The organism is Salipiger marinus (assembly GCF_900100085.1).
In the GTDB taxonomy this organism is placed as follows: domain Bacteria; phylum Pseudomonadota; class Alphaproteobacteria; order Rhodobacterales; family Rhodobacteraceae; genus Salipiger; species Salipiger marinus.
This window is the reverse complement of the sequence record NZ_FNEJ01000003.1, coordinates 282,204-323,100: the sequence shown is the minus strand read 5'-3', so window position 1 is coordinate 323,100 and position 40,897 is coordinate 282,204. Positions and strand designations below refer to the sequence as shown.

38 protein-coding genes and 1 tRNA gene are annotated in these 40,897 nt (G+C 68.0%); 14 read left to right on the top strand and 25 right to left on the bottom strand.

Going from position 1 to position 40,897, the window contains the following annotated elements:
* Nucleotides 1–411 precede the first annotated feature (411 nt).
* The 15 genes from BLR51_RS05165 to BLR51_RS05095 form a co-directional block, all read right to left on the bottom strand.
* Complete coding sequence (locus BLR51_RS05165) at nt 412–807, bottom strand: YbaN family protein (RefSeq protein ID WP_089844618.1); 396 nt, start codon at nt 805–807, stop codon at nt 412–414.
* A gap of 116 nt (nt 808–923) precedes the next feature.
* A tRNA-Met gene (locus BLR51_RS05160) sits at nt 924–1,000 on the bottom strand.
* Nucleotides 1,001–1,093: 93 nt separating this feature from the next.
* Nucleotides 1,094–2,401: a DUF8689 domain-containing protein gene (locus BLR51_RS05155; protein WP_089844616.1), complete on the bottom strand. Its 1,308-nt coding sequence runs from the start codon at nt 2,399–2,401 to the stop codon at nt 1,094–1,096.
* Between the two features lie 99 nt (nt 2,402–2,500).
* The gene (locus BLR51_RS05150) at nt 2,501–2,998 is read right to left on the bottom strand and encodes a prepilin peptidase (RefSeq protein WP_207543552.1); all 498 of its coding nucleotides are present in this window, start codon (nt 2,996–2,998) and stop codon (nt 2,501–2,503) included.
* Between the two features lie 11 nt (nt 2,999–3,009).
* Nucleotides 3,010–3,870, bottom strand: coding sequence for a tetratricopeptide repeat protein (locus BLR51_RS05145; protein WP_089844614.1), 861 nt, complete (start codon nt 3,868–3,870; stop codon nt 3,010–3,012).
* 29 nt (nt 3,871–3,899) lie between these two features.
* Entirely contained in the window at nt 3,900–4,475 is a 576-nt protein-coding gene (locus BLR51_RS05140) for a tetratricopeptide repeat protein (RefSeq protein WP_089844612.1), read from the bottom strand.
* Nucleotides 4,476–4,481: 6 nt separating this feature from the next.
* Nucleotides 4,482–5,456: a type II secretion system F family protein gene (locus BLR51_RS05135; protein ID WP_089844610.1), complete on the bottom strand. Its 975-nt coding sequence runs from the start codon at nt 5,454–5,456 to the stop codon at nt 4,482–4,484.
* Nucleotides 5,457–5,469: 13 nt separating this feature from the next.
* On the bottom strand, nt 5,470–6,435 hold the full coding sequence (locus BLR51_RS05130) for a type II secretion system F family protein (RefSeq protein WP_089844608.1): 966 nt from the start codon (nt 6,433–6,435) through the stop codon (nt 5,470–5,472).
* Nucleotides 6,436–6,441: 6 nt separating this feature from the next.
* Nucleotides 6,442–7,872 carry a TadA family conjugal transfer-associated ATPase gene (locus BLR51_RS05125; protein ID WP_089844606.1) on the bottom strand — a complete coding sequence of 477 codons (1,431 nt, stop codon included), beginning with the start codon at nt 7,870–7,872 and terminating at the stop codon, nt 6,442–6,444.
* Nucleotides 7,873–7,883: 11 nt separating this feature from the next.
* Nucleotides 7,884–9,119: a CpaE/TadZ family protein gene (locus BLR51_RS05120; RefSeq protein WP_089844604.1), complete on the bottom strand. Its 1,236-nt coding sequence runs from the start codon at nt 9,117–9,119 to the stop codon at nt 7,884–7,886.
* 202 nt (nt 9,120–9,321) lie between these two features.
* The gene (locus tag BLR51_RS05115) at nt 9,322–9,984 is read right to left on the bottom strand and encodes an OmpA family protein (RefSeq protein WP_242656639.1); all 663 of its coding nucleotides are present in this window, start codon (nt 9,982–9,984) and stop codon (nt 9,322–9,324) included.
* Between the two features lie 19 nt (nt 9,985–10,003).
* Nucleotides 10,004–11,422 (bottom strand): type II and III secretion system protein family protein, encoded by a 1,419-nt coding sequence (locus BLR51_RS05110; protein WP_089844600.1) that lies wholly within the window; start codon nt 11,420–11,422, stop codon nt 10,004–10,006.
* A gap of 199 nt (nt 11,423–11,621) precedes the next feature.
* Nucleotides 11,622–12,473, bottom strand: a complete 852-nt coding sequence (gene cpaB, locus BLR51_RS05105) for a Flp pilus assembly protein CpaB (protein WP_089844598.1) — start codon at nt 12,471–12,473, stop codon at nt 11,622–11,624.
* Between the two features lie 253 nt (nt 12,474–12,726).
* A complete protein-coding gene (locus tag BLR51_RS05100) occupies nt 12,727–12,918 on the bottom strand; it encodes a hypothetical protein (RefSeq protein WP_089844596.1) in 192 nt (63 codons plus the stop codon).
* Nucleotides 12,919–13,016: 98 nt separating this feature from the next.
* Nucleotides 13,017–13,214 carry a Flp family type IVb pilin gene (locus BLR51_RS05095; protein WP_089844594.1) on the bottom strand — a complete coding sequence of 66 codons (198 nt, stop codon included), beginning with the start codon at nt 13,212–13,214 and terminating at the stop codon, nt 13,017–13,019.
* 361 nt (nt 13,215–13,575) lie between these two features.
* On the opposite strand from BLR51_RS05095, the gene BLR51_RS05090 reads away from it, so the two are divergent.
* The 4 genes from BLR51_RS05090 to rpmB all read left to right on the top strand — a co-directional run bounded on the left by BLR51_RS05090 (nt 13,576) and on the right by rpmB (nt 18,718).
* Nucleotides 13,576–14,406 carry a lytic transglycosylase domain-containing protein gene (locus BLR51_RS05090; RefSeq protein WP_089844592.1) on the top strand — a complete coding sequence of 277 codons (831 nt, stop codon included), beginning with the start codon at nt 13,576–13,578 and terminating at the stop codon, nt 14,404–14,406.
* A gap of 160 nt (nt 14,407–14,566) precedes the next feature.
* On the top strand, nt 14,567–17,008 hold the full coding sequence (gene hrpB, locus BLR51_RS05085; RefSeq protein ID WP_089844589.1) for an ATP-dependent helicase HrpB: 2,442 nt from the start codon (nt 14,567–14,569) through the stop codon (nt 17,006–17,008).
* A 305-nt stretch (nt 17,009–17,313) separates the two neighbouring features.
* Nucleotides 17,314–18,291 (top strand): methylmalonyl Co-A mutase-associated GTPase MeaB, encoded by a 978-nt coding sequence (meaB, locus tag BLR51_RS05080; RefSeq protein ID WP_089844587.1) that lies wholly within the window; start codon nt 17,314–17,316, stop codon nt 18,289–18,291.
* Nucleotides 18,292–18,427: 136 nt separating this feature from the next.
* Nucleotides 18,428–18,718: a 50S ribosomal protein L28 gene (gene rpmB, locus BLR51_RS05075; protein WP_089844585.1), complete on the top strand. Its 291-nt coding sequence runs from the start codon at nt 18,428–18,430 to the stop codon at nt 18,716–18,718.
* Between the two features lie 92 nt (nt 18,719–18,810).
* Here the strand turns inward: rpmB and BLR51_RS05070 are convergent, their stop codons facing one another.
* Entirely contained in the window at nt 18,811–19,515 is a 705-nt protein-coding gene (locus tag BLR51_RS05070) for an NAD-dependent deacylase (protein WP_089844583.1), read from the bottom strand.
* A gap of 51 nt (nt 19,516–19,566) precedes the next feature.
* Between BLR51_RS05070 and BLR51_RS05065 the strand changes: the two genes are divergently transcribed.
* On the top strand, nt 19,567–20,025 hold the full coding sequence (locus BLR51_RS05065; protein WP_089844581.1) for a low molecular weight protein-tyrosine-phosphatase: 459 nt from the start codon (nt 19,567–19,569) through the stop codon (nt 20,023–20,025).
* On the opposite strand, the gene BLR51_RS05060 is transcribed toward BLR51_RS05065, so the two are convergent.
* Nucleotides 20,010–20,195, bottom strand: coding sequence for a CTP synthetase (locus BLR51_RS05060; RefSeq protein ID WP_089844579.1), 186 nt, complete (start codon nt 20,193–20,195; stop codon nt 20,010–20,012). The two genes, BLR51_RS05065 and BLR51_RS05060, sit on opposite strands and share 16 nt — an antisense overlap.
* Nucleotides 20,196–20,349: 154 nt before the next feature.
* Here BLR51_RS05060 and BLR51_RS05055 point away from each other — a divergent pair, with 154 nt between their 5' ends.
* The 4 genes from BLR51_RS05055 (at nt 20,350) to BLR51_RS05040 (ending at nt 24,871) form a co-directional block, all read left to right on the top strand.
* Entirely contained in the window at nt 20,350–21,258 is a 909-nt protein-coding gene (locus tag BLR51_RS05055) for a DUF1353 domain-containing protein (protein ID WP_089844577.1), read from the top strand.
* Between the two features lie 98 nt (nt 21,259–21,356).
* Nucleotides 21,357–21,878 carry an acyloxyacyl hydrolase gene (locus BLR51_RS05050; RefSeq protein WP_089844575.1) on the top strand — a complete coding sequence of 174 codons (522 nt, stop codon included), beginning with the start codon at nt 21,357–21,359 and terminating at the stop codon, nt 21,876–21,878.
* Nucleotides 21,879–22,052: 174 nt separating this feature from the next.
* Nucleotides 22,053–24,236: a sensor histidine kinase gene (locus tag BLR51_RS05045; RefSeq protein WP_089844573.1), complete on the top strand. Its 2,184-nt coding sequence runs from the start codon at nt 22,053–22,055 to the stop codon at nt 24,234–24,236.
* On the top strand, nt 24,233–24,871 hold the full coding sequence (locus BLR51_RS05040) for a response regulator (protein WP_089844571.1): 639 nt from the start codon (nt 24,233–24,235) through the stop codon (nt 24,869–24,871). Before BLR51_RS05045 ends, BLR51_RS05040 begins: the two co-directional genes overlap by 4 nt.
* Nucleotides 24,872–24,906: 35 nt before the next feature.
* Here the strand turns inward: BLR51_RS05040 and ileS are convergent, their stop codons facing one another.
* Nucleotides 24,907–27,822, bottom strand: a complete 2,916-nt coding sequence (gene ileS / locus BLR51_RS05035; RefSeq protein WP_089844569.1) for an isoleucine--tRNA ligase — start codon at nt 27,820–27,822, stop codon at nt 24,907–24,909.
* Between the two features lie 435 nt (nt 27,823–28,257).
* Here ileS and BLR51_RS05030 point away from each other — a divergent pair, with 435 nt between their 5' ends.
* Complete coding sequence (locus BLR51_RS05030) at nt 28,258–28,560, top strand: hypothetical protein (RefSeq protein WP_089844567.1); 303 nt, start codon at nt 28,258–28,260, stop codon at nt 28,558–28,560.
* A gap of 131 nt (nt 28,561–28,691) precedes the next feature.
* Here BLR51_RS05030 and BLR51_RS05025 read toward each other — a convergent pair whose 3' ends face one another.
* From BLR51_RS05025 to BLR51_RS05015, 3 genes are read right to left on the bottom strand one after another with little or no spacing between them, the layout of a single operon-like run.
* A complete protein-coding gene (locus tag BLR51_RS05025) occupies nt 28,692–29,705 on the bottom strand; it encodes a YcjF family protein (protein ID WP_089844565.1) in 1,014 nt (337 codons plus the stop codon).
* A complete protein-coding gene (locus tag BLR51_RS05020; RefSeq protein ID WP_207543551.1) occupies nt 29,702–30,172 on the bottom strand; it encodes a GNAT family N-acetyltransferase in 471 nt (156 codons plus the stop codon). The genes BLR51_RS05025 and BLR51_RS05020 overlap by 4 nt, the downstream gene beginning before the upstream one ends.
* Nucleotides 30,169–31,596 (bottom strand): YcjX family GTP-binding protein, encoded by a 1,428-nt coding sequence (locus tag BLR51_RS05015; protein WP_089844564.1) that lies wholly within the window; start codon nt 31,594–31,596, stop codon nt 30,169–30,171. Before BLR51_RS05015 ends, BLR51_RS05020 begins: the two co-directional genes overlap by 4 nt.
* 235 nt (nt 31,597–31,831) lie before the next feature.
* Here BLR51_RS05015 and truA point away from each other — a divergent pair, with 235 nt between their 5' ends.
* From truA to gnd, 4 genes are all read left to right on the top strand, one after another.
* Entirely contained in the window at nt 31,832–32,620 is a 789-nt protein-coding gene (truA, locus tag BLR51_RS05010) for a tRNA pseudouridine(38-40) synthase TruA (protein WP_089844562.1), read from the top strand.
* Nucleotides 32,621–32,807: 187 nt separating this feature from the next.
* On the top strand, nt 32,808–33,986 hold the full coding sequence (locus tag BLR51_RS05005; protein ID WP_089844560.1) for an aspartate aminotransferase family protein: 1,179 nt from the start codon (nt 32,808–32,810) through the stop codon (nt 33,984–33,986).
* A 98-nt stretch (nt 33,987–34,084) separates the two neighbouring features.
* Nucleotides 34,085–35,011: an ornithine carbamoyltransferase gene (argF, locus tag BLR51_RS05000; RefSeq protein ID WP_089844558.1), complete on the top strand. Its 927-nt coding sequence runs from the start codon at nt 34,085–34,087 to the stop codon at nt 35,009–35,011.
* A gap of 140 nt (nt 35,012–35,151) precedes the next feature.
* Nucleotides 35,152–36,552: an NADP-dependent phosphogluconate dehydrogenase gene (gnd, locus tag BLR51_RS04995; RefSeq protein WP_089844556.1), complete on the top strand. Its 1,401-nt coding sequence runs from the start codon at nt 35,152–35,154 to the stop codon at nt 36,550–36,552.
* Between the two features lie 3 nt (nt 36,553–36,555).
* Here the strand turns inward: gnd and BLR51_RS04990 are convergent, their stop codons facing one another.
* From BLR51_RS04990 to BLR51_RS04975, 4 genes are read right to left on the bottom strand one after another with little or no spacing between them, the layout of a single operon-like run.
* Nucleotides 36,556–37,980 (bottom strand): FAD-binding oxidoreductase, encoded by a 1,425-nt coding sequence (locus BLR51_RS04990; RefSeq protein WP_089844554.1) that lies wholly within the window; start codon nt 37,978–37,980, stop codon nt 36,556–36,558.
* A gap of 33 nt (nt 37,981–38,013) precedes the next feature.
* Nucleotides 38,014–38,964 (bottom strand): hypothetical protein, encoded by a 951-nt coding sequence (locus BLR51_RS04985; RefSeq protein ID WP_089844552.1) that lies wholly within the window; start codon nt 38,962–38,964, stop codon nt 38,014–38,016.
* A 7-nt stretch (nt 38,965–38,971) separates the two neighbouring features.
* Nucleotides 38,972–40,279 carry a TRAP transporter large permease gene (locus BLR51_RS04980; RefSeq protein ID WP_089844550.1) on the bottom strand — a complete coding sequence of 436 codons (1,308 nt, stop codon included), beginning with the start codon at nt 40,277–40,279 and terminating at the stop codon, nt 38,972–38,974.
* A 1-nt stretch (nt 40,280) separates the two neighbouring features.
* Nucleotides 40,281–40,811 carry a TRAP transporter small permease gene (locus BLR51_RS04975; RefSeq protein WP_089844549.1) on the bottom strand — a complete coding sequence of 177 codons (531 nt, stop codon included), beginning with the start codon at nt 40,809–40,811 and terminating at the stop codon, nt 40,281–40,283.
* Nucleotides 40,812–40,897 lie beyond the last annotated feature (86 nt).

Here is a 40,897-nt window from a genome sequence, read left to right as displayed (position 1 = left end):
CAACATTGCTCGCACGAAAGTAGCGAATCGCCAAGTTCCAGGGCCTCAAGGTCAAGTGTTTGGCAAAAGCGCCGCAACTTGTTGAGGGGCTTAGAGCCGGATGTATCTGAGTTGGAAGTTTTCTGGTGTAACACAGCAACTTCGAACGGCCTCCAAAGCCGTTGTCCGCGCCTCGCATGAGGAGGTAGGTATACGCTGCATCGTCATCGCCCTTGGCCATCGCGGCCTTTTCAGTTGGAACGCTGTCCGTAACTTATTGATTTCCATAGGTACCACATTTTGGAACATTGCCCCGCAAGCTATTGTCTTAACTTGGTTTAGCGTTGTTCTGTCGGGTGCACCACTTCTCCTTTTCAGGTCGGTTCAGTTGCCCCTATGGGGCGATGCGGTCGTGCTGTCTGCTGTGCGGCGTCAGTCGTGGCGGTGGGGCTGTGGGCCGTTGGGGCGGGTCAGGATGAAGGTTGCGGCCCCGGCGATGCAGATCGCCTGTATCGCGAGCAGGTGCAGCGCCAGCCCCATGGCCACGCTCAGCCCCAGGGCTGCGGCCATCATGGTCAGGGCCATCGCCTTGTATTTCGGCGCGATGGCGCCATGGGCGCGCCAGTCGGCGATCATCGGGCCGAAGGTCCGGCTCTGTTCCAGCCGCCGCTGCAGCGCCGGGCTGGAGCGGCCAAAGGCGAAGGCGGCGAGGATCACGAAGGGCGTGGTGGGCAGCACCGGCAGCACCACGCCGATGGCCCCCAGCAGCAGCGCAAGGGCGCCGACGCTGAACCAGAACACGCGCAGGGCGGCGACAGGGCGGGGCATGACAGGCTTTCGGATGGGCACCCCCCGAAAGCTAGGCCGCGGCACGGGGCAGGGCAAGCCCGCCCGCCGGGGCGCGCGGAATGCCGCAGGGGCGGCCGGATCGAGACAGGGGGGAATGGTAGCGGAGGAGGGACTCGAACCCCCGACACGCGGATTATGATTCCGCTGCTCTAACCAACTGAGCTACTCCGCCAGAGAGTGCGCGCTGAATATGGGAGCGCCGGGGGGAGGTCAAGCAGGAAAATGCGCGCCGGGAGCAGGAAAAATGCGCAGCCCCGTTCGGCGCTTATTTGACGATATGTTCGTTGCGCACGAACATGTTGGACCACGCCCGGTCGACGAGGTCAGGGGTCATGCGATAGGGCCAGCCTTCGAAATTGCAGACGGCGATCATCTGCTCGATCAGGAAGACCGGCTGGTAATTGGCATAGACGTTGCCGATGGTCGGGTACTTCGATTTCAGCAGGTAAAGCAGCGACGCCTCGTCAAGCTGCATCTTTTTCCTGCGCGCCACCATGGCGAAGATCTTGAGGAAATCCTGCTGGCTGGGCCCGTCGATCTTGATCTTGAAGAAGATCCGCCGCAGCGCCGCCTGATCGAAGATCTCGTTGGGGTGGAAGTTGGTGGAAAAGATCACCAGCGTGTCGAAGGGCACCTCGAATTTTTCGCCCGACTGCAGCGACAGGATGTCCTTGGATTCCTCCAGCGGCACGATCCAGCGGTTGACCAGTTTCTGCGGCGGTTCGGCCTGACGGCCAAGATCGTCGACGATGAAGATGCCGCCGGTGGATTTGAGCTGCAGAGGGGCCTGATAGGTGCGCGCGGTGGGGTTGTAGACCAGATCCAGCATCGACAGCGACAGCTCCCCCCCGGTGATGACGGTGGGGCGCTGGCAGAGCACGTAGCGCGTGTCAAAGCGGGTGCTGCGGCGCAGGCGGGTGGGGTCGTCCTCCTCGGTCTCGGCGGCGGAATGCACGATGGGGTCATAGACGGTGATGACCTGTCCGGAATATTCGATGGCGCGCGGCACATAAATCCGGTCACCCATCGCGTCGCGGATGCCGTTGGAGATGGAGGATTTGCCGTTGCCCGGCGGGCCATACATCAGGATTGACCGCCCGGCGCTGACGGCGGGGCCCAGATGCGAGATCAGATCTTCGGGCAGCACCAGATGCCCCATCGCGCCCAGAAGCTGGTCGCGGGTCACCTGCAGGTTGCGGATGGACTGGCGGGCGACCTGATCGCGATAGACCTCCAGCGGCACCGGCATCGGGCCGAAATATTCCGACTGGCTCAGCGCATCCAGCGCGCGGGCCTTGCCGCTTTCGGTCAGCTGATAGCTCATCTCGCCGTTGGAGGCGGCGCTGAGCGTGCCCATCGCCTCCAGCAGGCTGTGCGAGCGGGCAAGGTCGATCAGTTCCTGCGTGATCACCGTGGGCAGGCAGATGGCGCGGGCCAGACTGGTCACGGTGTTGGTGGTCTTGCGGAACAGCGTCTTCAGCACGATGTCGCGCATCATGATCTGCGGCAGCCGCATGTCTTCCAGACGTTTCGGCGGGGGCGGCGCCATGACGGCGCGGGGGTCTAGGGTCATGTCGGCGGGGCCTTGCTGCGGAACCTGCGGCTTTTGCCCAGCAAAGCCCAGCAATGTGGCAACAGATGGGCCGGGCGCGGGGAAAAGCGCGGCGCGGCGTCACTTGCCGTAGATCATGCCCAGCACGAGATAGAGCGCCAGCGTGCCCCCCAGCGCCAGCCCCATGGGAAAGCGCGTGCCGCTGGACCAGCTTTTCCAGTCCGGCGCCAGACGGCGCAGCGGCGTGGCACGGGCCAGCCGGTGGGTGACAAAGGCGGCAAGCAGGTTGGCGGCAAACAGCGCCATCAGGAAGCGCAGGTCGGCCAGATGCACGAAAGGGGCGGCGGCGGCGGCGAATTTGGCATCCCCCGCGCCCAGCACCCCCCCGGCGTTCAGCGCGATCCCCGCCACCAGCACCACGCCCAGATGCACATAGCGCCACAGATAGGACTCGAGCGGCAGCAGCAGATAGCCCGCCACAGCAAAGACCAGCGCCAGCGCCACCACGGTGCGGTTGGTGATCCGCATCCATTTCATGTCGGTGTAGCAGACGTAAAGACAGAGCGGCAGCACGAAGGGCGCATACCAGCTGGCGGCATGGGCGGGAATGTCCAGCATGGGCCGCCCCCTCAGTTGGTGACGCTGCCGTCCAGCGCCTCAAGCGACCGGGCGGCGGCCTCGAAATGCTGCGGATGGGTTTCCAGCGCGTCGCGCAGCAGGCCCTTGCCGATCTCGACATCGCCGCGTTTCACCGCCGCAAGCCCGAGCGTCTGCAGCAGTTCGGCGCGTTCGATCTGGGTCATGGTCATCACGGGCAGGGTGTAGTTGCCCTGCGCGCCCCGGGCCAGAACGAGGTTGTTCTTGGCGGTGAACAGCGAGGGTTCCTGCCGGATGGCATCGGTGAACAGCTGTTCCGCCTCGGTATGGTCGCCCCGGCTGAGCTTGGAAAAGCCCCAGTTGTTGAGGATGGTGGCGGGGGTGTTGGTCAGCCCCACCGCCACCTCGTAAAAGCTGTCGGCCTTCTGCCATTCCTGATTGCCGTCGGCGATCATCGCCTCCAGCCGGTAGCGTTTGAAGGTCTCGTGAGTGGGGGGGATGGCGTCGAGCACCTGTTCGGCCCGCGCCCAGTCATTGTTGCGGATCAGCGCATCGGCCAGTTCGACCCGGTCATCGCTGGTGGAGTCCGGATGCTCCACCACCTTGGCCCAGGCGATGGCGGCTTCGCTGTTGCGCCGCGCCTTGACCAGCGAGGCGGCCAGTCCGCGCATGAAATCCAGCCGTTCGGGCTGTTCGGCGGCGCTGCGCTGGAAATAGGTGACTGCTTCGGCGGGGTCGGCGGCGGTCAGCATCAGCTCGCTCAGCCCTGCGCCCTCCAGCGCGTTCACCCCGGCAAACTCCCGGTCAACCGCGTCCTTGTCGATGGATCTGTCACAGGCGGACAGCCCGATGACCCCTGCCACGCAGAGGAGTCCAAGGATGGGGTGGCGCATTTTTGCGTCCTTTTACTGCACTTGCCTCGTCACATGGCGCGACGGATCAGATAAGTCCCGCTACCCCGGCGCACCAGCTTGTAGTCTTGCCCTTGCGGGTCATCATAGCCGGGGTTTTCCATTTTTGCGAGCGCCAAGCGCAGATTGTCGCGGATTGCGTCACTTTCGCCATTGTCGAGCCCATAGGCCCGCCGGAAGATCGCCGCCGCTTCCGGCACCTGACCGCGCTCCATCAGCACCACGCCCAGATTGTTCCACGCCTCTGGCCAGTCGGGCGCGTCTTCCACCGCGCGGCGCAGCAGGCGTTCGGACTGGTTGAGCCGCCCCAGCGCCAGATTGGCCGATCCCAGCGCCGTCAGCACCTCGGGCGTCAGGCCCTGATCACCTGCGGCCCGCAGGAAGGCATCCAGCGCCAGATCATACTGCCCGGCCTGCATCAGCCGGTGCCCCACCAGCAGCCCGTCCACCGCCTCGCCGCGCGGATCAAGGGCGGGCGCATAGGGGGTGGCGGGATCGGGGCGCAGCCGCGCATCAGAGCCAAGGCCGCCCGCAGAGCAGGCGGCCAGCAGCGGCAGCAGCAGTAACAGCAGTGATCCCCGGCGCATTTGGTCCTAATTCGGTGACATGGATCCCAGATTGGCGATGCTCACGATCGACGGCCCGACAAGAATGATGAGCAGCGGCGGCACCGTGAAGATCATAGTGGTCAGCGTCATCTTTGTCGGCAGCTTGTTTGCCTTTTCTTCGGCACGCATGACCCTTTTGTCACGCATTTCCGCCGCATAGATGCGCAGCGCGTCGGCGATCGAGGTGCCGAAACTGGCGGCCTGATTGAGCACGGTCACGAAGGAGGCGACATCCTGCACGCCGCAGCGCTCTCCCATGTCGTTGAGCACCTGCGTCTTGTCCTTGCCCGCCTTCATCTCGTGGCTGATGATCTGGAATTCATCGGCCAGCGCCGGATAGGAGGCGCGCAGTTCCCGCGCCACCCGGACGATGGACTGGTCCAGCGACTGCCCGGCCTCGACGCAGACCAGCAGCATGTCCAGCGCGTCGGGGAAACCTTGGGTGATCTGTTCGCGCCGCTCTTCGACGCGGCGGGTGATCCAGTATTTCGGCGCCATGTAACCCACGGCGCCCGGCCCGATCATGTAGAACATCTTCTGCTGCATGGTGGCATCGGGGGTGGCCTTGAACATCAGGTAATAGACCACGCCCGCCGTCAGCAGGCCCACGCCCAGCACCACCTGCGCCAGATAGTAAAGCCGCACCGCATCGCGGCTGCGATAGCCCGCCTGCAGCAGCCGCAGCCGCACCTGTCCCAGTTCCTCGGCGCTTTTGGGCTCCAGATACTGGGCGTATTTGTTCAGCTTGGCGTTGCGGCGCTTGTCGCGCAGGATGGCGCGGGTTTCGGAATCGACCTTCTGCTTCGCGGTCTCGCGCAGCTTGTCCATGGGGTCGGGTTTCTGGTTCAGCATCAGGGGGATGCTGGCAAGGATCAGCACAAAGGCCAGCCCCGCCACCACCATCAGCGGCCCGGCGGGCCCCAGAAGCCCGGTCACGAGCGTGTTCAGCTGGTCGATCATCGGAAGACGCCTTTCAGACCTTGATGTTGACGAGAATGCGCATCACGAACAGGTTCGCGGCAAGAAAGATCGCGACGATGAAGCAGGCCGGAATGAACCACGGATGGTCCAGCACCTCGTCGTAGTAATGCGGATCGAAGATCTGGATCGCCAGCAGCACCGCCACCGGAAAGCCGGACAGGAACTTGCCGGACCACTGCGCCTCGGCGGTGATGGCCTTGACCCTGCGGAACAGGCGGAAGCGGGCGCGGATCACCTTGGCCAGCCCGTCAAGGATTTCGGCAAGGTTGCCGCCCGACTGCTGCTGGATGGTCACCGCCACGGCGAGAAAGCGCAGATCCTGCATGTCCAGCCGTTCGGCCATGTGTTTCAGGCTTTCGCCGATGTCGCGGCCATAAGTCGCCTCGTCCGCGATCACGCCGAATTCGGTGGCAAGCGGATCCTTGATCTCCTTGGACACGATGGCGATGGCGGAACTGAACGGATAGCCCACGCGCAGGCTGCGCACCATCAGCTCCACGGCATCGGGCAGCTGTTCCTCGATCAGCGCCAGCCGCTTTTTCGCCTTGTGGTTCACCCACATGAACACGCCGCCGACGCCGATGCCCAGGCCCATCACCAGCCGCACCGGCAGGCTGGTTTCCGTGGCCATGGTCAGACCAAGAAACGCGAAGACGCTGACCGCCGCCATCATCATCAGCAGCTGGTTGGGGGTAAAGGCGATCGCCGCCTTCTGCGCCCGGTCCGCCAGCAGCGAATAAAGCGGCACGCCCCGGCTTTCCAGATGCTGGTCCATCTCCTTGCGGAGCTTGGCCAGAACCTCTTCGCGGCTGGTGGACTTGTTCAGCATCTCCAGCCGCCGGTTCACCCGGCTGTTGAGGCTGATCGACTTGCCGAAGGCCACCAGATAGACACCTTCGACCAGCACGAGCACGCCCAGAAAGATCAGGCCGTAGATGATCGGTTCTGCGGAAAGCATGGGGCGTTACTCCGGACGGAAGGGTTCGTAGATCGAAGGCGGAATGTCGAAGCCCCACATCTTGAAGCGTTCGGAGAAATGGCTGCGCACGCCGGTGGCGGTGAAATGGCCGATGATCTTGTTCTCCGGGGTCAGGCCGACGCGCTGGAAGCGAAAGATTTCCTGCATGGAGATCACGTCGCCTTCCATCCCGGTGATTTCGGTGATGGAGGTCATGCGGCGGGATCCGTCCTGCAGACGCGAGGCCTGCACGATCAGGTTGACGGCGCTGGCGATCTGGCTGCGCATGGCCTTCAGCGGCATTTCCACGCCCGCCATGGCGATCATGTTTTCCAGACGCGAGATGCCGTCGCGCGGGTTGTTGGCGTGGATTGTGGTCATCGACCCGTCATGGCCGGTATTCATCGCCTGCAGCATGTCGATGACCTCTTCGCCGCGGGTTTCGCCGACGATGATCCGGTCCGGGCGCATCCGCAGCGCGTTTTTCAGACAGTCGCGCGGGGTGACGGCGCCCTTGCCCTCCACATTGGGGGGGCGGCTTTCCATGCGGCCCACATGGCTTTGCTGCAGCTGCAGTTCCGCCGTATCCTCGATGGTCAGGATCCGCTCGCTGTCGTCGATGAAGGAGGACAGCGCGTTGAGCGTGGTGGTCTTGCCCGAGCCGGTGCCGCCCGACACGATGACGTTGAGCCGCGTGGCCACCGCCGCCTGCAGATAGACCGCCATCTCCTCGGAAAAGGCGCCGAAGGCGATCAGGTCGTCGATGCCCAGCTTGTCCTTCTTGAACTTCCGGATCGACACCAGCGAGCCATCCACCGCGATGGGGGGGACCATGGCGTTGAAGCGCGACCCGTCGGCCAGACGCGCATCGACATAGGGGTTGGATTCATCGACGCGGCGGCCCACGGCGGACACGATCTTGTCGATGATCCGCATCAGGTGGCGTTCATCCTTGAAGGTCACGTCCGACAGGGTCAGCTTGCCGTCGCGTTCGATGAAGATCTGATGCGGGCCGTTCACCAGAATGTCGGAGACGCTGTCATCCTTCAGCAGCGTTTCCAGCGGGCCAAGGCCCTTCACCTCGTCGTAAAGCTCCTGATTGAGCGTCGCGCGTTCCTCTCGGTTCAGCACGATGCCCTTGTCCTGCAGGGATTCCGCCGCGATGGCGGCGATTTCCTCGCGCAGGTCGGCATCAGAGGCCTGATCGATGGCGGCAAGGTTCAGGTTGTCCAGAAGCGCCCGGTGCAGTTCCAGCTTGATGTCGCCCAGCCGTTCCTTGCGCTTCTTGTCACGGTCATCCGCCGCCACCTCGGCGGGGCGCGCCGGCTGCGGCTTGCGCATGGAGGCCTTGAGCGCGGCAGGCACCGCATCGGCGGATCGTGCCGCCGGGGCCGGGTCGGCTTCCTTCAGCGAGGCTTTCTTGTAGCGCGAGAACATCCCGGTCTCCTTCAGGCGGCTTCGGCGTCGGACTGGCCGATGGCGTGCAGTTCGGCGGCCAGCTTGACGATTTCCTTGCGCAGCGGATTTTTGGCGGCGTGGCTGGCCAGCGGCAGCCCGTGATCGCCTGCGGTCTGCACCGGCTTGCCGCCATCGGGCAGCCACAGCTGCAGCGCGATGCCCAGCGTGTCGGCCATGCGCTTGGCGCGGCTCTTGCCCTGCAGGTCGGTGAATTTCGGCGCCCGGTTCAGCGCGAAGCGCAGCTTGTCAAAGGGCAGATCCTCGGATTGCAGCGCGCGCTTGAGCCGCAGGGCGTTCTGCGCCGACCGCATGTCCAGTTCCATCAGCACGAAGAACACCTGCGCCTGCGTCAGCACGGTATCGGTCCAGTCGAGCAGGGCGGTGGGCATGTCGACGATGACAAAATCGAAATGTTCGCGCGCCACGTCCAGCAGGCGGCGGATGTCATCGGGCGACACCAGATCCAGCGGCAGCAGGTCGGGGGGAGAGGTCAGCACCTGCAGCCTGTCCTCGAAACCCACCAGCGCCTGCGCGAAACTGTCGCCATCCATGGACCGCAGATCCGACATCAGCTCCACCACCGCGTCGCGCCGGGGCAGGTCCAGATAGGTGGCCACCGTGCCGAACTGCAGGTCAAGATCGATGAGGCAGACGCGGGGGGAGCGGTCCTTGGCGATATTGGCCAGCTCCCATGCCAGATTGACGGCAAAGGTGGTGGTGCCGCAGCCGCCGCAGAGCCCCTGCACCGCGATCAGCACGCCGTCGCCGCCGCCTTTCAGCGCGACACGGGATGCCGGTTCCGGTGCCGGGTCTGCCTTGCTGCGGCCAAGCCGGGCCACGGCGGCGGCAAGTTCGCCCTCGGGCAGCGGGTAGGGCACAAATTCATCCGCCCCGGTGCGCAGCAGATGGTGCAGCGCGGCGGGGGTCACGTCTTCGGCGATCAGCACCACCTGAATGTCGCGCGATCTGGCAAGGCTGATGATGCTGGCAAGCAGGGGCAGCTGCGCCTCGTCCTCGCCATCCAGCGCAAGGGCGATAAATTTCAGCCCCGCCGCATCGGGCTGGGCCAGAAAGGACAGCGCCTCCGGAAATCCCAGATCGCCCCAGCCTTCGCCCAGCAGTGTTTCCATGTCTTCGATGAGCAGATCGAAATTCTGCACGTCGCGGCTGACCGTGCAGGCCACGATGGGGCTGGGCTCCGTCTGCAGATCGCGCTTGCTCGTCATTCCCTGTGATCCTCTGCCTCTGGGGGCTCCCGGCGGCAGGATCAGCGGGGATCACCCCGCCCTGCGCCGCAGGAGCGCGCCGCCCGACTCGAGCATCGGGACGGGCTTCCCGTCATCGGCCAAGGTGCTGGGGAAATAGGGCAAGAATTTGTCTGAAAGATCGTAATTGTGCGATCTTTCCGCACGATCCCTTGGGGTGGCGTTAACCCTCGCCCCCCGAATTTTCGGTGCGCGCCCCGGTCAGCAGCGTTTCGGGCTGGGCGCTGCGGACATATTCGCGATAGACCACTTCGGCATATTTCCCGTCCAGCACAGTGGGATGGGCGCGCACGAAGCCCGACACCTCGGTGACGGTGCGGCGGTTGCGCCGCTCCCGGCCCTCGGTCACGACCAAAGGCTGCGTTTCGCCAAAGGAAACGACCGCTTCCAGCCGCGAGGTGGAAATGCCCTGGCTGGCCAGAAAGGCCACGACCGCCCGCGCGCGCTTCAGACCCAGCGTCTTGTTATAGGCGTTGGAGCCGACAAGGTCGGTATGGCCATAGACGCGGAACTGCAGTTCGGGAAACTGCCGGATGAAGGCCGCCTGCTCGCGCAGCGACGCCACCGCCGCCGCGTCCAGCGCCGCGCTGTTGAAGGCGAAATTGACCATGGAGGGCACTTCGGCGGCAAAGCGCTGCGCCAGATCGTAGGTGTAGCTCTTTTCCCCGGACATGATCTGGGTGTTGTTCATGGTGGAATTGCCGAAAAAGCCGTTATCCGCAATGGATCCGGCCTCTTCGTAGAACTGGCTCTGCGTGGGGTCGCCCCCCGCCGCGCAGGCGGAGAGCAGGCCGATGCCCAGAATTCCGATGCTGCCTCTGATCATCCGCTGCCCCGACATCGTCTCAATCCATCACATAGCCATAAGAGCCGTTGAAATCCTGCTTGGCCACTTCGCCCGCGGCGCCGCGGGTGGGGCGGCGTTCGTCAGAGGCGGTGCGCCCGAACAGGAACAGATCCTTTTCCGACGGCGGCTTGATGCGGTCGGTGGGCAGGGCCAGCGCCTCGCCCCGGGTGGGGGTGACCAGATGCGGCGTCACGATGATGACCAGTTCGGACTGCTGGCGGCTGTATTCGGCGCTGCGGAACAGCGCGCCCAGCACCGGGATGTCGCCCAGCCACGGCACCTGACCGTTCACGTCGCGGAAATCGTCCTGCAGCAGGCCCGCGATGGCAAAGCTTTCGCCGTCGCGCATCTCCACCGTGGTCGAGGTTTCGCGGCGCCGGAAGGCGTCGATGGTGATGCCTTCGGAGGTGAAGCCGTTCGCCGTGTCGATGGAGGACACCGCCGCATTCAGTTCAAGGTTGATGAGATCGCCATCCACCACGCGCGGGATGAAATTCAGCTCGACCCCGAAGGCCTTGAATTCGACGGAAATCATGCCGTCTTCCTGCGCCACCGGCACCGGATATTCGCCGCCCGCAAGGAACTTGGCCTCCTGTCCCGACAGCGCGGTCAGGTTGGGTTCGGCCAGCGTGCGCACCACGCCTTTCTGTTCCAGCGCCTCCAGCAGCACGCCGACTTCCAGCCCGCCCGCATTGAACCCCAGCAGCATGGCGCCCTGCGTGTCCGACGGCACGTCGACCGGGTTGCCCAGCGAATTTTCGCCCTGCAGCCATGTGCCGGTTTCGGTGCCGATGCCCAGATCGCCGCCCAGCACCTCGCCGCCAAGGCTCAGCGAGGAGCGCAGCGCCTTGGACACCGACCGCTGCATCTCGGCGAAGCGGACCTTCAGCATGACCTGCTGCACGCCGCCCACCGTCATCAGGTTGGACACCCGGTCGGGGGCGTAGCGCTGCGCCAGATCCAGCGCGCGGTCCAGCTTCTGCGCGCTCGACACCGTGCCCGACAGCACGATGCCGTCATTGGCGGTGCGCACCTCGATGGTCTCGCCGGGCAGGATCTGCCGCAGACGCTCCTTGAATTCGGTGACATCGGCGGCGACGCGCACGTCGACATTGGTGATAAGCCGCCCGTTGCCGTCCAGAATGGTCAGGGTGGTGGTGCCCGGCGTCTTGCCCAGCACATAGATGGTGCGGTCCGAGAGCGAGGAAATATCGGCGATGGCGGGATTGGCGATGGAAAGTTCGGCAAAAGGCTCGTCGCTTTCAACCACAACGGCGCGGTTCATCGGCACGTTCAGCACGCTTTCCGTGCCGGTCTGCACAACCCGCAGGCTCTGCGCCTGAGCGGTCGGGGCAACCGGGCTTGCACCCAGCACCAGCCCCAGCAGGCCTGCCGTCAGAAACTTGTCAAATGTCATGTGACCTGCCTTTCGATCACGCCTCGGGAGCAGGTCTTGATGCCCGCTTCGCACCGGACTGTGCGCGTGTTCGCCTTTTTTTGCAACAATCAAAGGGGGGGCGCGGGCCGGTGTGGGTCTGCCGCAACAGAGCCCGGGCCAGGCCCCCGGCAGGGCAGGGGCGGCCAGAGCCGCCCGCTGCGCAAGTGTCTGGAACGGTTCAGTTCGTGCAGGGGATCGGAATATCCACGACCTCGCTGCCGCGCCGCACCCGCGTGGTGCAGGTGACGGGGGCTGCGGGGGCGGCCTGCGGCACCACCATATCCAGCCCCAGCAGCGCGCGCTGGTCCACCTCGATGGCCTCGGCCACGATGGTCTCGTTGACCCCCATCAGCGACAGCGACAGCCGCCCGGTGCTTTGCGCCTGCGCCAGCGAGGCGACCTGCTGCGGGCTTGCCGCCACCGTCACCGACCGCGCGATGTTGACATCGGTGCTGTCCAGCTCGGCGGTCTGGTCGACGGCGATCAGCTTCACCCCGGTTTCGATCAGCTTGGTGATCTCGCCCTGACCGCGCCCGCCATCGCCGACGCGCCCGGTCCAGTAGATGTCGACCCGGTCGCCCGGTCGCAGGAATCCCGACACGCCGGTATGCACGTCCACCTTGATGGCAAAGGCGCGCTGGCCCGGCTGCAGCCGCGAGGTCAGCCCGGCATCGCCGCCCGGCTCGCTGATCTTGCCGGTCTGCACCGCCTCGAATTTCTCGATGGCGCGCAGCGCCACGCGGGGCGCCTCGCCTTCGGCAAAAAGCGGGCGCTCGGCGCCAAAGGTGCCTTCGGGCAGGATCTCCTGCGGCCACGGCGCCAGCCGCACATCGGCGTCGGTCACCACCTCGCCATGGGCGATGGCGCGGGTGGTCACATAGATCTCGGCGGTGGGGATGACCTTGCCCGCCTTCTCGCGCTCCTGCTGCAGGGCGGTCTGATAGGCGTTGATGTAATTCTGGGCCATGTAGACGGCAAAACCGGCAAGTCCCAGTCCGGCGATCAAGACAAGTCCGAATACCAGTCGCATTGGGGTACCTTTCGCGTCATGGCCCCGCGCGGCGGCCTGCGGGTGCAGGCGGGCGGGGCAGAAAAATGCAGGCGCAGCGCCGGTCCGCCACCAGAGGCGCGGCAGGTCCAGCCTCAGGATCAGGGCGCCACGGGGCAGGGACTGCCCGCAGGACGGAGGGGGTCAGGCGCGACAGCACGGGGCCGGGGCCCTGTCACAGACTGGAAAGGCCCCGCGATCCTTCTGGATCCGCGAAGCCGTCAGCACCGGTGGGTCACTCTCCGAACAGGGCCGCCTGTTCTTGCGCAACGGCATTTCCTGCCGCCACATCCATATTCGCCGCGTTGTCCCGGATCTGGTAGAAGGAGATCGCGGTCATTGCCACGACAGAGGCGGTCAGCACCACCCAGTCGATGGTCACGGCACCGGTTTCGCTCTTCAGGAACTTGATCAGACTGTGATACATCGTCGAACCGTCCGCATCATGGCGTTGCGTTGGGGTGCCAGCCTTGTGGCGTCCACCGGACCGGCCGTGACCGATCCGGTGGCTGATGTCGGCAAGGATCAGTCAGCGGCGCCGAAGAGGGTGGTCTGTTCGGCGGCAACCGCGCCGCCTGCGGCGGAAATCATGTTGTCAGCGCTGGTTTCGATGGTGGTGTAGGCGCCGATGGCCATGGCCACCACAGCGGCGGTCAGCACAACCCAGTCAACGGTCACTGCGCCGTCTTCGTCTGCGCGGAAGTTTTTGATGAAGTTCAGCATGGTCTCTCTCCGTGGTGTCTTGGTTCAGGGGCCACCGCGTCGGTGTCTGCCGGGCCTCTCTCACTGCCCGTCCGCTGCGGTATGACCCTATATAGCCCCCGGATTTAGGCCGGATTTGGGCACAACTAAGATGATTTTACAGAGCATGAACCTTTCTCGCAAATTTTGCTCAAGCTTATGGAAATAATAATTTAAATCCTGAAAAGCCTCCGCAAAAATGGCGCAATTGTGTCGCATCTGGCAGCTTCACCACAGTCCCGCCGCGCTTTGCGCGACCGTCTTGGGAAAATGCCGGTTCCATGCGATGCTGTCTGCAGAAACGCTCCGGAAAAACCCGGACAGAGCAGAGGCAGGAGGAGTGATGCGACGCGGGATCGGGGCCGTGACCCTGCTGGCGATGCTGTGGGCCGGACCGCTTGCGGCCCAGAGCCCGCCCGCCTTTCCGGAGTTTTCCGCCAAACGGGTGACCCCGCCCAAACCGGGCACGAAGCGACGGATCACGGTGCAGATCGTGCCCGCGCCGGTGCTGCCGAAACCCGCCGCCCTGCCGCTGCCCGATCCGGCGGCGCCTGCCACCCCGGGCCGGGCCACTGGCACCGGCAGCTATGACTGGTTCTGGGAAACCGTGTCGCCCGATCTGGCCGCCTCGGGGCCGGGGCGGCTGGAACCCGCGCTCAACCTTCTGGCCAATCCGCCGCAGGGCCGGGGGGTGGCGGCACCGCGGCTGCAGCACCTGCAGGACATCGCCGCGCGCCACGGCATCGACCTGCTGCGCGCCACGGTCGGCACAAGGGTGTCGCCCGCGCTGGCGCTGGCGGTGATGACGGTGGAATCCGCCGGACGCGCCGATGCGCAGAGCCATGACGGGGCGCAGGGGCTGATGCAGCTGATGCCCGCCACCGCCGCGCGCTTCGGCGTGACCGACAGCTTCAATGCCGGGCAGAACATCCGGGGCGGCGTGGCCTTTCTCGATTTCCTGATGGAAAAATTCGACGGCGACCCGATCCTCGTGCTGGCGGGCTACAATGCCGGGGAAAACTCCATTCCCAAATTCGCGGGCGTGCCGCCTTATGCCGAAACCCGCGACTACGTGCCCAAGGTGCTGGCCGCCTTCACCGTGGCCAAGGGGCTCTGCCTGACCCCGCCGCAGCTCATCTCCGATGGCTGCGTCTTCCGCGTCACCGCCAACTGAGCCTTCATCTTGCCCGGAGAACTCCGGGGGAGTCCGCGCAGCGGACGGGGGCAGAGCCCCCTGCGACCCGGCTCGCCCCGCCTCTGCGGGCGGGGCAGAGCGTCCTTCCCCGCCCATCCCCCCCTCGACGCCGCGCGCCCGATCCCGCATAACCCCCGCCATGGATCAGCTGCCCATCGACACCGTCCTGCCCGCCCTTCTGGACACCCTGCGCCAGCGGGGCCGCGCCGTGCTGCAGGCCCCGCCCGGCGCGGGCAAGACCACCCGCGTGCCGCTGGCCATGCTCGAGGCCGGGCTGACCCCGGGGCGCATCGTGATGCTGGAACCGCGCCGCCTTGCCGTGCGCGCCGCCGCCACCCGCATGGCCCAGACACTGGGCGAGATGCCGGGCCAGACCGTCGGCTACCGCATCCGGGGCGAGTCGCAGATCGGCAAATCCACCCGCATCGAGGTGGTGACCGAAGGCATCCTGACCCGGATGATCCAGTCCGATCCCGACCTGCCCGGGGTGGGGGCGGTGATCTTCGACGAATTTCACGAACGCTCGCTCAATGCCGATCTGGGGCTTGCGCTCTGTCTCGAAATCGCGGGCGCGCTGCGCGAGGATCTGATCCTGCTCGCCATGTCGGCCACGCTGGATGCCGCCCCCGTGGCTGAGCTGATGCAGGCGCCGATCCTCACCTCCGAAGGCCGGGCCTTCCCGGTGGAGCCGCGCTGGCTCGACCGTCCCGTGCCCAAGGACCGCCGCCTGCCCGAAGCCATGGCCGGGCTCATCACGCAGGCCGTGGCCGAGACCAAGGGCGGCCTGCTGGCCTTCCTGCCCGGAGAGGGCGAGATCCGCCGCACCGAGGCGCTGCTGCGCAGCCGTCTGCCGGGGGATGTGCAGATCCGCCCGCTTTATGGCGCGCTGCCCTTTGACGCGCAGCAGGCCGCGATCCGTCCCGAAGCGCAGGGGCGCAAGCTGGTGCTCGCCACCGCCATCGCCGAAACCTCGCTGACCATCGAAGACGTGCGGGTGGTGGTCGATGGCGGCCGCGCCCGGCGCGCCCGGTTTGATCCGGGCTCCGGCATGGCGCGGCTGATCACCGAACGGGTGACCCGGGCCGAGGCGGCACAGCGCGCGGGCCGGGCAGGGCGGGTGGCGCCGGGCGTGGCCTACCGGCTCTGGACCAAGGGCGAGGAGGGCGGGCTTGCCGCCTTTCCCCCCGCCGAGATCGAGGCGGCGGATCTGGCGGGGCTGGCGCTGGATCTGGCGCTCTGGGGGGCGCAGCCGGGGGATCTGCCTTTCCTGACCCAGCCGCCCGCCATGGCCTATGCCGAAGCGCAGGCGCTGCTGGGGATGCTGGGGGCGCTTGGCGGCGAGGGGCGGATCACCCCGCATGGCCGCGCGCTGGCGCGGCTGCCGCTGCATCCGCGGCTTGCCCATATGCTGACGCTGTCGGGGCCGGGGGCCGCGCCGCTGGCGGCGCTGCTGTCGGACCGTGACCCGATCCTTGGCGCGCCATCGGATCTGGCGCTGCGGCTCGAGGCGCTGCGCGATGCCCGCCGCTTCACCGAAACCCGCCCCTATGGCCTGAACCGCCCGGCGCTGGAGCGGATCCGCACAGAAGCCGCGCGGCTTGCCCGCGCCACCTCCGGCCCCAAGGCCCAGCTGAGCCCGGCGCAGCAGGCGGCGCTGGCCTATCCCGACCGCATCGGCCTGCGCCGCCGCGGCGAGGCGCCGCGCTTTCAGCTTTCGGGCGGCAAGGGCGCGGTGCTGGACGCCGCCGATCCGCTGGCGGGCCAGCGCCTGATCGTGGTCACCGACACCGATGGCAACCCGCGCGAGGCGCGGATCCGTCAGGCGCTGCCCATCGCCGAATCCGACCTGCGCGCGCTGTTTGCCGAACAGCTGCGCTGGGTGGACAGCTGCCACTGGTCGCGCCGCGACCGCCGCGTCGTCGCGCGCCGTCAGGAACGGTTCGGAGAGATCGCGCTGGATGACCTGATCTGGAAAGACGCCCCCGCCGAGGCGCTGTCGCGCGCCATGCTGGACGGCGTGCGCGATCTGGGGCTGGCGCTGTCCCCGGCGGCGCGGCGGTTCTGCGCCCGGGTCGAGATCGGGCGGCAGGCGGGGCTCGATCTGCCCGACATGGCGGAGCCCGCACTCATGGCGGAACTCGAGACATGGCTGCTGCCCTGGCTCGACGGCGTGCGCAGCGCCGAGGACTGGAAACGCATGGATCTGCTGCCCGCGCTGCGCGGCAGGCTCGACTGGGGCCAGATGCAGGCGCTGGACGCCGCCGTGCCCGGCAGCTTCACCACGCCTCTGGGGCGGCAGATTCCCATCGACTATTCCGGCGACCACCCAGAGATTGCGCTGCGGCTGCAGGAAATGTTCGGCCAGACCAGCCATCCCATGGTGGGCCGCACGCCGCTGCGGGTCACGCTGCTGTCGCCCGCGCAGCGCCCGGTGCAGACCACCATGGATCTGCCCGGCTTCTGGGAGGGATCCTATGCCGATGTGCGCAAGGACATGAAATCGCAATATCCCCGCCATCCCTGGCCCGAGGATCCGCGGCAGGCCGACCCCACCCTGCGCGCGAAGCCGCGGGGAAGCTGAAGGTCCGGGCTTCTTCTGACCCCAAATATCCCGGGGGAGTCCGCCTCTGGCGGACGGGGGCAGCGCCCCCGTTTTCCGGTCTGTCCGCCTTTGGCGGACGGGGGCAGCGCCCCCGCTTTCCGGTCTGTCCGCCCGTGGCGGACGGGGGCAGCGCCCCCCCTTGCGCGGGTCATGGGGGCAGGGCAGGGAGGGGGCTCTGCCCCCTCGGCCTGCGGCCTCACCCCCGGGATATTTTTGGTCAGAAGAAGCGGCGGAGTGGACAAGTGTGGATCGGGGCGACAGAACCGGAGGAAACGGAGGGCGGCATGGACATGGATGATCTTGCAGCACGCATTCTGGCCGGGGAGCGGCGGGCGCTGTCGCGGGCGATCACGCTGGTTGAAAGCGGGCGCGCGGATCACCGGCGGCAAGCCATGGCGCTGCTGGAGGCGCTGCGCGGTCATGACCGCACGGCCCTGCGGATCGGGCTGTCGGGCACGCCGGGCGTGGGCAAGTCGACCTTCATCGAAGCTTTCGGCCTGATGCTGACCGGGCAGGGGCTGCGGGTGGCGGTGCTGGCGGTGGATCCCTCCTCGGCGCGGTCGGGCGGCTCCATTCTGGGCGACAAGACCCGGATGGAGCGGCTGAGCCGCGACCCTCATGCCTTCATCCGGCCCTCGCCCGCGCAGTCGCAGCTGGGGGGCGTGGCGCGCCGCACCCGCGAGGCGGCGGATCTGTGCGAGGCGGCGGGCTTTGACGTGATCCTGATCGAGACGGTGGGGGTGGGCCAGTCCGAGACCATGGTGGCGGAGATGTCGGATCTGTTCATCCTGCTGCTGGCGCCTGCGGGCGGGGACGAGCTGCAGGGGGTCAAGCGCGGCATCATGGAAAGCGCCGACCTTATTCTGGTGAACAAGGCCGATGGCGATCTGAAGCCCGCCGCGACCCGCACCTGCGCCGATTACGCGGGGGCGCTGCGGCTGCTGCGGCGGCGCGCGCAGGATCCGCAGGGGTTTCCCAAGGCGATGACCGTGTCGGCGCTGGAACAGGCCGGGCTGCAGACCGCATGGGCCGAGATGCAGGCGCTGACCGACTGGCGCCGCGCCGAGGGGCATTTTGCCGCGCGCCGCGCGGCGCAGGCGCGGCACTGGTTCGAGGCGGAGCTGCGCGAGGGGCTGCTGGCGCGGCTGCGCCGCGAGCCGGTGAAATCGGCGCTGGTGGATCTGGCGGCGCGGGTCGAGGCGGGGGACCTGAGCCCCGCGCTGGCGGCGGAAGATCTGCTGCGCCGTCATCTAGGGGAATGAGCGCGGCGCAGGCCCTTGACGGGCGGGGGCGCGAGGTCTAGAGAAGCGCGACCAGATTCCGGGCGCTGTTCAGGCGGCGCCCTTTCATTTTGGCGGAAGGCCCGCTTTCGCCCCGAGACACGAAGGAATGGACCCTATGTCGCGCGTATGCGAACTGACCGGCAAAGGCCCGATGACGGGCAATAACGTGAGCCACGCCAACAACAAGACCCGGCGCCGTTTTCTGCCGAACCTCAACGACGTGACGCTGCAGTCCGAAACGCTGGGCCGTGGCGTGAAGCTGCGCATCTCCGCCTCGGCGCTGCGCTCGGTCGACCACCGCGGTGGTCTCGACAAGTTCCTTGCCAAGGCAAAGGACATCGAGCTGAGCGTGAACGCGCAGAAGATCAAGAAAGAAATCCAGAAGGCGCAGGCCGACAAGGCCTGATCCCGCTCTCGGGACGATGCGCAACCTCGAAGTCTCGGGCTTCGGGGTTGTTTGCTTTTGTGGGGCGGCTCCCGCGCCCGCGTGGGGCAGGGTCAGCGCGCCTTTTGCAGCAGATCCTCCACCCAGTCCGGCACGCTGCGGCTGGCGGGGCCACGGCGGTGTTCGGCAAAGGCCGCCGAGATCTCGCTGTCGGTCAGGTTCAGCTCGACCGTATGGGCGCCGCTGTCCTGCGCGGCGCTGACGAATCCCGCGGCCGGATAGACCTGCCCCGAGGTGCCGATGGCGGCAAAGAGCGTGCAGGCATCCAGCAGCGCGGCGATCTCTTCCATGTGATGGGGAATCTCGCCGAACCAGACCACGTCGGGCCGCACCGGGGCTGCGGTGCAGGCGGGGCAGGGGGTCTGCGGCGTCATCTCCGGCGGGGCGGGCCAGCGGTGGCCGCAGCGCGGGCAAAGCGCGTCGGCCAGCCTGCCATGCATGTGCAGGGCGGCGGATCCCGCCGCCTCGTGCAGGCCGTCGACATTCTGTGTCACGATCGCCACCGATCCGGGATGCGCGCGCTGCAGCCGGGCCAGCGCCAGATGCGCGGGATTGGGGGTGGCGGCGGCGGCCTGACGGCGGCGCTGGCTGTAGAAGTCATGGACCCGCGCCGGATCGCGGGCAAAGGCCTCGGGGGTCGCCACATCCTCGATCCGGTGCTGCGCCCAGATCCCGCCCTTGTCGCGGAAGGTGCCCAGCCCGCTTTCCGCCGAAAGCCCGGCGCCGGTCAGGATCACGATCCTGTCTGGTGCTGCCATGTTTGCCCCCTGTCGCAAGTGCCGTTAACCCCCCGCAAAGGAAGACCTGTCATGACCCATCGTATCCTCTTCGTCTGTCTGGGCAATATCTGCCGCTCGCCCTCGGCGGAGGCGGTGGTGCGGGCGCTGGCGGCGGAGCGCGGGCTGGATCTGCAGCTTGACAGCGCGGGCACCGGCGACTGGCATGCCGGAGAGCCGCCCTATGGGCCGATGCAGCGCGCGGCGTGGGCGCGGGGCTATGACCTGTCGGCGCTGCGGGCGCGGCAGGTCACGGCAGAGGATTTCCGCCGCTTCGATCTGATCCTTGCCATGGACCGTGCCAATCTGGCCGATCTGCGGGCGCTGCGCCCCGGAGACGCCACCGCCGCGCTGCGGCTCTTCACCGAGGCGGCCCCCGGGACGGCGGGCGGGGCGGACGTGCCTGATCCCTATTTCACCCGCGATTTCGACGGGGCGCTTGACCTGATCGAGACGGCGGCGCGCGGGCTGCTGGATCAGCTTTCGGCGTAGATCGCCCGCGCCACCAGCCATGTGACCGGGAAGGCGGCCAGCAGCCCCGCCGCCGCCGCGATCAGGATCGGGACCAGCGTGTCATATCCGGCGCTGAGCGCGGCGATCACCGCCGTGCCCGCCAGCGTCGTGGCGATGATGGAAAACAGGATCGCGGCCAGTCTCAGCATGACACCCTCCTTGGTGTGGTCCGGGGCCAGCAGAGCACGCGACGCGGCAGCGCACCTTGATCCCGGTCAAACCACGCCTGCGCAGGCTTGAACTGGCGCGGGCGCATGGGCATAGTCTGGCGGCATAACGAGATCATTTTTTCAGGACGGCTCGATGACCAAGCGATTTCTGGCGTCCGCGCTCTGTGTTCCGCTGATCGCGGCCTGTGCGGCCCCGACCCAGCGCGATGTGGACCGCGTCAACGCGCTTTATGACATCAACTGCAGCGTCCGGCCCGCCGACTGCGTCTATGAGAACCCGCCGGTGGTGGTGCGCAACGAGCCGGTGGATCTGCCGCGCCGCCCCTACAGGTTCTTTCCGCTGGCGCGTCCGCTGAACTTTACCGATGCGCAGCAGCGCGACTGGGTGGCGCCTGCGGGCACGCTGACCGACGGGGCCTCGATCCCGCCGATCTTTGTCGCCATCGTCGGATCGCCCACCGCGCCGGAATATGTCAACGCGGGCGCCGTGCATGATGCCTATTGCGGTGTCGGCAACGAGGCGGGGCCGAATTACCACAGCGCCGAATGGCGCGACGTGCACCGCATGTTCTTTGATGCGCTGGTGGCGGGTGGCACGCCCCCCAGCCGCGCCAAGGTGATGTTCGCCGCCGTCTGGCTGGGCGGGCCGCGCTGGCGCGTCGTCTATGATCTGGAACCGGTGCCGGTGCCCGCGCGTCAGGCGGCGATGCGTCAGGCCAAGGACTATATCGAACGCGAGGATCCGCCCATGTCGGATCTCATTCCCTATCTGGAACGGCTGGAGCGTGGGCTGCTGCGCCGCTATGCCGCGCTGTTTCCGCATCTCGACAGCGGCGACGATCCCGAACCCGAGTCGTCGGACTATCCCTCGCCGCAGCCCGAACCGGAGCCGGAGCCTGAACCGGAGCCCGAGCCCGAAGGCCCCTCCACCACGGAGCCGGACGCGGGCGACGAGTCCACCGCAGATGGCGGCGGCGGCTTTGTCTCGGTCGATCCCGATCCTATCACCTCCGAGCCCGTCTATAGCGGCGGCTATCGCTAGGCCGGGGGAGGCGGTATCTGGACTTCGCGGGCGTTCTGCGCCATGCAGAGGCAGGACAGAATGATGCCGGTCAGAACCGGTCGGGACAGGAGGCCAGGATGGCGGACGGAACCTTTGCAGTGCTCATGCTGATCGCCGGGCTGACCGATATGGGCATGAACCATTGCGGCACGGCGAATGGCTGCCTTGGCGCGGCGGAAACCTCGCCGCGGCTGGCCTTTTCGGTGGGCAGCGTGGTGGAGCGCCGGGCGGACGAAGCGGCAGAGCTTTATATGCGCTATGATTTTGGCCGCACCTTCGGCCCGTTCGGGCAGGCCATCGGCGTGTCGGTCGGCGAAGAGGGCGAAGGCTGGATCGGCTACGGCGCCACCTATGACCTGCCGCTGGGCAACAGCCCGGTCTATGCGCAGTTTCACCTGATGCCCGGCCTTTACGCCGAAAACGGCGGTTTCGATCTGGGCGGGCCTGTGGCGTTCCGCTCCGGTCTGGAAGTCGGCTACGAGAACAACCGTGGCTGGCGGTTTGGTCTCAGCTATGACCACCGGTCCAATGCCGGGATCTATGACGAGAACCCCGGCATCGAGACGGTGCAGTTCCGGGTCAGCATTCCCACACGTTAAGCCTGCGGCTCCGGACCTCCGGAGCCTGCCGCAGCTTGCTTCGGCCTGACCGGGCCGCGCGCTTCCCTGTGTCTTGTGTGCAAGAATGCAGGGAAAGCGTCGTAACGCGGTAAAAATGCTGGATTTGTTGCAGGGATGCGTTTTAATCGGGCGGATTTTAAGTAGTCCGGCCCCATGTTTGCACTTGTTCGCGCGCCTCTGGCAGTTTTGCTGATCGCTCTGACGCTGGCCTTCGGGTCAGCCGCGCTTGTGGTCATGGCCCTGCTGGACCAGCCTTGGCTGGGGATCGACATCCGGCAGGGCGGGCGGATCGTCACCGCCGTGGAAGGCCCCGCCGCAGCCCTGCCGCCCGGCAGCACGCTGCTGTCCCTGCGCAGCCCCGAAGGCGGGGCAGCGCTGGTTCTGGACGATTTCGACACGGTCGAAGAACCCGACACGCTGCCCGACCGCGCCACCATGGACCGCGTGTTTTCCCATGCCCAGACGGCGCGGGATCTGGCCATGGGTCCGCTGCTGCTGGACTACCTGCAGCCGGGTGCGACGCAGCCGCAGCGGCTGCGCCTCGATCCCGCGCCGCGCCGCCCGCTGGGGGATCTGCCGCTGACGCTGTGGACTCAGCTGGGCGTGGGGCTGGTCGCCATGCTGTTCGGCGGGCTGATCCTTGGGCTGAAACGCCGTGAACCTGCGGCACGGCTGGTGGCACTGTCGGGGCTGGGCATGATGGTATCGGCCCATGCGGCGGCGCTTTATTCCAGCCGCGAACTGGCCCTGCCCGAGACGGTGTTCACCGCCGCCTCGCGGCTCAACGGCTATGGCGCGCTGCTGTTCGGGGCGGCGGCGGTCTGGCTGTTCCTGATCTATCCGCGCCGTCTGGGTCCGCGCGGGCTGGGGCCGCTGCTGGCGGCGCTGATCCTGAGCTGGGGCGTGCTGGTGGCGCTGGGGCTGATCCGCGACCCGCTGCTGATGGCGCCGCTGCCCATCGCGCTGACCATCCTGCTGCTGACCGGCATCATCGTGCTGCAATACCGCGCAAGCTGGCGCGATCCATTGGCCCGGGCCGCGCTGCGCTGGTTCTCGCTGGGCTTTGCGGTCAGTTCCGGGGCCTTTCTGCTGGCCTTCTGCCTGCCGGTGCTGCTGCGCCAGCCGCTGCCCATGCCGCAGGCCCATGCCTTCCTGTTCTTTCTGCTGATCTATCTGGGCATGGGCTTTTCGGTGCTGCGCTACCGCCTGTTCGAGGTGCAGGACTGGTCCGTCCGCATCCTTTATTACGTGCTGGCGGCGGTGCTGCTGCTGGCGGTGGACGCGCTGCTGATCTACGCACTGGCGGTGGAACGGGTGGCGGCGCTGAGCCTGTCGTTCTTCGTGGTGACGCTGACCTATCTGCCGCTGCGCGAATGGCTGATGACCCGCGTGTTCGGGCCGCCGCGGCCCGATCCCTCGGGGCTGTTCGCGCGGGTGACGGAGCTTGCGCTCAGCGATCCCGGCCCGGTGCGCACCGCCCGGATGCAGGGGCTGATGCGCTGGATGTTCGATCCCATGCGGGTGGAGCCGCTGGCCGAGATGCCGACCGAGCCGCGCATCGATGGCGACGGCACCGCGCTGTGCCTGCCCGCGCTGCCCGGCGTGGCGCCGCTGCGGCTGGTCTGGGCGCGGCAGGGGCGGGCGCTGTTTTCGCCGCGCGATCTGGAGACGCTGCGCAGCGTGCTGGGCATGGCCGCGCAGTCCATCGAACGGCGCGACGCATTTGAACGCGGCATTGCGCAGGAACGCGCCCGCATCACCCGCGACATGCATGACAATATCGGCGTGCAGCTGATGGGGGCGCTGCATGCGCCGGAAACCGCGCGCAAGGATGCCCTGATCCGCCGCACCCTGTCGGAACTGCGCGAGATCGTCACCGATCCCTTCATGGCCGATGCGCCGCTGGAGGCGCTGCTGGGCGATCTGCGGGCCGAGCTTTCGGGGATCGTGGCGGCGCGCGGCCTGCGCTTTGACTGGTGCTGCGACGAGGCGGTTTATGACGCGCTGGCCTCGAAACGGGTGGCGCATGCGCTGCGCGCCCTGCTGCGCGAGACGGTGAACAACGCGCTGCGCCACGCCCGGGCCGATGCGGTGGTGGTGGATCTGCGGCTGCGCGACGGCGCGCTCTGGGTGCGCGTGGCGGATGACGGCATCGGCGCGCTGCCCGAGGACGAGGGCGCGGGCAACGGGCTGTCGGGTCTGCGCGCCCGGCTGGAGGCGGCGGGGGGCGAGTTCCGGTTTGGCCCCGGCCCGCAGGGGCGCGGCACGGTGCTGGAGGCGGGGCTGCCCTTGCGCACCGCCGGATCCGGCCCCGGACAGAAGGAAGAGGCGGCATGAAACAGGCGCTGATCGTCGAGGATATGGCCGAAACCCGGCTCTGGCTGGGGGATATCCTGCAGGCGGCGCGGCCCGACATGGGACAGGTCGCGGTGGCCAGCGTGGCGGCGGCACGGCATCATCTGCGCAGCCAAGGCTGCCCCGATCTGGCGCTGGTGGATCTGGGTCTGCCCGATGGCACCGGGATGGACGTGATCCGGCTGATCAAGGCCAGCCGCGCCGATGCGGTCTGCATCGCCGCCACCGTGCTCAGCGATGATGCCAGCGTGGTGGCGGCGCTGGCGGCGGGGGCGGATGGCTATCTGCTGAAAGACCAGCCCGCCGAGGCGCTGGTGCAGCAGCTGCGCCAGATCGACATGGGGCTGGCGGCGCTGTCGCCCGCCATCGCGCGGCGCATCATCGACCATTTCCGGCTGACCGGGCCGATGGATCCGGGCGGCGAGGCGCTGACCCCGCGCGAATCGGATGTGCTGCGTCGCATCGGGCGCGGTCTGCGCAATGCCGAGGTGGCGACGGATCTGGGCATCGCGGAATCCACCGTCGCGGGCTATATCAAGTCGGTCTATCGCAAGCTGGGGATTTCCAGCCGGGCCGAAGCGGCGTGGCATGCCACGCGCATGGGCCTGAACGGCTGAGCCGCGCCCCCGGGCGGACCGGGGGCGCAACAGGATCAGTCAAGCGCCGCGTCGCAGCGCGCGCAGGTGGCCGGATGGCTGTGCTGGCCGACATCGGGCAGGATTTTCCAGCAGCGCTGGCATTTCTCGCCCTCGGCCTTTTCGAACACCACGCCGACGCCGGGCACCTCTGCCATGCGGAACGCCTCGGCGGGGGCGGGATCGGCGGAAAGCTCGATGCCGGAGGTGATGCAGAGATCGTCAAAGCTGACGGTCTTCAGCGCCGCCAGCATCGCCGGATCCTCGACATGCACCACGGGCGCCGCCTCCAGCGAGGCGCCGATCACCTTGTCGGTGCGCTGGATTTCCAGCGCTGCGGTGACGACGCGGCGCGCCTGCCGGACCTTCAGCCATTTCTCGGCCAGCGCCGCGTCGCGCCATGCGGCGGGCGTGTCCGGGAAATCCTGCAGGTGGACAGAGCTGTCCTCGCCGGGGAAGCGGTCCAGCCAGACATCCTCCATGGTGAAGACCAGCACCGGTGCCAGCCACGTGGTCAGCCGGTGGAACAGCAGATCCATGACCGTGCGCGCGGCGCGGCGGCGCGGCGTGTCGCCGTCGCAATACAGCGCGTCCTTGCGGATGTCGAAATAGAAGGCCGACAGATCCACCGTGCAGAAGGTGAAGATCGCCTGAAACACCTGCTGGAAGTCGAAGGCGCGGTAGCCCTCGCGCACCTGCTGGTCCAGATCGGCAAGGCGATGCAGCACCCAGCGTTCCAGTTCCGGCATCTCTGCCGCCTCGACCCGGTCGCTTTCGCTGAAATGCCCCAGCGCCCCCAGCATGAAGCGCAGGGTGTTGCGCAGGCGGCGGTAGCTGTCGGCGGTGCCCTTGAGGATCTCCGGCCCGATGCGCTGGTCGGTGGAATAATCCGCCTGCGCCACCCAGAGCCGCAGGATGTCGGCGCCGTACTGCTTCACCACATCTTCGGGCGCCACGGTATTGCCGAGCGATTTGGACATCTTGTTGCCCTTCTCGTCCAGGGTGAAGCCATGGGTGACCACATTGCGGTAGGGCGCGCGGCCCATGGTGCCGCAGGCCTGCAGCAGCGAGGAATGGAACCAGCCGCGATGCTGGTCGGTGCCTTCCATATAGACATCGGCAATGCCGTCCGGCGTGCCATCCGCGCGGTCGCGCAGCACGAAGGCATGGGTGGAGCCGGAATCGAACCACACATCCAGCACGTCGAACACCTGCACCCAGGCCTCGGGATCGTGATCGGAACCAAGGAAGCGTTCCTTGGCGCCGGGCAGATACCAGCAGTCGGCGCCTTCGGCCTCGAACGCCTCGGCGATGCGGGCATTGACCGCCGGATCGCGCAGCAGGAAATCCGGATCGGTGGGCAGCGCGCCTTTCTTGGTGAAGCAGGTCAGCGGCACGCCCCATGCCCGCTGGCGCGACAGCACCCAGTCGGGCCGGGATTCGATCATCGCATAAAGCCGGTTGCGCCCCGATTGCGGGGTGAATTTCACAAGGCTGTCGATGGAGGTCAGCGCGCGGTCGCGGATGGTGGTGCCATGCGCATCCTGCCCGTCGCCCACGGGGCGGTCGATGGCGGCGAACCATTGCGGCGTGTTGCGGAAGATCACCGGCGCCTTGGACCGCCACGAATGCGGGTAGCTGTGGGTGATGCGCCCGCGCGCGATCAGGCCCTTCGCCTCCACCAGCTTTTCGATGACGGCGGTGTTGGCCTTGCCTTCCTTGCCCTTCTGATCGAGCACGCGCAGCCCGGCGAACAGCGGCACATGCGGCAGGAATTCCGATTCCTCGCCGACGTTATGCGTCATGCGGTCGGCCCAGCCGCGTTTGACGAAAGCCTCGTAATCGTCGGCGCCATGGCTGGGGGCGGTGTGCACGAAGCCGGTGCCCGCATCATCGGTCACATGATCGCCGTCGATCATCGGCACGTCATAATCCCAGAAGCCGTTCGCGCCCTCGATCCCGCGGAAGGGATGGGCCAGCGTCAGCCCGGCCAGATCCTCGGGGGCGACATCGGCCAGCCGCTGATACATCGACGGGTCCAGCCGCGCCTTGCCCAGCGTGTCGGCGGCCAGCGCATCGGCAAGGATGTAGCGGTCGCCGATGCGGCACCAGCATTCCTCGGGACGGCCGGTGACCTGATAGATGCCGTAGGAAATCTTCGGCCCGTAAGCCACCGCCTTGTTGGAGGGGATGGTCCATGGCGTGGTGGTCCAGATCACCACCTTGTAATCCTTGAACGGCCCGTCAGAGACCACGCGGAACGGCACCCAGATCGTGTGCGACTTGTGGTCGTGATATTCGATCTCGGCCTCGGCCAGCGCGGTCTTTTCCACCGGCGACCACATCACGGGCTTGGAGCCCTGATACAGCGTGCCGGTCATCAGGAATTTCATGAATTCCTCGGCGATGACGCGCTCGGCGTGGAAATCCATGGTCAGATAGGGATCGGCCCAGTTGCCGGTGATGCCAAGCCGCTTGAACTCGTCGCGCTGGATGTCGATCCAGCCCTCGGCAAAGCGGCGGCATTCCTGCCGGAAATCCACGACATTGACGGCGTCCTTGTCCAGACCCTTGGCGCGGTACTGTTCCTCGATCTTCCATTCGATGGGCAGGCCGTGGCAATCCCAGCCCGGCACATAACGCGCCTCGTGGCCCATCATCTGATGGGAGCGCACGATCATGTCCTTGATGGTCTTGTTCAGCGCGTGACCGATATGCAGATGGCCGTTGGCATAGGGCGGGCCGTCATGCAGCGTGAAGACCGGGCGGCCTTCGCCCTTGGCGCGCAGGCGGTCATAGATGCCGATGCGGTCCCATTGCGCCAGCCAGCCCGGTTCGCGCTGGGGCAGGCCCGCGCGCATCGGGAAATCGGTCTGGGGAAGGTTCAGCGTGTCCTTGTAGTCAGGCGTCTGGTCAGGCGTGTCGGCGCACATGATCTGTGGTCCCGGTTCGGAGGTCGTGGAAGGTCGGAAAGTGCGGCGCGGCGGGGCACGCGCCTTGGCCCGGCGGCTCTGGTTTCAGAGCGCCGGGCATGTAATTCGGATGAGGATCACGAAACGGCCCATCATGCGCGGCCTTATAGGGGCGGGGCCGCCGATGGTCCAGTGTCTTGCGGGATCGGCGAAATCCCCCCGGCGGCGCGGGCCGGATCGGCGGCGCGGCGCCGGTTCCCTCCATGCCGCATTGCGGCGCGGCGGCTTGGCGCGCAGGCCGCAGGGCCAAACGGGCAAGGCTTCGCCATGGCAGGCGCGCAGCGCAGAAGCCGTGCAACCGAAGCGCTGTGCCATGGTTGGATGGTCATGGTGGCGCAGATGCCTTGATGCTGCGCCGGACACCTGAACCCCACCCCCCGGACAAGGAGGTCCGACATGGCTTATCAGAACACCGACCCGAACTCGACCAACCCCTATGGCTCCGACCTGCGCGCCGATCCGCAGATGCGCGCCGCAGCTGGAGGGCGCTCGCGCGGCTCCATCGCGGGCATTCTGGTGGTCGTGCTGCTGATCCTCGGCCTGATCGTGGGCATCGGCGTGCTGGGCGGCGGCGATGATGCCACCACCCCCGCACCCGCCACCACCACGGGCACCGCGCCCGAGGCTGCTCCTGCGGCCCCGATGACCGAAGGCAATGCTGCCCCGGCACCGGCGGCCCCCACCGCACCGGCTGACTAAGGCCGGAGCCTGCTGCGTCCCGCCCTGACCGGCTTCCCTGCCACCCCTCACGAACGGGGGCGGGGCGCAGACCTCCCGTGATGCTCCTCCGCCGGCGTCGGCACGCGATGCGTGACCGGCGCCGGTTGCTGTCAGCCCCGCGACACCAGCCCGGTCAGCGCCGAGCGGATGATCTCGCGCACCGAAGGCCGGGGCGCGCGGGTGAAGGGCAGGGGACGGCAGACCTCGATTGCCGCGACACCCACGCGCGCGGTCAGCGCGCCGTTCACCAGCCCCTCGCCAAAGCGGCGCGAGAGCTTGGCAAGGATGCCGCCGCCCAGCACCGGCTCCAGCATGTCATCGCCCACGGCCACGGCGCCGGTCGCCACCAGATGCGACAGCACGGCGCGGGTCAGGCGCCACGATCCCAGCGTGCCGGAGCGTCCGCCATAGATTTCCGCGATGCGGCGGATCATGCGCAGGTTGGAGGACAGCGCCGCGATGACATCGGCCAGCGCCAGCGGCACCAGCGCCGTGACCGTGGCCACCTGCCGGGCCGCCGCCTCCACCTCGCGGCGGGCGGCGGCGTCGAGCGGCGCCAGCAGGTCGGTTTCCGCCAGCCCGATCAGGCCGGAGGCGTCGAAGATTTCGTCGCCGCGTTCCTTCAGCCGCAGGCGGCCCCAGCGCGTGTCGTCGCGCCCGGCATAAAGCGTGTCCAGATCGCGGATGACCCGGCGCGCGGCGGCCAGATCCTCGCCCGCCACGGCGGCATCGGCGGCGCGGTGCAGCGCATCGACCCGCGCCAGCCGCGACAGCGCCGCCACTTCCTTGACCACGATCATGAGCGCCACCAGCACGAACAGCCCCATCAGCGCGCTGACCGCCCAGCCAAGCGCGGGCACCGAAGCCACCAGATCGGTGACAAACCGCCATGCCGCAATCGACACCAGCGTCGAGACGAGGATCCCCGCCAGCGACCAGAACCAGCGTGCCAGCCGCGACGGGCGGCGCGTGGCCAAGGCTGCGGCGGTGGTCATCGCCTGCCCGGTGGGGCCGGGCAGGTCGGGTTCGGGCACGGGGGGCGCTTCGGACGGATCGGCCTGCGGGCCGGTGTCGTCCAGTTCGATCAGCACCGGGCCACGGCGGGGGGAGGGATCGTCGGTCATATGGGGAACTCGCTGGATGCGGAGGCGGGTGCCTCCCAGAGGTAATGCAGGTCAGGCAGGCCTTCGTCATTCGCCGACCCGTCGCCGCGCGCGGTCAGCCGGAACCCCAGCGCCTCGTAGAACCGGCGGGCCTGCAGATTGGCCTCGAAGGTCCAGAGTTCCAGCCGGGCCACCATCTGCTGCGCGCTGGCGACAAGCCCGCGCCCGATGCCGCGCCCCTGCGCTGCGGGGGCGATGAACAGAGCATGTACATAGCTGCCGTCGCGCGCCAGAAAGCCAAGGAGATGCCCCGAGGCCGGATCCTCCGCCACGGTCACCCAGCCATGGTCGATCATCTGCCCGGCCATGGCGATGGTTTCGGCGCCGCTGTGCAGGCGCGGCTTCCATGGCTGGTGCGCGGCCTCGGCCATCAGGCGGCCAAGGCCGCCTGCATCCAGCGTGCGGGCGGGGCGCAGATGCGGGGTCACAGCCTGTCCCCGATAAGGAACTGCGCGGCGCGGTCCAGACGGATATGCGGCGGGCCCTCGCCGGGTTTCAGCGTCAGCGCGGCGGGGGCGAAGCGCATGATCTGGTAATCCTCGTCCAGCCAGCGCGGGGCGCCTTCGCGGGCGGGGGCCAGCAGATGCGCCGGATCCTGCGGCAGCGCGCCGGGATGGAACGCCGCCTGCCGTCCGCGCGTGCCGTCGGGGTTCAGCAGCGTGCCGCGCACGCAGTCCAGATCCTGCCCCTGATGCGCCACGGTCTGTTCCACCGTCGCGCGCAGCGCCGCCAGCGACATGGAGGAGGTTTCGGCCCCGGCAAAGCGGGCGCGGTCGCGCGCCTCGCGGGTCAGCGCCTCCATGATGGCGGTCAGGCGCGGATGCTGGCTGTGATGCAGATGGTCGGCCTTGGTCGCGGCAAAGAGGATCTTTTCCACCCGGCGCCCGCGCAGCAGCTGCGTCAGGAAGGCATTGCCGCCGGGGCGGAAGGCGCCAAGGATCCCCGCCATGGTGCGCCGCAGATCCTCCAGCGCCGCAGGTCCGGCATGGATCGCCCCCAGCGCGTCCACCAGCACGATCTGCCGGTCGATGCGCGAGAAATGATCGCGGAAAAACGGCTTCACGATCTGCGCCTTGTAGGCCTCGTAGCGCCGCTCCATCTCGCGCCAGAGGCTGCGGCGCGGCGGGCTGTCGGGCTTTGGCAGCGGCGCGAAGGTCAGGGCGGGGCTGCCCGCCTTTTCGCCCGGCAGCAGGAAGCGTCCCGGCGTGCAGTCGGAAAACCCCGCCTCGCGCGCGGTGTTGAGCGCGGTGGTGAAGCTGTCGGCCAGCGCGCGGGCGCGGGGTTCGGTGAAGTCGGCGCTGGCATCCTCGGCAGCGGCCATGGCGAGATAGGCCTCCGCCCCGGGGCGCTGCGGCAGGCGGGCAAGCGTGGCCGCCGTCCAGTCCTCGAAGGAGGTGTCGAGCAGCGCCAGATCCAGCAGCCATTCGCCGGGGTAATCGACGATGTCGAGATGCAGCGTGCGCGGCCCCTGCAGCCCGGCCAGCAGCCCGGTGGGCCGCACCTTCAGCGACAGCCGCAGTTCCGATACGGCGCGGGTGCTGTCGGGCCAGTGCGGCTCGCGCGCGGTGAGGGCGGAGAGATGGGTTTCATAGTCGAAGCGCGGGATGGTGTCATCGGGCTGCGGCTGCAGATAGGCGGCAAGGATGCGGCTTTCCGCCTCTGCCGCCAGCTGCGGCATGCGTCCGCGATCCAGAAGATTGGCCACCAGCGAGGTGATGAACACCGTCTTGCCCGCCCGCGAGAGCCCGGTGACCCCCAGCCGCAGCGTGGGTTCAAAAAAGGTTTCCGACAGCGTGTCGGTGACGTTTCCGACCCCGCGGGCCAGCCTGTCGGCAAGGGTTCCGATGACCAATGGTCTGCCTTTCGTGCTGCTCTGTGGATCTAGATAGCGGCGGGGGGGCGGTGTTGCCAGTGGCGCGGCAGGCGGCGGGGTCTTGGCGGGGCTTTGATGGGGGGCAGGAGGGGGCTCTGCCCCCGTCTGCGCAGGGCGCAGACTCCCCCGGGATATTTGCGGTCAGAAGATGCGATAGGCGGGGCGGCTTAGGGCGGGGGATTGCGGGCCGCGCGGGCGCGCGCTATGGGGCGGCATGCCCAGATATGCGCTTTTGGTGGAATATGATGGCGGCCCCTTTGCGGGCTGGCAGCGGCAGGCCGACCAGCCGTCGGTGCAGGGCGCCATCGAGGCGGCGCTGGCCCGGCTGGAGCCGCGCGCCCATACCATCGCGGCGGCGGGGCGCACCGATGCCGGGGTGCATGCGCGCGGGCAGGTGGCCCAGTGCGACATGGCGCGGGACTGGGAGCCGTTCCGCCTGATGGAGGCGCTGAATTACCATCTGAAGCCCGCGCCGGTGGCGATCCGCGACTGCGCCCGGGTGCCCGAGGACTGGCACGCGCGGTTTTCGGCGCTGGAGCGGCGTTATCTGTTCCGGGTGCTGGTGCGGCGGGCGCCGCTGACGCTGGAGGCGGGGCAGGTCTGGCAGGTGCGGCATCCGCTTGACGCGGCGGCGATGCGGCAGGGCGCGGCGCATCTGCTGGGGCGGCACGATTTCACCACTTTCCGCTCGAGCCTCTGTCAGGCGGCCTCGCCGGTCAAGACGCTGGACGAATGCCGCATCGAGGAGGTGGCGACCGGCGCCGGGCGCGAGATCCGGTTCCATCTGCGCGCGCGCAGCTTCCTGCACAATCAGGTGCGCTCCATCGTCGGCACGCTGGAGCGGGTGGGGGCCGGGGCATGGCCGCCCGCGCGGGTGCAGCAGGCGCTGGAGGCGCGCGACCGCGCCGCCTGCGGTCCGGTCTGCCCGCCGGACGGGCTCTATCTGACGGGGGTGGGCTATCCCGAGCCGCCCTTTGCGGCGCCCGCCGAGGAGAGCGCTTGATCTTTCCCGAAATCCGGGCAATCTGCGGCCTCATGACGCAAGCGATACGAATCCGACGAGCCTGAGCTCCCGTCTGCGCGCCTTTTCTGGCGCGGCGGCCCCGTTTGTCCGTCCGATCCCCCCTCAAAAACTTGACTTGGCCCCGGGCCCTTGGCACCAATCGGGCCTCATTGCAGAGGATAGTCCCATGATCCCCGCCGTTCTGCCGACCTATGCGCGCGCGCCGCTTCATTTCGTGAAGGGCGAAGGCTCTTGGCTGCTGGAGGAGGATGGCCGCCGCTTCCTCGATCTGGGCTCGGGCATCGCGGTCACCGCGCTGGGTCATGCCCATCCCGCGCTGGTGGCGGCGCTGACCGAACAGGCGCAAAAGCTCTGGCATGTGTCCAACCTCTACGAGATTCCGCAGCAGCAGGCGCTGGCGGAGAAGCTGGTCGCGGCGAGCTTCGCCGACACGGTGTTCTTCACCAATTCCGGCACCGAAAGCTGCGAGCTGGCGGTGAAGATGGCGCGGAAATACTGGTACGAGAAGGGCCAGCCCGAAAAGACCGACATCCTGACCTTCTCCGGCTCCTTCCATGGCCGGTCCTCGGCGGCGATCGCCGCCTCGGGCGCGGAGAAGATGGTGAAGGGCTTCGCGCCGCTGCTGCCGGGCTTCGTGCACCTGCCTTTCGGCGACATGGCCGCACTTGAGGCGGCGATCACCGACACCACCGGCGCCGTGCTGGTGGAGCCGATCCAGGGCGAGGGCGGCATCCGCGCGCTGAGCGATGCGCAGCTGCAGCAGCTGCGGGCGCTCTGCGACGAGCGTCACCTGCTGCTGATCCTCGACGAGGTGCAGTGCGGCATGGGCCGCACGGGGCGGCTTTTTGCCCATGAATGGGCGGGCATCACCCCCGACATCATGATGGTGGCCAAGGGCATCGGCGGCGGCTTCCCGCTGGGCGCGGTGCTGGCCACCGAGGAGGCCGCCTCGGGCATGGTGCTGGGCACCCATGGCTCCACCTATGGCGGCAACCCGCTGGGCTGCGCCGTGGGCTGCGCCATGCTCGACGCGCTGACCGCCGAAGGCTTCCTGCCCGACATGAACCGCCGCGCCGCCCTGCTGCGCCAGAAGCTCGAAGGGCTGGTGGCCGAACATCCCGCCATCTTCGAGGAGGTGCGAGGGCAGGGCTTCCTGCTCGGGCTCAAGGTCCGTGTCGCGCCCGGCGATTTTGTCAAGGCGGGCTATGAGGCGCTGCTGATCACCGTGCCCGCCGCCGACAATGTGGTGCGGCTGCTGCCGCCGCTGACGCTGTCGGAGGAGGAGATTGCCGAGGCGCTGGCGCGGCTCGAGGCCACCGCCACCGCGCTGGAGGCGGCCGCCTGAGCGCTTCTTCTGACCTCAAATATCCCGGGGGAGTCCGCGGCACGCGGACGGGGGCAGCGCCCCCTCTCCCCCGGCCCTGCAAGCAAAGCTGATCTGCGATGAACCACTTCCTCGACATCCACAAGACCGACGCCTCGGACCTGCGCGCCATCATCGATCAGGCCCGCGCCATGAAGGACCGCCGCGGCGGCCTGCCGCGCGGCACCCCCGATGCGGACCAGCCGCTGGCCGGGCGGATGGTCGCGCTGATCTTCGAGAAGCCCTCGACCCGGACCCGGGTGTCCTTTGACATGGGGGTGCGGCAGATGGGCGGGCAGACCATGGTGCTGTCGGGCAGCGACATGCAGCTGGGCCATGGCGAGACCATCGCCGACACGGCGCGGGTGCTGTCGCGCTATGTCGACCTGATCATGATCCGCACCTTCGACGAATCCGTTCTGACCGAGATGGCCGAATTTGCCAGCGTGCCGGTCATCAACGGGCTGACCGACCGCAGCCATCCCTGCCAGATCATGGCCGACATCCTGACCTATGAGGAGCATCGCGGCCCGATCCGCGGCAAGAAGGTGGTCTGGTGCGGCGATGGCAACAATGTCTGCGCCTCGTTCCTGCATGCGGCGGGGCGGTTCGGGTTTGACCTGACCTTCACCGGGCCGGTGCAGCTTGACCCCGAGATGGAATTTGTCGGGCTGGCCCGCAACGAGGGCGCCACCGTCACCATCGAGCGCGACCCGTTCAAGGCGGTGGAGGGTGCCGATCTGATCGTGACCGACACATGGGTGTCGATGCATGACGCGCAGAGTTCGCGCGAACGGCGCCACAACATGCTGCGCCCCTATCAGGTCAACCGCGCGCTGATGGAGGCCGCCAAGCCCGACGCGCTGTTCATGCACTGCCTGCCCGCGCATCGCGAGGAGGAGGTGACCTCGGAGATCATGGACGGCCCGGCCTCGGTGGTGTTCGACGAGGCGGAAAACCGGCTGCATGCGCAGAAAGCGGTCATGCGCTGGTGTCTGGGCGTCTGAGACGCAGGGAGGGGGCGCTGCCCCCTCTTGGCCTGCGGCCAATTCACCCCCGGAGTTTAGGGGCAAGATGAAGCTGCGACCGGGTCTTGCGCCTGCCGGTGATAGCGCTAGCCTGCCGCCGTCAGACACAGGAGGCGGGCATGGCGGCAGCGCGGATCGGCGTTTACGGGTTGGGCACCATGGGGGCGGCGCTGGCGCTCAACATGGCGGAAAAGGGCGTGGCGGTGGCGGTGGCGAATCGCAGCCCGGGCCCGCTCGAGGCCTTTGTGGCGCGGGCCGAGCCCTTTGCGGCGCGCATCACCGCCTGCGGCTCGCTGGCCGAGCTGATCGCGGCGCTGCCCGCGCCGCGGCTGCTGCTGGCGATGATCCCCTCCACCGCGCCGATGGACGCGTTTCTGGATGAGGTGATGCCGCTGCTGGAGCGCGGCGACACGGTGATCGACGCGGGCAATGCCGATTTCCATGCGACGCGGGCGCGCGCGGCGCGGCTGGAGGCGGCGGGGCTGCAGTTTGTCGGGCTGGGCGTGTCGGGCGGCGAGGAGGGCGCGCGGCATGGCCCTTCGATGATGTTCGGCGGCTCGGAGGCAAGCTGGCAGGCGCTGGAGCCGATCCTGTCGCGGATCGCCGCCCCCTATGAAGGCGCGCCCTGCGTTGACCGCATGGGCCCGGACGGGGCGGGGCATTTCGTCAAGACCGTGCATAACGGCATCGAATATGCCGACATGCAGATGATCGCCGAAGTTTATGACCTGCTGCGGCATGGCGCGGGGCAGAGCCCGGCGGAGATTGCCGCGCAGTTCGGGCGCTGGTCCAAGGGGCCGCTGGAAAGCTACCTGTTCGAGATCACCGCCACGGTGCTGGCGGCGGAGGACAGCCATGGCGCGGGACCGGTGGTGGATGCCATCCTTGACCGCGCCGGGCAGAAGGGCACCGGGCGCTGGACGGTGATCGAGGCGGTGCGGCTGGGGCAGTCCGCCACGCTGATCGAGGGCGCCGTGGCCGCGCGGGCATGGTCGGCGGAGGGCGACCTGCGCGCCGCCGCCGGGGCAGCCTTTGGCACGGAGCGCGACGCGCTGCAGCTTGACATGAACGCGCTGGAGGCGGCGCTGCTGGCGGCGCGGGTGCTGGAATATGCGCAGGGGTTCCGCATCCTTGCCGCGGCTTCGGCAGAATATGCCTGGGATCTGGAGGCCGCGCGCATCGCCGAGATCTGGCGCGCGGGCTGCATCATCCGGGCGCGGCTGCTGGATGACATCGCGGGCGCCTTCCGCGACGGCGCGCCCGAAGGACAGCTGCTGCTGGCGCCGCGCTTTGCCCCGGTGCTGGCGGCGGGCATCCCCGCGCTGCGCGCGCTGGTGGCACAGGCGGTGGCGGCGGGCTATCCGCTGCCGGTGCTGGGGGCGGCGCTGGCCTTCTGGGACACGCTGCGCCAGCCGCGCGGCACGGCGGCGCTGATTCAGGCGCAGCGTGATTTCTTCGGGCGCCACGGCTTTGACCGGGTCGACGGGCAGGACGCGCGGCACGGGCCGTGGTGGGACTGAGCCTCAGCCCGGGGGCAGGCGCAGCACCGCGCCGGGATTCATGATCCCTGCGGGATCGAGCGCCGCCTTGATGGCGCGCATGGCGGCCAGCTTGGCCGGGTCGCCATAACGTTCCAGATCCGCCACCTTCAGCCGTCCGATGCCGTGTTCGGCGCTGACCGACCCGCCCATCTGATGCACCAGATCGTGGATCGTGCGTTTGATCTCTTCGCGCAGCGCCTGATGGTCGGCCTTGGTGCCGCCCTTGGGCGGGAAGACGTTGTAATGCAGGTTGCCATCGCCCAGATGGCCGAAACAGTTGACCCGGAACGGCCCCAGCGCCGCGATCCGCGCCAGTCCTTCGGGGACGAAGGCGGGCAGCGCCTCCAGCGGCAGCGACACGTCATGGCTGGAAATGGCGCCGATGCGGCGGTTGGCCTCGGGGATATGTTCGCGGAGCGTCCAGAACTCGGCGGCCTGCTGCGTGCTCTGCGCCACCACCCCGTCGCTGACCAGACCCGCCGCCAGCCCCGAGGCGAACAGTTCCTCCAGCGCGGTCTGCGGATCCATGCCGCGCGGCAGGCCCAGTTCCACCAGCACGCACCACTCAGGCCCCGTGGCGAAGGGCTGGCGCAGGTCGGGCAGGGCTTCGCGCAGAAAGTCGAAGCCCATGCGCCCGATCAGTTCGAAAGCGCTGACCATCTCGCCCAGATGGTCGCGTGCCAGCGCCAGAAGGTCGAGCGCCGCAGCGGGGCTGTGCACCACCAGCAGCGCCGTGCCGGTGGCGGCGGGGCGGGGCGCCAGTTTCAGCGCGGCGGCGGTGATCACCCCCAGCGTGCCTTCGGCGCCGATCAGCAGGTTGCGCAGGTCATAGCCGGTATTGTCCTTGCGCAGCCGTTTCAGCCCGTGCCAGATCTGGCCGTCGGGCAGCACCGCCTCCAGCCCCAGCACCTGATCGCGGGCATTGCCGTAGCGCAGCACGTTGACCCCGCCAGCATTGGTGGACAGCAGCCCGCCGATCCGCGCCGTGCCTTCGGAGGCGAGCGACAGCGCGAAGAGCCGGTCCGCGCCCCGCGCCGCCTCCTGCACATCAGCCAGCACCGCGCCCGCCTCGGCCACCATCACGTTTTCCCGGGGGTGAACGGCGCGGATCGCGGTCATGCGGTCCAGCGACAGCAGCAGCGGCGGCGGGCCGTCGGGGGCAACCTGTCCGCCCACCAGCCCGGTGCCGCCGCCCCATGGCACGAGGCCGACCCGGGCCTCGGCGCAGGCGGTGACGAGTGCCGACACTTCCTGCACCGTGCGCGGCAGGGCGACCCAGCGGGAGGTGCCGCGCCAGCGGCCTCGCGGCTCTTCCAGATGGCGGGGCTCGGCAGGGCGCAGCGTGTCCTCGGGCAGACGCGGGCGCAGCGCGGCGGCGAAGGCGTCATCGGCGGGGGTCAGGGGCATGGCGGGTCTTCCTCCATCGGATCCGCTCCCGTTTTAGCGCACCGGGCGCGGGATGGAAGCACGGGCGTCAAAGCGGCGGTAAAGCCGGGGCAGCAGCAGCGGCGTCAGATACATGGGGATCTGGTAGCAGCCGATGAAGAGCAGCAGCTTGGCCGTCACCTCGGGCGGGAGCGCCACCAGAAACAGCGCGATGTTGCGGTTGCCCGCGATCAGCGCGGTGGCGTGCAGCCCGTCGCGCGCGCCGCGCCGCGCCAGCAGGTCGCCCACCAGCAGCTGCGGGCCCAGATTGGCGGCAAAGGCCAGCGCCAGCCATGCCAGCAGCGCCAGCGGATCGTCGCGCAGCGCGGGGGCAATGGCCGACATCAGGCCCAGCACCAGCACCGTCATCACCAGCGCCGAGGCACCGTCCAGCGCCTGCACCTGCCGCAGCGTTGGTTCGGGCAGCAGCGCGCGCAGGCCGAAAGCCAGCGCCGTGGCGCCCGCGATGGTGGCCAGCAGCCGCAGCACCGCCGCCCGCAGCAGGGCGGGATCGCCCAGATCCGGCATCAGCGCCAGCACCGGCAGCGCGGTCAGCGGCAGCAGCGCCGTGCCAAGGATCAGCAGCCGCAGCGCCGGGGCGGGATCGCCCCCCACCAGCAGCGCCAGATTGGGGCTGCCCGCCAAGGGCGCCGCCGCGCAGAGCAGCACCAAAGCCAGCGCCACCGGGCTGTCGGCCACGCCAAGCGCGATACAAAGGCCCAGCACCGCCAGCGGCGCCGCCAGCTGGAACACCAGCACCACCGCCAGCGTCCGGGGCAGCGTGGCCAGCGCCCCCAGCGCCGCCTTGGGCCCGATGCGCAGGGCCGCCACGAACAGCATCAGCGCCACCAGTTCGGGCAGCCACGGCCTGACCGCGCGGGTCAGATCGGGCAGGGCGATGCCCAGCACCAGCCCCGCCACCAGCAGCCAGCGGGCGTGGCGGGCGCAGAGCCGCAGCAGCGCCATGCCCGGCTCAGACCCGCTGCCGGATGTTCTCGGGCAGCCAGGTGGCCAGATCCGGGAACAGGATCAGCACGAAGACCATCAGCACCATGATCAGGAACATCGGGATGGCGGCGCGCGCGATGAAGGTCATCTCGTGCCCGGTCATGCCCTGCAGCACAAACAGGTTGAAGCCGATGGGCGGGGTGATCTGCGCCATTTCCACCACCACCACGATGAAGATGCCGAACCAGATGAGGTCGATGCCCGCCTCGCGGATCATCGGCTCCACCACCGCCATGGTCAGCACCACCGAGGAGATGCCGTCCAGAAAACAGCCAAGGATGATGTAGAACACCAGAAGCGCCATCAGCAGCTGGAAACGCGACAGATCCCAGCTGGCGATCAGGTCGGCGAGCCCGCGCGGAATGCCGGTAAAGCCCATGGACAGCGACAGGAAGGCCGCGCCCGCAAGGATCAGCGCGATCATGGCCGAGGTGCGGACCGCCCCCATCAGGCTGTCGAAAAAGGTGGCCGGCGTCAGCGACCGCTGCGCCAGCGCCAGCAGCATGGATCCGACCACGCCGAAGGCCGCAGCCTCGGTCGCGGTGGCGATGCCCAGATACATCGACCCGATCACCACAAGGATCAGCAGGATCACCGGGATCAGGAAGCGCGAATTCTTTATCTTGGCCAGCAGCGTCATGTGCGGCTCCGGCACCGGGTCGAAATCGCGCGACAGCTTGGCGGTGATCGCCACATAGGCCATGAACATCAGCGCCAGCACCAGACCGGGCAGCACCCCGGCCATAAAAAGCTTGGTGATGCTTTCGTTGATGGTGACTCCGTAGACGATCAGCGTCAGCGAGGGCGGGATCATCAGCCCCAGCGTCGCCGCCCCCGCCAGCGTGCCGATCACCAGATGTTCGGGATAGTTGCGGCGGCGCAGTTCGGGAATGGACATCTTGCCCACCGTGGTCAGCGTGGCGGCAGAGGATCCCGACACCGCCGCGAACACCGTGCAGCCGACGATGTTGGTATGCACCAGCCCGCCCGGCAGCCGCGCCATCCACGGGCTGAGGCCACGGAACATGTCTTCGGACAGGCGGGTGCGGTACAGGATCTCTCCCATCCAGATGAACAGCGGCAGGGCGGTCAGCGTCCAGCTTGACGAGGACGACCAGACCTTGGTGATCATCGCGTCACCGGCGGGGCGCGAGGTGAACAGCTCCATCCCCACATAGGCGACGCCCATCAGCGCAAGCCCCACCCACACGCCGGATCCCAGCAGCAGAAACAGCACCGCCAGAAAGATGGCGATCGGGATCAGTTGGTCCATGTCATTCTCCCTGCGCCTGATCCATCAGGTCGGTGGTGATGCCGTGCCGTCCGGTGACGATCAGCCGGATCAGGTGATCCCAGAAGGCGATGGCGAGCAGGATCACCCCCGCCGCCATGCTGAGCTGCGGAATCCAGATCGGTGTCGCGTCCAGCCCCTGGCTCAGTTCGTTCCAGCGCCGCGACACCAGCATGCCGCGCACCGCATACCATGCGAACCATGTGGCGGTGACGGTGCCGATGCCGAAACACCAGACCTCTCCCCACCAGCGGAACCGCCCCAGCGCTGACAGAAGGATCGACACGCGGATATGCGCGCCATGGTTCAGCGCATAGGCAAAGGCAAAGAACGAGGCGCCCGCCATGCAGTATCCGGCGTAATCGGTGGCGCCGGGAAAGACATGGCCGGTCCAGCGCGCCACCATCTGCGCCACGATCAGCAGCAGGATCGCGATGAGGAATCCCCCCGCGATCACGCCGCCTGCAAGGTAAAGGGCATCAAGAAAGCGCCGAAGCGCCCGCGCCGTCGCCATGGGCTGTTCCTTTTCCGCAAGAGGAGGGGCGGCAGAGGGGCGCGGGGGGAATGACCCCCGCGCCGCCCTGCCGGTGTTCGGGCGGG

Coding starts and splice junctions, on each gene's coding strand:
- BLR51_RS05045 (WP_089844573.1), top strand. CDS start 22,053: ATGTTTGCACTTGTTCGCGCGCCTCTGGCAGTTTTGCTGATCGCTCTG.
- BLR51_RS05095 (WP_089844594.1), bottom strand. CDS start 13,214: ATGCTGAACTTCATCAAAAACTTCCGCGCAGACGAAGACGGCGCAGTG.
- BLR51_RS05100 (WP_089844596.1), bottom strand. CDS start 12,918: ATGTATCACAGTCTGATCAAGTTCCTGAAGAGCGAAACCGGTGCCGTG.
- BLR51_RS05050 (WP_089844575.1), top strand. CDS start 21,357: ATGGCGGACGGAACCTTTGCAGTGCTCATGCTGATCGCCGGGCTGACC.
- BLR51_RS05135 (WP_089844610.1), bottom strand. CDS start 5,456: ATGATCGACCAGCTGAACACGCTCGTGACCGGGCTTCTGGGGCCCGCC.
- BLR51_RS05070 (WP_089844583.1), bottom strand. CDS start 19,515: ATGGCAGCACCAGACAGGATCGTGATCCTGACCGGCGCCGGGCTTTCG.
- BLR51_RS05155 (WP_089844616.1), bottom strand. CDS start 2,401: ATGACCCTAGACCCCCGCGCCGTCATGGCGCCGCCCCCGCCGAAACGT.
- BLR51_RS05165 (WP_089844618.1), bottom strand. CDS start 807: ATGCCCCGCCCTGTCGCCGCCCTGCGCGTGTTCTGGTTCAGCGTCGGC.
- argF (WP_089844558.1), top strand. CDS start 34,085: ATGAACCACTTCCTCGACATCCACAAGACCGACGCCTCGGACCTGCGC.
- truA (WP_089844562.1), top strand. CDS start 31,832: ATGCCCAGATATGCGCTTTTGGTGGAATATGATGGCGGCCCCTTTGCG.
- BLR51_RS05025 (WP_089844565.1), bottom strand. CDS start 29,705: ATGACCGACGATCCCTCCCCCCGCCGTGGCCCGGTGCTGATCGAACTG.
- BLR51_RS04975 (WP_089844549.1), bottom strand. CDS start 40,811: ATGGCGACGGCGCGGGCGCTTCGGCGCTTTCTTGATGCCCTTTACCTT.
- gnd (WP_089844556.1), top strand. CDS start 35,152: ATGGCGGCAGCGCGGATCGGCGTTTACGGGTTGGGCACCATGGGGGCG.
- ileS (WP_089844569.1), bottom strand. CDS start 27,822: ATGTGCGCCGACACGCCTGACCAGACGCCTGACTACAAGGACACGCTG.
- BLR51_RS05060 (WP_089844579.1), bottom strand. CDS start 20,195: ATGCTGAGACTGGCCGCGATCCTGTTTTCCATCATCGCCACGACGCTG.
- meaB (WP_089844587.1), top strand. CDS start 17,314: ATGGACATGGATGATCTTGCAGCACGCATTCTGGCCGGGGAGCGGCGG.
- rpmB (WP_089844585.1), top strand. CDS start 18,428: ATGTCGCGCGTATGCGAACTGACCGGCAAAGGCCCGATGACGGGCAAT.
- BLR51_RS05005 (WP_089844560.1), top strand. CDS start 32,808: ATGATCCCCGCCGTTCTGCCGACCTATGCGCGCGCGCCGCTTCATTTC.
- BLR51_RS05115 (WP_242656639.1), bottom strand. CDS start 9,984: ATGATCAGAGGCAGCATCGGAATTCTGGGCATCGGCCTGCTCTCCGCC.
- BLR51_RS05065 (WP_089844581.1), top strand. CDS start 19,567: ATGACCCATCGTATCCTCTTCGTCTGTCTGGGCAATATCTGCCGCTCG.
- BLR51_RS05130 (WP_089844608.1), bottom strand. CDS start 6,435: ATGCTTTCCGCAGAACCGATCATCTACGGCCTGATCTTTCTGGGCGTG.
- BLR51_RS05110 (WP_089844600.1), bottom strand. CDS start 11,422: ATGACATTTGACAAGTTTCTGACGGCAGGCCTGCTGGGGCTGGTGCTG.
- BLR51_RS04980 (WP_089844550.1), bottom strand. CDS start 40,279: ATGGACCAACTGATCCCGATCGCCATCTTTCTGGCGGTGCTGTTTCTG.
- BLR51_RS05125 (WP_089844606.1), bottom strand. CDS start 7,872: ATGTTCTCGCGCTACAAGAAAGCCTCGCTGAAGGAAGCCGACCCGGCC.
- BLR51_RS05140 (WP_089844612.1), bottom strand. CDS start 4,475: ATGCGCCGGGGATCACTGCTGTTACTGCTGCTGCCGCTGCTGGCCGCC.
- BLR51_RS05150 (WP_207543552.1), bottom strand. CDS start 2,998: ATGCTGGACATTCCCGCCCATGCCGCCAGCTGGTATGCGCCCTTCGTG.
- cpaB (WP_089844598.1), bottom strand. CDS start 12,473: ATGCGACTGGTATTCGGACTTGTCTTGATCGCCGGACTGGGACTTGCC.
- BLR51_RS05145 (WP_089844614.1), bottom strand. CDS start 3,870: ATGCGCCACCCCATCCTTGGACTCCTCTGCGTGGCAGGGGTCATCGGG.
- BLR51_RS05040 (WP_089844571.1), top strand. CDS start 24,233: ATGAAACAGGCGCTGATCGTCGAGGATATGGCCGAAACCCGGCTCTGG.
- hrpB (WP_089844589.1), top strand. CDS start 14,567: ATGGATCAGCTGCCCATCGACACCGTCCTGCCCGCCCTTCTGGACACC.
- BLR51_RS04990 (WP_089844554.1), bottom strand. CDS start 37,980: ATGCCCCTGACCCCCGCCGATGACGCCTTCGCCGCCGCGCTGCGCCCG.
- BLR51_RS05090 (WP_089844592.1), top strand. CDS start 13,576: ATGCGACGCGGGATCGGGGCCGTGACCCTGCTGGCGATGCTGTGGGCC.
- BLR51_RS05055 (WP_089844577.1), top strand. CDS start 20,350: ATGACCAAGCGATTTCTGGCGTCCGCGCTCTGTGTTCCGCTGATCGCG.
- BLR51_RS04985 (WP_089844552.1), bottom strand. CDS start 38,964: ATGGCGCTGCTGCGGCTCTGCGCCCGCCACGCCCGCTGGCTGCTGGTG.
- BLR51_RS05120 (WP_089844604.1), bottom strand. CDS start 9,119: ATGACGAGCAAGCGCGATCTGCAGACGGAGCCCAGCCCCATCGTGGCC.
- BLR51_RS05030 (WP_089844567.1), top strand. CDS start 28,258: ATGGCTTATCAGAACACCGACCCGAACTCGACCAACCCCTATGGCTCC.